Origin of the sequence: Cryobacterium sp. M91 (assembly GCF_002929615.1) — a bacterium.
GTDB lineage: Bacteria > Actinomycetota > Actinomycetes > Actinomycetales > Microbacteriaceae > Cryobacterium > Cryobacterium levicorallinum.
The window spans coordinates 284,566-342,236 of sequence record NZ_PJJT01000091.1; the positions used below are offsets into that span (position 1 = coordinate 284,566).

Annotated in this window: 52 protein-coding genes, 1 tRNA gene and 1 pseudogene (2 of these 54 only partly in view); 25 read left to right on the forward strand and 29 right to left on the reverse strand. The window is 66.3% G+C overall.

All coding sequences use genetic code 11. The features are described from left to right. Nucleotides 1-43 carry the beginning of a DNA polymerase III subunit delta' gene (locus CXY80_RS18655; RefSeq protein ID WP_092449764.1) on the reverse strand. The gene continues 1,133 nt to the left of window position 1, outside the view, so the window shows 43 of its 1,176 coding nt (coding positions 1-43); it begins with the start codon at nt 41-43; its stop codon lies beyond the left edge, outside the window. Nucleotides 44-241: 198 nt separating this feature from the next. Here CXY80_RS18655 and CXY80_RS18660 point away from each other — a divergent pair, with 198 nt between their 5' ends. The 3 genes from CXY80_RS18660 (at nt 242) to CXY80_RS18670 (ending at nt 2,470) form a co-directional block, all read left to right on the forward strand. Further along, nucleotides 242-661 (forward strand): hypothetical protein, encoded by a 420-nt coding sequence (locus tag CXY80_RS18660; RefSeq protein ID WP_104133354.1) that lies wholly within the window; start codon nt 242-244, stop codon nt 659-661. Next, complete coding sequence (locus tag CXY80_RS18665) at nt 648-1,862, forward strand: phosphotransferase family protein (protein WP_158251708.1); 1,215 nt, start codon at nt 648-650, stop codon at nt 1,860-1,862. Before CXY80_RS18660 ends, CXY80_RS18665 begins: the two co-directional genes overlap by 14 nt. A 131-nt stretch (nt 1,863-1,993) precedes the next feature. After that, on the forward strand, nt 1,994-2,470 hold the full coding sequence (locus CXY80_RS18670; protein ID WP_092449758.1) for a hypothetical protein: 477 nt from the start codon (nt 1,994-1,996) through the stop codon (nt 2,468-2,470). Nucleotides 2,471-2,552: 82 nt separating this feature from the next. Here the strand turns inward: CXY80_RS18670 and CXY80_RS18675 are convergent, their stop codons facing one another. The 4 genes from CXY80_RS18675 to topA form a co-directional block, all read right to left on the reverse strand. Beyond that, complete coding sequence (locus CXY80_RS18675) at nt 2,553-3,209, reverse strand: response regulator transcription factor (RefSeq protein ID WP_104133357.1); 657 nt, start codon at nt 3,207-3,209, stop codon at nt 2,553-2,555. Then, entirely contained in the window at nt 3,206-4,681 is a 1,476-nt protein-coding gene (locus tag CXY80_RS18680; RefSeq protein ID WP_104133358.1) for a cell wall metabolism sensor histidine kinase WalK, read from the reverse strand. Before CXY80_RS18680 ends, CXY80_RS18675 begins: the two co-directional genes overlap by 4 nt. 104 nt (nt 4,682-4,785) lie before the next feature. Next, nucleotides 4,786-5,403 (reverse strand): dTMP kinase, encoded by a 618-nt coding sequence (gene tmk / locus CXY80_RS18685; RefSeq protein WP_104133359.1) that lies wholly within the window; start codon nt 5,401-5,403, stop codon nt 4,786-4,788. Then, the gene (gene topA, locus CXY80_RS18690; RefSeq protein ID WP_092449750.1) at nt 5,400-8,405 is read right to left on the reverse strand and encodes a type I DNA topoisomerase; all 3,006 of its coding nucleotides are present in this window, start codon (nt 8,403-8,405) and stop codon (nt 5,400-5,402) included. Before topA ends, tmk begins: the two co-directional genes overlap by 4 nt. A 207-nt stretch (nt 8,406-8,612) precedes the next feature. Here topA and CXY80_RS18695 point away from each other — a divergent pair, with 207 nt between their 5' ends. Continuing rightward, the gene (locus tag CXY80_RS18695; RefSeq protein ID WP_092449748.1) at nt 8,613-8,846 is read left to right on the forward strand and encodes a hypothetical protein; all 234 of its coding nucleotides are present in this window, start codon (nt 8,613-8,615) and stop codon (nt 8,844-8,846) included. Here the strand turns inward: CXY80_RS18695 and CXY80_RS18700 are convergent. The 5 genes from CXY80_RS18700 to CXY80_RS18720 form a co-directional block, all read right to left on the reverse strand. Beyond that, entirely contained in the window at nt 8,843-9,256 is a 414-nt protein-coding gene (locus CXY80_RS18700; protein WP_092449746.1) for an Rv3654c family TadE-like protein, read from the reverse strand. The two genes, CXY80_RS18695 and CXY80_RS18700, sit on opposite strands and share 4 nt — an antisense overlap. Further along, nucleotides 9,253-9,588: a TadE family type IV pilus minor pilin gene (locus CXY80_RS18705; protein ID WP_092449744.1), complete on the reverse strand. Its 336-nt coding sequence runs from the start codon at nt 9,586-9,588 to the stop codon at nt 9,253-9,255. The genes CXY80_RS18700 and CXY80_RS18705 overlap by 4 nt, the downstream gene beginning before the upstream one ends. Before the next feature lie 82 nt (nt 9,589-9,670). Beyond that, nucleotides 9,671-9,853, reverse strand: a complete 183-nt coding sequence (locus CXY80_RS18710) for a DUF4244 domain-containing protein (protein WP_092449807.1) — start codon at nt 9,851-9,853, stop codon at nt 9,671-9,673. 216 nt (nt 9,854-10,069) lie between these two features. Next, entirely contained in the window at nt 10,070-11,068 is a 999-nt protein-coding gene (locus CXY80_RS18715; protein ID WP_233195460.1) for a type II secretion system F family protein, read from the reverse strand. A 69-nt stretch (nt 11,069-11,137) separates the two neighbouring features. Then, a complete protein-coding gene (locus CXY80_RS18720) occupies nt 11,138-12,469 on the reverse strand; it encodes a TadA family conjugal transfer-associated ATPase (RefSeq protein ID WP_369828728.1) in 1,332 nt (443 codons plus the stop codon). Between the two features lie 400 nt (nt 12,470-12,869). Between CXY80_RS18720 and acs the strand changes: the two genes are divergently transcribed. After that, nucleotides 12,870-14,843, forward strand: coding sequence for an acetate--CoA ligase (gene acs, locus CXY80_RS18725; protein WP_092449740.1), 1,974 nt, complete (start codon nt 12,870-12,872; stop codon nt 14,841-14,843). Between the two features lie 214 nt (nt 14,844-15,057). Here acs and CXY80_RS18730 read toward each other — a convergent pair whose 3' ends face one another. Continuing rightward, the gene (locus tag CXY80_RS18730) at nt 15,058-15,528 is read right to left on the reverse strand and encodes a RidA family protein (RefSeq protein WP_092449738.1); all 471 of its coding nucleotides are present in this window, start codon (nt 15,526-15,528) and stop codon (nt 15,058-15,060) included. Between the two features lie 2 nt (nt 15,529-15,530). Continuing rightward, a complete protein-coding gene (locus tag CXY80_RS19240; RefSeq protein ID WP_134441105.1) occupies nt 15,531-15,698 on the reverse strand; it encodes a DUF4177 domain-containing protein in 168 nt (55 codons plus the stop codon). Between the two features lie 50 nt (nt 15,699-15,748). Between CXY80_RS19240 and CXY80_RS18735 the strand changes: the two genes are divergently transcribed. The 4 genes from CXY80_RS18735 to CXY80_RS18750 all read left to right on the forward strand — a co-directional run bounded on the left by CXY80_RS18735 (nt 15,749) and on the right by CXY80_RS18750 (nt 21,042). Beyond that, entirely contained in the window at nt 15,749-18,346 is a 2,598-nt protein-coding gene (locus CXY80_RS18735) for a transglycosylase domain-containing protein (protein WP_104133361.1), read from the forward strand. After that, nucleotides 18,343-19,335, forward strand: a complete 993-nt coding sequence (locus CXY80_RS18740) for a metallophosphoesterase (protein WP_092449735.1) — start codon at nt 18,343-18,345, stop codon at nt 19,333-19,335. The genes CXY80_RS18735 and CXY80_RS18740 overlap by 4 nt, the downstream gene beginning before the upstream one ends. Nucleotides 19,336-19,412: 77 nt before the next feature. Then, nucleotides 19,413-19,486: transfer RNA gene (locus tag CXY80_RS18745), tRNA-Pro, on the forward strand. Between the two features lie 71 nt (nt 19,487-19,557). Continuing rightward, nucleotides 19,558-21,042: an MFS transporter gene (locus CXY80_RS18750; RefSeq protein WP_233195461.1), complete on the forward strand. Its 1,485-nt coding sequence runs from the start codon at nt 19,558-19,560 to the stop codon at nt 21,040-21,042. Here CXY80_RS18750 and CXY80_RS18755 read toward each other — a convergent pair. Continuing rightward, nucleotides 21,039-21,422, reverse strand: a complete 384-nt coding sequence (locus CXY80_RS18755) for a hypothetical protein (protein WP_092449733.1) — start codon at nt 21,420-21,422, stop codon at nt 21,039-21,041. The genes CXY80_RS18750 and CXY80_RS18755 overlap by 4 nt on opposite strands. A 268-nt stretch (nt 21,423-21,690) precedes the next feature. Here CXY80_RS18755 and CXY80_RS18760 point away from each other — a divergent pair, with 268 nt between their 5' ends. The 5 genes and pseudogenes from CXY80_RS18760 (at nt 21,691) to CXY80_RS18775 (ending at nt 24,808) form a co-directional block, all read left to right on the forward strand. Then, nucleotides 21,691-22,179, forward strand: coding sequence for a VanZ family protein (locus tag CXY80_RS18760; protein WP_104133362.1), 489 nt, complete (start codon nt 21,691-21,693; stop codon nt 22,177-22,179). A 51-nt stretch (nt 22,180-22,230) separates the two neighbouring features. Further along, nucleotides 22,231-22,305 (forward strand): annotated as a pseudogene (locus tag CXY80_RS20880) (twin-arginine translocation signal domain-containing protein); the annotation flags it as partial. Nucleotides 22,306-22,362: 57 nt separating this feature from the next. Further along, nucleotides 22,363-23,109, forward strand: a complete 747-nt coding sequence (locus CXY80_RS18765; RefSeq protein WP_092449729.1) for a hypothetical protein — start codon at nt 22,363-22,365, stop codon at nt 23,107-23,109. A gap of 14 nt (nt 23,110-23,123) precedes the next feature. Continuing rightward, nucleotides 23,124-24,233, forward strand: a complete 1,110-nt coding sequence (locus CXY80_RS18770) for an acyltransferase family protein (protein ID WP_104133363.1) — start codon at nt 23,124-23,126, stop codon at nt 24,231-24,233. Next, nucleotides 24,230-24,808 (forward strand): YdcF family protein, encoded by a 579-nt coding sequence (locus CXY80_RS18775; protein ID WP_104133364.1) that lies wholly within the window; start codon nt 24,230-24,232, stop codon nt 24,806-24,808. Before CXY80_RS18770 ends, CXY80_RS18775 begins: the two co-directional genes overlap by 4 nt. A gap of 31 nt (nt 24,809-24,839) precedes the next feature. Here CXY80_RS18775 and CXY80_RS20540 read toward each other — a convergent pair whose 3' ends face one another. After that, the gene (locus CXY80_RS20540) at nt 24,840-25,358 is read right to left on the reverse strand and encodes a DapH/DapD/GlmU-related protein (protein WP_277871249.1); all 519 of its coding nucleotides are present in this window, start codon (nt 25,356-25,358) and stop codon (nt 24,840-24,842) included. Nucleotides 25,359-25,593: 235 nt separating this feature from the next. On the opposite strand from CXY80_RS20540, the gene CXY80_RS19615 reads away from it, so the two are divergent. The 8 genes from CXY80_RS19615 (at nt 25,594) to CXY80_RS18815 (ending at nt 38,780) form a co-directional block, all read left to right on the forward strand. Further along, complete coding sequence (locus tag CXY80_RS19615) at nt 25,594-27,024, forward strand: O-antigen ligase (protein ID WP_146812647.1); 1,431 nt, start codon at nt 25,594-25,596, stop codon at nt 27,022-27,024. Between the two features lie 130 nt (nt 27,025-27,154). Continuing rightward, on the forward strand, nt 27,155-28,153 hold the full coding sequence (locus tag CXY80_RS18790; RefSeq protein ID WP_199182297.1) for a glycosyl transferase: 999 nt from the start codon (nt 27,155-27,157) through the stop codon (nt 28,151-28,153). Between the two features lie 8 nt (nt 28,154-28,161). Then, entirely contained in the window at nt 28,162-31,095 is a 2,934-nt protein-coding gene (locus CXY80_RS19620; protein ID WP_158251709.1) for an oligosaccharide flippase family protein, read from the forward strand. After that, entirely contained in the window at nt 31,092-32,360 is a 1,269-nt protein-coding gene (locus CXY80_RS18800; RefSeq protein ID WP_104133366.1) for a glycosyltransferase, read from the forward strand. Before CXY80_RS19620 ends, CXY80_RS18800 begins: the two co-directional genes overlap by 4 nt. Beyond that, nucleotides 32,357-33,406: a polysaccharide pyruvyl transferase family protein gene (locus CXY80_RS19245; protein ID WP_134479225.1), complete on the forward strand. Its 1,050-nt coding sequence runs from the start codon at nt 32,357-32,359 to the stop codon at nt 33,404-33,406. Before CXY80_RS18800 ends, CXY80_RS19245 begins: the two co-directional genes overlap by 4 nt. Continuing rightward, nucleotides 33,403-34,407, forward strand: coding sequence for a glycosyltransferase (locus CXY80_RS18805; RefSeq protein ID WP_158251710.1), 1,005 nt, complete (start codon nt 33,403-33,405; stop codon nt 34,405-34,407). The genes CXY80_RS19245 and CXY80_RS18805 overlap by 4 nt, the downstream gene beginning before the upstream one ends. A gap of 396 nt (nt 34,408-34,803) precedes the next feature. Then, complete coding sequence (locus tag CXY80_RS18810; protein WP_146070770.1) at nt 34,804-36,345, forward strand: right-handed parallel beta-helix repeat-containing protein; 1,542 nt, start codon at nt 34,804-34,806, stop codon at nt 36,343-36,345. Nucleotides 36,346-36,851: 506 nt separating this feature from the next. Beyond that, on the forward strand, nt 36,852-38,780 hold the full coding sequence (locus tag CXY80_RS18815) for a right-handed parallel beta-helix repeat-containing protein (RefSeq protein WP_104133369.1): 1,929 nt from the start codon (nt 36,852-36,854) through the stop codon (nt 38,778-38,780). Here the strand turns inward: CXY80_RS18815 and CXY80_RS18820 are convergent. The 7 genes from CXY80_RS18820 to CXY80_RS18850 all read right to left on the reverse strand — a co-directional run bounded on the left by CXY80_RS18820 (nt 38,734) and on the right by CXY80_RS18850 (nt 46,766). Beyond that, the gene (locus CXY80_RS18820; protein ID WP_092449708.1) at nt 38,734-39,930 is read right to left on the reverse strand and encodes a glycosyltransferase family 4 protein; all 1,197 of its coding nucleotides are present in this window, start codon (nt 39,928-39,930) and stop codon (nt 38,734-38,736) included. The two genes, CXY80_RS18815 and CXY80_RS18820, sit on opposite strands and share 47 nt — an antisense overlap. Continuing rightward, nucleotides 39,927-41,045 carry a polysaccharide pyruvyl transferase family protein gene (locus tag CXY80_RS18825; protein ID WP_134479219.1) on the reverse strand — a complete coding sequence of 373 codons (1,119 nt, stop codon included), beginning with the start codon at nt 41,043-41,045 and terminating at the stop codon, nt 39,927-39,929. Before CXY80_RS18825 ends, CXY80_RS18820 begins: the two co-directional genes overlap by 4 nt. Further along, a complete protein-coding gene (locus CXY80_RS18830) occupies nt 41,042-42,028 on the reverse strand; it encodes a glycosyltransferase (protein WP_198416432.1) in 987 nt (328 codons plus the stop codon). The genes CXY80_RS18825 and CXY80_RS18830 overlap by 4 nt, the downstream gene beginning before the upstream one ends. A 128-nt stretch (nt 42,029-42,156) precedes the next feature. Then, a complete protein-coding gene (locus CXY80_RS18835) occupies nt 42,157-43,647 on the reverse strand; it encodes a polysaccharide biosynthesis tyrosine autokinase (protein ID WP_092449704.1) in 1,491 nt (496 codons plus the stop codon). Nucleotides 43,648-43,752: 105 nt separating this feature from the next. Continuing rightward, nucleotides 43,753-44,664: an alpha/beta hydrolase gene (locus tag CXY80_RS18840; protein ID WP_104133370.1), complete on the reverse strand. Its 912-nt coding sequence runs from the start codon at nt 44,662-44,664 to the stop codon at nt 43,753-43,755. Then, entirely contained in the window at nt 44,661-45,719 is a 1,059-nt protein-coding gene (locus CXY80_RS18845) for an acyltransferase family protein (protein WP_158251711.1), read from the reverse strand. The genes CXY80_RS18840 and CXY80_RS18845 overlap by 4 nt, the downstream gene beginning before the upstream one ends. 279 nt (nt 45,720-45,998) lie before the next feature. After that, entirely contained in the window at nt 45,999-46,766 is a 768-nt protein-coding gene (locus tag CXY80_RS18850; RefSeq protein ID WP_092449698.1) for an HAD-IIB family hydrolase, read from the reverse strand. 78 nt (nt 46,767-46,844) lie between these two features. Here CXY80_RS18850 and CXY80_RS18855 point away from each other — a divergent pair, with 78 nt between their 5' ends. Then, nucleotides 46,845-47,468, forward strand: coding sequence for a flavin reductase family protein (locus CXY80_RS18855; RefSeq protein ID WP_104133372.1), 624 nt, complete (start codon nt 46,845-46,847; stop codon nt 47,466-47,468). 161 nt (nt 47,469-47,629) lie between these two features. Here CXY80_RS18855 and CXY80_RS18860 read toward each other — a convergent pair whose 3' ends face one another. Continuing rightward, nucleotides 47,630-49,849, reverse strand: coding sequence for an acyltransferase family protein (locus CXY80_RS18860; RefSeq protein WP_104133373.1), 2,220 nt, complete (start codon nt 49,847-49,849; stop codon nt 47,630-47,632). 289 nt (nt 49,850-50,138) lie between these two features. On the opposite strand from CXY80_RS18860, the gene CXY80_RS18865 reads away from it, so the two are divergent. Both CXY80_RS18865 and CXY80_RS18870 read left to right on the forward strand, forming a co-directional pair. Then, a complete protein-coding gene (locus CXY80_RS18865; protein ID WP_104133374.1) occupies nt 50,139-50,369 on the forward strand; it encodes a hypothetical protein in 231 nt (76 codons plus the stop codon). Nucleotides 50,370-50,371: 2 nt separating this feature from the next. Continuing rightward, complete coding sequence (locus CXY80_RS18870; protein ID WP_104133375.1) at nt 50,372-51,121, forward strand: DeoR/GlpR family DNA-binding transcription regulator; 750 nt, start codon at nt 50,372-50,374, stop codon at nt 51,119-51,121. Nucleotides 51,122-51,161: 40 nt separating this feature from the next. On the opposite strand, the gene CXY80_RS18875 is transcribed toward CXY80_RS18870, so the two are convergent. From CXY80_RS18875 to CXY80_RS18905, 7 genes are all read right to left on the reverse strand, one after another. Continuing rightward, nucleotides 51,162-52,211: a YeiH family protein gene (locus CXY80_RS18875; RefSeq protein ID WP_092449690.1), complete on the reverse strand. Its 1,050-nt coding sequence runs from the start codon at nt 52,209-52,211 to the stop codon at nt 51,162-51,164. A gap of 282 nt (nt 52,212-52,493) precedes the next feature. Beyond that, nucleotides 52,494-53,804, reverse strand: coding sequence for a UDP-glucose/GDP-mannose dehydrogenase family protein (locus CXY80_RS18880; RefSeq protein ID WP_104133376.1), 1,311 nt, complete (start codon nt 53,802-53,804; stop codon nt 52,494-52,496). 125 nt (nt 53,805-53,929) lie between these two features. Then, nucleotides 53,930-54,226 carry a hypothetical protein gene (locus tag CXY80_RS18885; protein WP_146070771.1) on the reverse strand — a complete coding sequence of 99 codons (297 nt, stop codon included), beginning with the start codon at nt 54,224-54,226 and terminating at the stop codon, nt 53,930-53,932. Between the two features lie 30 nt (nt 54,227-54,256). Then, nucleotides 54,257-55,144 (reverse strand): aminodeoxychorismate lyase, encoded by an 888-nt coding sequence (locus CXY80_RS18890; protein WP_104133378.1) that lies wholly within the window; start codon nt 55,142-55,144, stop codon nt 54,257-54,259. Between the two features lie 132 nt (nt 55,145-55,276). Further along, nucleotides 55,277-56,185 (reverse strand): anti-sigma factor, encoded by a 909-nt coding sequence (locus tag CXY80_RS18895; RefSeq protein WP_104133379.1) that lies wholly within the window; start codon nt 56,183-56,185, stop codon nt 55,277-55,279. Then, nucleotides 56,182-56,766, reverse strand: coding sequence for a sigma-70 family RNA polymerase sigma factor (locus CXY80_RS18900; RefSeq protein ID WP_233195463.1), 585 nt, complete (start codon nt 56,764-56,766; stop codon nt 56,182-56,184). Before CXY80_RS18900 ends, CXY80_RS18895 begins: the two co-directional genes overlap by 4 nt. A 392-nt stretch (nt 56,767-57,158) precedes the next feature. Further along, nucleotides 57,159-57,671 carry the 3' portion of a DNA-directed RNA polymerase subunit beta gene (locus CXY80_RS18905; protein WP_092449680.1) on the reverse strand. The gene runs 117 nt beyond the window's last position, so 513 of the gene's 630 nt are visible here — the last part of the coding sequence; its start codon lies beyond the right edge, outside the window; its stop codon occupies nt 57,159-57,161.

Below are 57,671 nucleotides of genomic sequence, written 5' to 3' on the forward strand. Positions count from 1 at the left end.
CGATTGCGTCGGCCTGTCCCGTTAGGTTGTCCCACACTGCCATGAGTCAAGGGTAACCCGCCCCACCGACACCGCCCGCGCCCGCGTGCGCGCGCTCGGGCCCGGGCCCGGGCCCGGAAGGTGGGCGACTGGTAGATCCTGGGCCCGGTTGCGGAAGCCACGAGGTCACGACCGACTCAAGATGAGAACCCTCTCATGCTGCTCTGCGTGAGAACCTTCGTCGAGGCCCCAGACTAGAACAATGCAGACTTTCTGGAAGGTGGCGCTCGGTGCCGCGATTGTGGCCGCCCTCGGCGCCGGATCGGCGGGTGCCGTCGCGATGACGTCCGCTCTCACTATCACCGACCAGCCCGGGCTGGTTCAGCGAATCGATCCCGTGGGAACCGACTCTGACTCGAGCACGACCGATGCGGATACCACGCCCAAAATCGCATCGACGCCCACGCCCACTTCGACCGCCACCGCTGATGTTCCGGTCGCCCCGCCCGTCGCTGTTCCCCCGGCCGGATCACAGACCATCGACGACGACGTTGACGAAATTGACGTCGTAGACGTCGTAGACAACGTGGACGACGTAGACAACGCAGACAACGTTGACAACGTTGACGACGACGTTGACGACGACGACGACGACGTTGACGTTGACGTTGACGACGACTGAACCCGGCGGGTCGCGTCCGCTGGAACAGGCGCCGGAGATTCTCGAGGCCGTCGCAGAGTCGCTCGGAATGACCCTGGTACGGCTGCACCGGTTCAGCATCGAAACGACCGCTCGCGGCTTCACTGCCGGGTACACGATCGAGCTGGATCCCGGCACCCAGACGACCGAGTCCCACACCGTCTACCTCGAATCGAATCCGACCAAACGTGACCGGCCCGGCGTGCTCGCCTTCCGTGACGAGCAAACCGGCGAAACCGTGGCCGCTTGGCTGTACCCGAACGATCCCGAGCTGCCGGCCCTGGCCGCGGCGGTCTACCCGGACGCCGCACAGGTTCTGCTCGCCCGGCTCGGCCTGCACGCGAGCAGCCTCGTCGTCACCATCGCGGCCTATCGGCCAGGAAAACGCGCCGTTGTGCGTATGGTCGCTCCCGAGTTCACGGTGTATTTCAAAGTCGTTCGCCCGGCCGCCGCAGGGCCGCTTCATGCTCGCCACGTGTTCTGGGGAGCCGCCGGCGTTCCGGTACCGCGCAGCCGCGGCTGGAGCGCCGACGGATTCATCGCCCTGGAGTCCGTTCACGGTGTCGAAGCGAGCCAGGTGGTCGCGCAATTCTCGCCCGAACCTTTCCTCGACGAGCTCGATCGGATCACAACAGAAATCGGCCTGATCGAGAGTTCCGGCCCAGCACGAGTGTCGCTGTCAGCACGCCTGCCCTGGTACGTGCAGCGGACCGGTTCTCTGCTGCCGGCCGAATCGCCCAGGATCACCGCCCTCGGCGCTGCCATAGAACGGATGCGCGCGGCCGCGATTCCCGCCGCCCCCGTCACCGTGCACGGCGACCTGCACCTGGGGCAGATCTTTCTGGACCCCGACACTCTCGACTCCCCACGCATCTCCGGCGTGCTCGACATCGACACGGCCGGGCTCGGCGACCCGGCCGACGATGCCGCTGCGCTCTACGCGCACCTGGTCGTGAGCGCCCTGCACCACGACGACCACTCCAATCCCGAATCCGCCGAAGGCTGCCGCGTCCTGGCTGCCCGCGCCCGCAGCCGGTGGCCTCGCCGCGGCGAGCAGTTTCTCAACCGGGCGCGGTACATCGCGGCAACCCACCTGCTTGGGCACGTGTTGACCCCGGGTGCACACAGCGCGACATTGCTCGGCGCGGCCACCGAACTCGTCGTCGACCCCGCCTCAGCCTGAGACCAGCGGATGCCTTCGACCAAGATGAGAGTCCTCTCACGCCGGACTCCGAGGCTTCTCATACTGGGGCAGGAATCTTGAAGTAACAGCAGACGAGCACAGGCTCGACCCGCCAACGACAAGGAGACACCATGAACCCCAAGATGACAGCCAAGAAGCGTTGGATTGCTATGGGCGCCGGATCCGCACTCGGTATCGGACTGCTCGCCGGCGGTGCCGTGACCGCAGCGAACGCCTTCGAGATTGAGGACAGTTCGGGAAGCTCGATCGGTGTGCAGCCGGTGAGCTCCATCTCGACGAGCACGGCGATTCCATTCAGCACGGCGAGTGTCTCGACATTCGACGACTCGGTGTCCCTCTCGAGCGATGACTCCTCCAACACCTCGTCCAACTCATCCGACAACTCAAGCAACGACACAAGCAACGACTCGTCGAGCGGCTCGAGCACCGTGAGTGTCGTGTCGGCGGTCTCAGCCGTTTCGGTGGTTTCAGTCGTCTCGGTCGTGACCCCGGTGTCCGCACCGTCCGTCGCGAGCCCGGTGTCTGCCGCCTCGGTTGCCTCGCCGGCCAGCCCGGCATCGGTGCAGAGCCCCGCGTCCGTCGACTAAGCAGAGCGTCGCGGCTCAGATCGAACAACGAGCAGCAGAAAGCCCGGGCCCGCGCCCGGGCTTTCTGCTTCCCCGAGCGGGATTACTTGAGCCGATATCCCATGCCGCGCACCGTCTCAATGCGTTCCGGCCCGAACTTCGCCCGAAGATATCGCACGTACACGTCAACGACGTTGGAACCTGGATCGAAGTCGTAACCCCATACCCGGCTCAACAGCTGCTCACGGCTGAGTACCTGGTCGGGGTGCCGCAGAAAGTCTTCAGCGAGGGCAAACTCCCGGGCCGACAGTTCCACGGTGCGCTCCCCCACCGTTGCACGGCGGGTGCGCAGGTCGAGGGCGAGCTCCCCATAGGCCAGCCTCGTCGGCGAGCTCTGTTCGGCATCTCGCAGTCTTAAGCGGATGCGCGCCAGCAGCTCATCAAATTTGAACGGTTTCGCGAGATAGTCATCGGCACCACCATCGAGGCCGGCGACCATGTCGCTGGTCGTCGACCGAGCGGTCAACATGATGATCGGCAGCGGCAGCCGTTCGGCCCTGATCCGTTTCATCACCTCGAAGCCATCTATGCTCGGCAGTCCAACGTCAAGCAGTAGCAGGTCGAAGGTGCCGGACTGGGCATAGCTCACGGCGTCGAGCCCGTCATCGACCACGGTCGAGGAATAGCCGGCGGCCCTCAGGCCCTTGCTCACGAACAGAGCGATTCGAGCCTCGTCCTCCGCGATGAGGATGCTGGTCATGTCGCGGCCACCACATCAACGGCGCGGCGCGGCACCAGGATGCCGAACCGGGATCCGTCGGGCGACGTCACCAGGTCGACATAGCCGCCGTGCGCCCGCGCGATAGCGTCGACGATCGGCAGCCCGAGGCCGGAACCTTCGACACCACGCCCGGAATCGACACGGCCGAACCGTTCAAAAATGCGGGCCTTGGCCTCCGTCGGAATGCCGGGGCCGCTGTCGCGGATCCAGAATTCCACCGCTTCCGCGTGTTCGGTGCTGCCTATCTCGATGGTCGTGCCGGAAGCTGAGTGTTTGGCGGCATTGTTCGCCAGCTGCAGGAACGCCTGAGTGAGCCGGGCCGGATCGACCGGCACGACAACGTGCGCGCGCTCGGCCAGAATCCAGACGTGGTCGGGCAGCGCACTAACCTTGAGGAAGAACTGCTCGGTGAGGTCGCCGGCATCCGTTGGCACCCGCTGCAGATTGCCGCGCTGGGCGTTGGCGAGCGACTCGATGTCGTCGATGAGTCCGGTCATCCGGTCGAGTTCGTCAAGGGCAATTTCCCGAGCGGATGCGACATCGTCGGGATTGCGCGGATCCAGCAGCTCAAGATGGCCGCGCACGATGGTGATCGGAGTCTTGAGCTCGTGGCGCACATCCTCGAGCAGCTGTCGCTGCGCGGTCAGCGACTCGTCAAGACGCTCGAGCATGTCATTGACCGTTCCGGTGAGCTCAGAGATGTCGTCATGGCCGATCACCGGGATGCGCTCGTGCAGGTCGGTTGCGGTGATCCGCGACGCGGCGGCCTGCAGCTGGCGCACCGGTCGCAGCAGGCGGCCGGCGACGAACCATCCGACCAGCCCGACCGCCACGAGCGCCGCAGCCGCGACGGCCGCATAGATGCGAAAAGCGCTCGTCAACTCTCCGAGCTCGGCGTCCAAATCAAAAGCGGTGACGAAAATTCCCGCTTCCCCGCTAGCCTCCACCGTCACCGGCGCGGCGATATACCGCAGGTTGCCGAGTTCGGAGACGGCAGTGCCGCGCACGACATTGACACCGGCCACTTCATCGAGAATGCGCAGGATGAACCCGGCATCATCCTCCAGGTGGAAGGACAACTCGGTGCCGGGGATCAGTGCCGGGACGCCATCGATGATTCCGAGGGTGCTCTCGTTGGGGCTCGGAACGAGTCGGGCCATGACCGCTTGCAATGCCTCCCGGGTAGACGGGTAGCTCGCGCCGGACGCCTCCGGCAATGCCTCGACCTCGTTGAGGTTGGTAGTCGGCACGCCGGTGACGATGAAGCGCACGCTCTCGACGCTCGTCGCGAGGCGAGCGTCGATGTCGCGCAGGGCGCGGTCGCGTTGCACGAGATAGGCCGTGCCGCCCGCGACGGCCAGGCCGAGGCCGGCTACGACGAGAATGGCGGCGAGGATGCGCACCCGCACCGACCAGCCGGATCGCACAGCGGACGAGGCAGTCGAGGTCATAGCTTCAGTATCCCTTAGAGAGTTGCCACCCCGCCCACGTTTGGGGCCCGGGCGCCGACCGTGGGCCCAGTTATAAACCGGGCCCGGGTTCCGGGCCCGGAACGCTAGAGGAGGGTGGAAACTCGAGCTCGGATGATGGCGGCGACCTCGGCGGCGGGGGCCGCAGCATCCACTACCAGAAACCGGGCGGGCTCGGCAGCGGCCAGCTCGAGAAAAGCGGCGCGCACGCGGGCGTGAAAGTCGTTCTTCTCGGCCTCGAGCCGGTCGAAGACCTTGTCGTCGGCTTCGAGGCGGGCCCGGGCGGCGCGCGAGTCGAGGTCGAGCAGCACGGTCAGATCGGGCAGAAGCCCCTCGGCGGCCCAAAGCGACAGGTCCCGCACCTCGGTGGCGCCGAGCACCCGGCCCGCTCCCTGGTAGGCGACCGAGGAGTCGAGGTAGCGGTCCTGCACGATGACATCGCCGCGGGCGAGCGCCGGCCGCAGCTTCGTACCGACGTGCTGGGCCCGGTCTGCGGCGTAGAGCAGGGCTTCGGCGCGCGGATCCACCTCGCCGCGGTGGTGCAGTACGATCTCGCGAATCGCGACCCCGACATCCGTTCCGCCGGGCTCGCGGGTGCGCACGACGGTGCGCCCCCGCTCCTCAAGCCAGTTGGTGAGCAGGAGCGCCTGCGTGGTCTTGCCTGATCCATCGCCGCCTTCCAGGGTGATGAAGAGGCCGGTCACGGCGCAATCGTGGTGGTCGAGACCGCGTCAGCGGCAGAGCTGGCCGACTTCTTCACTGGCGCTTTCCTGGCGGCGGGCTTTTTGACCGCGGCCTTCTTGACCGGAGCCACTGGTGTGCCGGCCAACGCTGCTTTGGCCGCCGCGTTCGCGGCACGGGTCGCAGCAGCCTTCTTGGCGGTGGCAGCCTTCGCTGCTGCCGTCGGCGCCTTCTTCACGGCCGGCTTCTTGACGGCGGCCTTCTTGGCCGGCGCCTTCTTGCGAGGAGCCGCCGGCCCCTTGGCCCGCTTGTCAGCGAGCAGCTGCACGGCCCGCTCGAAGTCGATCTCCTCGATGTCCTCCGACTTGGGAATCGTCGCGTTGGTGACCCCGTCGGTCACATACGCGCCGAACCGCCCGTCCTTGATCTTGATCGCCTTGCCACTTTCGGGGTCGGGCGCTTCGAATTCCTTCAGGGCGCTCGAGGCACGGCGGGCGCCATACTTCGGCTGGGCGTACAGCTCGATCGCACCGGGCAGGTCGATGTCGAAGATCTGGTCTTCGCTCGTGAGCGACCGGGTGTCGATGCCCTTCTTCAGGTACGGCCCGAACTTGCCGTTCTGGGCCAGAATCTCGGTGCCGGTCTCCGGGTCGAGCCCCACCATGCGCGGCAGGGCGAGCAGGCGCAGCGCGGTTTCCAGGTCGACGGTGGCCAGATCCATCGATTTGAAAATGGATGCTGTGCGCGGCTTGTCAGCAGCGGCCACCTTCTTGACGGCCGGCTTGCGCTTCGGCTTAGTCACCGTGACCTCGCCGGTTGCGGGGTCGATCGTTTCCACGGGAACAGCCACGACGACCGGAACAACCGGCTCGTCCGGAGCTGGCGCGAGCTCGGTGACATACGGGCCGAAGCGGCCGTCCTTGGCGACGATCTCCTTGCCGTTCTCCGGGTTGAGTCCGATCACACGGTCGGTGACGACCGGGGCGTCGATGAGTTCGCGGGCCTTCGCCGCGGTCAACTCGTCGGGAGCGAGTTCCGGCGGAATGTTCACCCGGCGGGGCGGGGCATCCGCTTCAGCATCGGGGTCGATGACCTCGAGGTAGGGGCCGTACTTGCCGATGCGCAGGGTGATGTCATCGCTGATGGTGACCGAGTTGATCACCCGCGGGTCGATCTCACCGAGGTTGTCGATGACCTGGCGCAGGCCGCGATGCTTATCGCTGCCGAAGTAGAAGCTGTTGAGCCAGTCCAGACGGTTGGCTTCGCCGCCGGCGATGCGGTCGAGGTCGTCCTCCATCTCGGCGGTGAAGTCGTATTCGACCAAGTCTCCGAAGAATTCTTCGAGAAGGCGCACGACCGAGAAGGCGATCCAGTTCGGAACTAGCGACTGACCGCGCGGCGTGACGTAGCCACGCTCCGTAATGGTCGAGATGATGGACGCGAAAGTCGAGGGGCGGCCAATGCCGAGCTCTTCGAGCTTCTTGACCAGGCTGGCCTCGGTGTAGCGGGCGGCCGGGGTGGTCTCGTGGCCCTTGGCCTCGAGGTCGAGCAGCGCCAAGGTCTGGCCCTCTTCGAGTGGCGGCAGCTTGGAATCGGTCGCATCCGTCGACGCGTTGCGCTCTTCGTCCTTGGACTCTTCGTAGGCGAGCATGAAGCCGCGGAAGGTGATGACGGTTCCGCTGGCCGAGAACTCGGCGAGCGCGCCCGAGGCTGCGGGGTGCTCCGACGTGCCGGTCGGGCCGGCGGCGATGGTCACCGAGGCGGTCAAACCGGTGGCGTCCTTCATCTGCGAGGCGACGGTGCGCTTCCAGATGAGGTCATAGAGCTTGAAGTCGTTGCCACGCAGGCTCGACGCGAGCGAGGTCGGGGTGCGGAAGGTGTCGCCGGAGGGGCGAATTGCCTCGTGCGCTTCCTGCGCATTCTTGCTCTTGCCCTTGTAGGCGCGCGGGGCATCCGGAACCGTTTCAGCGCCGTAGAGCGCGGCCGCCTGGGTGCGGGCAGCGGTGAGAGCCTGCTGCCCGAGCGACGGCGAGTCGGTACGCATATAGGTGATGTACCCGTTTTCGTACAGCGACTGCGCGACGCTCATGGTCTGCCGGGCGGTGAAGCGCAGCTTTCGCGCAGCTTCCTGCTGCAGGGTCGAGGTCGTGAATGGTGCGGCGGGGCTGCGACGGTACGGCTTGGAAGTGACCTTGGTGACCTCGAGCTTGACGTCCGGGCTCTTCAGAGCGATCGTCAGTGCCTGAGCAGCGGACGCGTCGAGGGTGATGGCCTTCACGGTCGGCTTGAGCGCACCCGAATCGTCGAAATCGCCACCGGTGGCGATGCGCTCACCGTTCAGACGCACGAGCTTCGCGTCAAAGGCTTGGTCTGTTTCTGAAGCGGATGCCGCCAGTCGCGCCAGCAGATCCCAGTAGCCGGCGGAGACGAACGCGAGGCGCTCCTTCTCCCGGTCGACGACGAGGCGGGTCGCGGCGCTCTGCACGCGGCCAGCGGAGAGGCCCGGGCCGACCTTGCGCCAGAGCACCGGGGAGATCTCGTAGCCGTAGATGCGGTCGAGGATGCGCCGGGTTTCCTGCGCGTCGACGAGGGCGGTATCGAGGTCGCGAGTATTGTCCTTGGCAGCGAGGATGGCGTCCTTGGTGATCTCGTGGAACACCATGCGCTTGACCGGAACCTTGGGCTGCAGCACCTGCAGCAGGTGCCAGGCGATGGCCTCGCCTTCGCGGTCCTCATCAGTTGCGAGCAAGAGTTCGTTCGCATTCTTGAGGGCACGCTTGAGTTCGCTGACGGTCTTCTTCTTGGCGTCGGAGACCACGTAGTACGGTTCGAAACCGTTTTCCACATCGACCGAGAATCGGCCGAGCGCACCCTTCTTAAGTTCCGGCGGCAGGTTTTTCGGCTCGATCAAGTCGCGAATATGACCGACCGAAGACAAAACTTCATAGCCGTCGCCGAGATACGCGGCGATCGACTTCATCTTGGTCGGTGATTCAACAATGACCAGCTTCTTAGTGCCTGGCACCAGACTCCTCTTTATAGGTAGTGGCCAAATGATGGGCCAAGGCACACCATACACACTGGAATGGAGTGCCCGCCTAATCGACGGGTGCCGGTCGGCGCGTCCCGCTGGCATACACGCCACTCCCAGCGACCATCCAGTTCGCTCTGGGCGTGCCGCGTGTCGGCTCGATACCCTTGCCGTTTGTAAACCAGAGTGCAGAATAGACCCATGGGTACAATGACGGCCACATACACCGCGATGTTGACGGATGGCCCCCTCCAGGGCAAGACAATCACGACGACCTTTCTCGATTCGGGCGATCCGCAACCGCGCATTGAGATTCCGGCCGACGCTGGCAAACGATATCTCTATGCGCGTGGTGCCGGCCGGGAGTTCGAGGGCTCCGACTCCGGTCGTCCTACGGCGGTCGAGTACCGGTACCTCGAGGTTCTGCTCTCTTAGGTGGTGTCGCCTTCGGGGGGCTGAGTTTCAGGCGGTGCAGCCTCCGGCAGTGCAGACTCCGGCGGCGGCCCGGCCCGTGCGCTCGCCGAGAGCTCGATGCCCAGAACCGTGCGACTCACCGAAACGGATGCGAGCAGCCCGGTCACCGCGCAGCGGGTTACGGCCACCTCGTTGAGTGCCGCGACGGCATCCGCCGCTGGGCAGGGGTAGCCCGCGATTGCCCCGGATGCGGTGTCGGCCGCAGCGAGCGCGGCCGCGTCAGCGGCATTCGCGACGGACCGGCCGACCGCGAGCAGCGCGAGGGTGGACACAACGAGGGTCGTCAGCAGCACGGTGGCACCGAGCACCGCGATCGCGAGGATCGAGCCTGCCCCCCGCTCGGCCCCGTCCCGCCGCCCGCCCGCGCTCACTGGCCACCGGCGAGGGCGCAGGAACGCGCTTCGAGGGTGAGCTCCGCGAACAGACCAGAGCCGGTCGCGGTGACTCGGGCGCAGACGAATTCGCCGCGTCGTTCCGCCGCCAGGCCGGCTCCCGACACTGCACCGGCGACGAGCGCCGCTGCGCGGGCCACACTGTCGCCGCGGGACAGGACCCGCGCCGCGGTGGCGGCGGCATCCGTCAGCCGCACCTGCACCCCGACGACCTGCACTGCGCCCAGGCAGCAGGCCAGCACGAGCACAACGGCCGGCAGCGCGGTGGCGAACTCGGCCGTGATACTGCCCCGATTCGCCTGACCGCTCATCCTTGACCGGCTGGCCCAATTTTCCCGACTCGCCCGGCTGGGCCTGCTCGGCCAGGCCTGCCTCCGATGCGCGCGCCCTCGACTACCCGATGCTGAGTGCACGGCGCACCAGGTCGGTGAGCATCCCACGCACCTCGTCGCTGCGCAGAATGACGATGAGCAATCCGGCGAAGCCAACCGCGGCCATCGTGGCGACCACGTATTCGGCGGTGGCAGCTCCGGCCTCGTCGGTCAGCCGTCGCAGGGCACTTCGTGCAGGCAGCACAGTGTTAGCCGCTGATTCCTCCGGCACGGTTTCGGCCAGCACCACGTCGGCAGACACCACCGCGACAGGCACCGCTTTTTCCACTAACCCGATCTTTGTATACACAGGCTCGTCTCCTTCTGGCGTCTGTCGACGCGGGTTGGGCGGCACGAGCACATTCACTCTGCTCCGATCTGGAAGTGGCGGCCGCACGCATCCCCTGATCTGTGCACAGCCTCAGAACGTGGCGAGGGTGGAGGAGAGCACGCTGATCAGCAGTGGCACGACGCCGACGAGCATGAAGGCGGGCAGAACGCACAGGCCGAGCGGCAGCATGAGCGTCACCGAGAGGGTCCCGGCTCGACGCTGTCCCGCACTTCGGGCATCCCGTCGCACTTGTTCGGCTTCGCTGCGCAACAATTCCGCTGCCGGAACCCCCGCCCGGGTCGACAGGTCAAGCACCCGCTCGATTGGATCATCCCCCGACTCCGTTCCAGACCCGATCGCATAGCGCTCAGCCGCAGCGTGCACGAACGCCCGGGAACGATCGATCGACCCGCCCCCAGACATGGCAATGGCCATGAGTTCGAGTCGCAAACCGGGAGTCAGCTCGGTCGGCGCCGCTCGGTGTACCAGCGCGCGGCTCCAACCCGCAGCGGCGGCCATGAGCACACCGCCGCCGGCCAAGCAGAGCAGCCCGGGCACGGTCGCGAACAGCGTGTGCACCGAGTCGAAGCCCATCAGGCTGCCAAAGAGGATGCCGATCACCGGCAGCACCATGACCAATCGTGCCGTCGCGCGCGGGGCGGCCAGCGCGACCTCGAGGTCGCGCTGCACCTGCGCCAGGTCACGCAGTGATGCGGCGAGTTCCCGCAGGCAACCGGCCAGTGGTGCCCCGGCCTGGGTGGCGACCTGCCAGGCCGCAGCGAGTCCCCGCCAGGCGGATTCGGTCTCGCCGCATGCCTGCCCGGCGATCGCATCGGCCACGCTGTCGCCACGGGCCGCAGCCCGAGCGGCAGCCCGCAGAATGCCCGTGGTCGCGATTTCCGCGCCGCCCGCCGCGGGCGATCCGGCGCGTCGCACGGTACGACTCGTTGCCGCCGGCAGGCCATCCGAAGTTGGTAACAAGTAGCCCCATGCCGAGACCGGAGAAACGCCAGCCGAGAGCAGCACGGCCAGCCGTTGAGTGACCGCCGCGACCTCCTCGATCGGCGGTACCGATTCACCGTGCCGCAAGAGCGGATCCTCCCCTCGCGACCGTGTGCAGAGGCACATCGCACCACGCGATCGCTACCCTTGGCCGCATCACAGGGCCTCGATCGCCAGGCGGTCTCGACCATTGAGCGTGAACCGGCCGACCGCCTCCAGCCGCCGCACCCCCTCGGTACGTTCCAGGTGCAGCACAAGCCCGATCGCGCTCACCGTTTGGCGGGCTACGGCCGCCGCACTCATTCCGGCGAGCGCCCCAAGGGCTTCCAGACGGGCCGGTACGTCGTCGAGGGAATTCGCGTGCAGGGTGCCAGCTCCCCCATCGTGCCCGGTGTTCAGCGCCGCGAGCAGCTCGCGAATCTCGGATCCGCGGCACTCGCCCAGAACGAGCCGATCCGGCCGCATGCGCAGAGCTTCACGCAGCAGGGCCTCGAGGCCGATGCGTCCGGCGCCCTCCAGGTTGGCTTGCCTGGCCTCGAGCGCGACCACGTGCGGATGCAGGATGCGCAGCTCGGCCACGTCTTCGATCGCGACGATGCGCTCGTCGGCCGGTGCCTCGCCGAGCAGCGCGGCCAGCAGGGTGGTCTTTCCGCTGCCGGCCGCGCCGGTGATGAGCAGGTTCTGCCGACCGCGCACCGCCGCACGCAGTCGGTTCAGCCGGGCAGCGGATGCCTCTCCCACGCCGAACAAACCGGCGTCCGCGAGCGCACCGAGGCTGCGATGCGCGGCGTGCGGAAGCCGAATCGACAGGAGCGTTCCCGTGCTGGATACCGGAGGCAGTACCGCGTGCACCCGAATGCCGTCGGCCAGCCGAACGTCAACGCAGGGACTGGCCTCGTCGATGTGTCGCCCGCCGAGGGCGATCAGCCGCACGGCCAGAGCACGTACCTCCGCCTCACCGAGCTGCCAGGCCGGTGCGAAGGCGAGGCCGTGGCCGGCATCAATCCACAGCCCGGATTCCCCGTTGACGAACAGGTCGGTGGTCTCAGGGTCTTCGGCGTAGCCGGCCAGCGGGCCGAGCGCCCGAAGGTCGGAACGGTTGGTCTCGGGGCGAGTCGGGCTGTAAGCCGGTTCGGCGCCGATCCTGCCGGGGATCCCGCCAGCGGCGACCGCCGGCTGAACGGCGCTGTCCTGCGGCACGGTACCTACGGCATCCGTGGGCACCGTGCGATGCCGGGGAGTCGGCGCTCGCTGCGGCGCAGCGAGCGGTCGAGTGCCCGACGCGGTGCTCGGATTCGCAGGCGACGCCGCAACCGCGCCGGCGCAAGACGAACCGGCGACACCCGGAACGGCGTAAGACGGAACGGCGACGAAGGGCTGGACCATGCTCCGACCGTAGAGCGGGTCCGGGCGCGCCGCCGGGCCGCCGCCGGGATCGGTAAGAAACGGCTGCTGGTCGCGCTTGGGGAGGATCGGCACCAGCCCCACGCAGCGCGCCTGGCAAGCCCGACCTGCCCTGAAATGAGCTGCCACGCAAGCAACCCGCGCCAGACGACCTGCGCATTTAAACAGAAGGGGCGGCACCTATTGGGGGGAACAGGTGCCGCCTAGCAACACGCAGATTGGGGGGAACCATACGTCTTGCTGGTCAGAACTTTCGTCCAGACGTGGTTCAGTTTACGCGGCCCGAGACAAATTGCAAGTCCAATGTCCTCCAAAGGGAGGACACTCGCTTGGGGGCGTACAGAATTGCCATTTCGAATCTATTTTCTGGGTTCCTGTTGCTCAAAAAGTCCCTCTGTATACAGAGATCGGCCCGGAACCGGTAGGGTTCAGTTGAGCTGGCAATGTCCTGCATGCACGTACCGCAAAGGAGCGAATTACAAATATGACGGTCAACATCGATACCCTCCTCCACGAATCGCGCCGATTCCCACCCACTCCGGAATTTGCAGCGGAGACCGCAGCTACATCGGAACTGTACACCGAAGCACAGAAGGACCCGGCCGCATTTTGGGCCGATCAGGCACGCAATCTGCTGCACTGGCACAAGCCGTTCACCAAGTCCCTCGACTGGTCCAACCCGCCGTTTGCCAAGTGGTTTGAAGACGGTGAACTCAACGTCGCGTACAACTGCCTGGACCGTCACGTTCTCGCCGGTAACGGCGACCGCGTCGCCCTCTACTTCGAGGGCGAGCCCGGCGATTCCCGTAGCTACACCTACGCCGAGCTCACCATCGAGGTCAAAAAAGCCGCCAACGTGCTGCTCGGCCTCGGCGTCAAGGCCGGCGAACGCGTGGCCATCTACCTCCCGATGATTCCGGAGGCGGTGATTTCGATGCTTGCCGTGGCCCGCATCGGCGCCGTGCACTCGGTCATCTTCGGTGGTTTCAGTGCCGAAAGCCTGCGCTCGCGCATCGACGATGCCAACGCCGTGCTCGTCATCACGGCCGACGGCGGCTACCGCAAGGGCAAGATCAGCGCCCTGAAGCCGGCCGTCGACGCTGCCCTCCAGACCAACGACTCCTCGGTGAAGAACGTTCTCGTGGTCAAGCGCACCGGCCAGGACGTGCAGTGGAACGACCGCGACATCTGGTGGTCCGATGCCATGGAGACCGCCTCTCCCGAGCATGAGGCTGAGGCCTTCCCGGCCGAGAACCCGCTGTTCATTCTGTATACATCGGGTACGACCGGCGCCCCCAAGGGCATCCTGCACACCAGCGGCGGCTACCTCACGCAGAACGCGTTCACCCACCAGAATGTGTTCGATCTCAAGCCCGAAACGGATGTTTACTGGTGCACCGCCGACGTCGGCTGGATCACCGGACACAGCTACGTCGTCTACGGCCCCCTCGCCAACGGCGCCACCCAGGTGCTGTACGAAGGCACCCCCGATTCTCCGCACACCGGTCGCTGGTGGGAAATTATCGAGAAGTACAAGGTCTCGATTCTGTATACAGCGCCCACGGCCATCCGTACCTTCATGAAGCTCGGCCGCCAGATTCCGCAGAAGTTCGACCTGTCGAGCCTGCGTGTGCTCGGCTCGGTCGGTGAGCCAATCAACCCCGAAGCCTGGATGTGGTACCGCGAGGTCATCGGCAGCAACATCACGCCCATCGTTGACACCTGGTGGCAGACCGAGACCGGATCGATCATGGTCTCGGCCCTCGCTGGTCTCACCGAGACGAAGCCGGGCGCGGCCCAGGTTCCGGTTCCGGGCATCACCATCGACGTGCTCGACGATGACGGCCTGCACGTTGGCCACGGCAACGGCGGACTCCTCGTGGTCACCCAGCCCTGGCCCGCCATGCTCCGCGGCATCTGGGGCGACCCGGAGCGTTTCAAGGAGACCTACTGGGACAAGTTCGAGGGAACCACCGGCGCGAAGGACGGCCCGCTGTACTTTGCCGGCGATGGTGCCCGCCTCGACCACGACGGTGACATCTGGCTGCTCGGGCGCGTCGACGACGTGATGAACGTCTCGGGGCACCGCCTGTCGACCGCCGAGATCGAGTCCTCGCTCGTGGCGCACTCGCTCACCGCTGAAGCGGCCGTGGTCGGCGCCGCCGACGAAACGACCGGTCAGGCCGTCGTCGCGTTCGTGGTGATCAAGTTCAGTCAGGCCGAAATCGCCTCGCACGAAGACATCGTGGGCATTCTGCGCAAGCACGTCGCCCAGCAAATCGGTGCGATCGCCCGCCCGCGCGACATCTACATCGTCGACGAGTTGCCGAAAACCCGCTCCGGCAAAATCATGCGCCGTCTGCTGCGCGACGCGGCCGAGGGGCGCGACGTCGGTGATGTCACGACCCTCGCCGACACGATGGTGATGAACACCATAACCTCGCAGATGAAGAAGTAGCCGCGCCAAACTCGCGTTTAACCACTGAGGCCGCCCCACCAGGGAGCGGCCTCAGTTCTTTGCGGTGGCTAATTCAGGAAAACCGGGTCAGCCGTGTGCCAGTACCCCGCGATTGCGGGCCGCGCTGGACGCCGCCGTCGCATTTTTCCTGAATTCGCCACCGCGGGACGGGCATCCGTTTCGAAAGCGGATGCCCGGCGCGCCGGACACGGACTTATGCGAAGGCGACGACGAACTCGATCTCGACCGGAGCATCGAGCGGCAGCACCGCAACACCCACGGCGGAGCGGGCGTGACGCCCGATGTCGCCGAAGATCTCGACCAGAACGTTCGAGGCACCGTTGACCACGGCCGGTTGGCCGGTGAATGCGGGATCGGAGGCGACGAAGCCGGTGACCTTGACCACCTGGGTGATGCGGTCAAGTGAACCGATCACGCTCTTGATGGCGGCGAGGCCGTTGAGTGCGCAGGTGCGGGCATACTCCTGAGCATCAGCCGCTGGGATCAGGCCGTGGCCGTCGCCGACCTTGCCGGCAGCGGGCAGCGCGCCAGAAACCATCGGCAGCTGGCCGGCGGTGTAGACGAAACCGTTGCTGATCACGGCGGGTACGTAGGCGGCGACCGGCGGCACGACGCTGGGCAGTTCAAGGCCCAGTTCGGCCAGGCGTGCTTCGATCTTCGACACGACTATGCCCCTTCCTTGGCGGCGAGGGGGCGTTTCAGGTAGGCAACGAGGCCACCTTCTGGACCGGGTACGACCTGCACGAGTTCCCACCCGTCAGAGCCCCAGTTGTTCAGAATGGCGGCCGTGTTGTGGATCATCAACGGCGTTGTGAGGTACTCCCAGGCGGGCATGTGACTCCTATTGAGGCGGGCTTTCAGATTTGTCGTTTACGCTCAAGTCTATGTCTGCCAAAAATCGAACCGTGAGCGGGGCTCTGGGGGGTCTCCTGGGTCTCGTCGGGATGAGTGCCGTCGCCGGCATTCTCGTGACCGCCGCCGTCGCCCCAGCCGTTGCCCTGTCCGGCATGGCCGCCACGAACACGATCAACGTGTTCGACAGCCTGCCCGAGTACCTCTCCATAGATCGGCTCTCCCAGAAGAGCAACATCTACGCGTCGACCGACGCCGCGGACCCGGTGGGCACCCGCGTACTCCTCGCCTCGTTCTACGAGCAGAACCGAGTCGATGTGGCCTCCGACGCGATCAGCCAGTTCGCCAAGGATGCCGCCATCGCCGGTGAAGACCCGCGCTTCATGGAGCACGGCGGCGTCGACATTCAGTCCAGCTTCAACGGTGCCGTGCAGACCCTGGCCGGCGGTGACACTCGCGGTGGTTCCTCGATCACGCAGCAGTACGTGAAGAACGTGCTCATTCAAAAGTGCGAGGTGATGACCGACGCCGACGAGGCCGACGCCTGCTATTCCGATGCCACCAAGCCGACCGCTGACCGCAAGCTGCGCGAAATGCGTTTGGCCATCGGCATCGAGAAGAAGTACGAAAAAGAAGACATTCTTCGCGGCTATCTCAACATTGCCGGGTATGGCGGATCGGTCTACGGCATCGAAGCCGCTGCCAACTACTATTTCAACACCACCGCGGCCCTGCTCACCCTTCCGCAGGCGGCCAGTCTGGTGGCGATCGTGAACAACCCGGTCAAGTTTCAGCTCGACCGCCCCGACAGCGAAACCAACGGGGCGGCAAACGGCTACGCCGACAATAAGTTTCGTCGCGACTACATTCTCAACGAGATGCTCAAATACGACAAGATCGCCCAGGCCGACTACGACGCCGCTGTGGCAGCACCGGTCGAGCCTGTCATCACCGTTCCGAGCACCGGATGCCAGACGGCCGGAGGCAGCGCCTACTTCTGTGATTACGTCACCAAGATTCTGAAGTCCGATCCCACCTTCGGAGCGGATGCTGAAACGCGCCTCGAGAACTTCAAGCGCGGCGGATTCGACGTGTACACCACACTCGACCTCGAACTGCAGTTTGCCGCTGAGACGTCCCTGAATAAGTACGTCCCCAAGTCATATCCCGGTTGGGATCTTGGTGGGGTCGTGTCCAGTGTTGGGGTTGGTACCGGTGAGGTGCTCGCCATGGCGCAAAACAAGGACTACAGCCAGGCTGAGCAGCCTGCCGGCAGCAACTTCACCAGCATCAACTACAACACGGACTACGCCACGGGCGGTTCCGGAGGCTTTCAGCCCGGTTCAACCTACAAGGTCTTCACGCTGGCCGAGTGGCTGAAGGAGGGGCACGCCCTCACCGAACGGGTTGACTCACGAGTCAAGTCGGACTGGGGCACGTTCCAGGACAGCTGCCTCGGCCCGCAGAGTTACGGCACGAAGTTCAGCCCGCGCAATGACGGTGGCGAGGGTGGCCCGAATGAATCGGCGCTGCACTCGACCACCCGGTCGATCAACACCGGCTTCATCGGTATGGCCAAGGAGCTGGACCTGTGCGGCATCAAGAACACGGCTGAGGCTTTCGACGTGCACGCAGCCGACGGCGGCCTTCTCGGTCAGAACGCGTCTTCGGTGATCGGCACGAACTACGTCGCCCCGCTCACGATGGCTGTCGCGTTCGCTGGCATTGCCAACAACGGCATGACCTGCACCCCGATCGTCATCTCCAAGATGGTCAGCTCCGACGGTACCGAGCTGCCGATCCCCCAGACGAAGTGCACGCAGTCCGTTGAACCCGCGGTCGCTGCTGGAATGCAATACGCCATGGCGACCACGACAATCGGCGGAGGAACAGCGGCCGCCTCTGGATCGCGCACGTCACCCCGGGTTCCGATCATCGGTAAGACCGGAACCACCGACTCCGCCAAGGACACCTGGATGAGCGGTGCCAGCAGTAAGGTTGCCACCGTCGTCGGGGTGGTCAACGTGAGCGGCGATTACAAGAATCAGCGCTTTACCACGCTCAACGGCCTCAGTGCGCAATATATCCGCCACTACGTATGGCCCGAAGTCATGAGTGTCGCCAACGCCAGGTACGGCGGAGATGCCTTTCCGGAGGCCTCGTCCAGCGTGATCAACGCGGTGTCTGTTCCGGTACCCGACGTGCGCGGCAAGTCGATGTCCGACGCCAAATCCGCCATCGAAGCCTCCGGCTTCCTGTTCGTCGACGGCGGCGTGACCAGCTCCGAGATGCCGGCCGGCACCGTGGCCAACACCGACCCGGCCGGCGGGTCCTCCTCGAGTCGAGGTTCCAGCATCACGGCTTACTCGAGTGATGGCACCGGCGTCACCATTCCGTCCGTCATCGGCAAGAGTGAAGCGGATGCTCGCAGCACGCTCACCGCCGCTCCCTACGGTTTCACGGTGGCCAAGCTCGAACAGGCCACGACGGACAAGGCCCAGGACGGCAAGGTTGTCGCCGTGCAGCCCGGCGAAGGAACGGCCAGTCGCCCCGGCGACGCCGTGACGATTGTCATCGGAAAATACACGGCCCCTAATGCGGACGCCAGCACCGACAAGAAGAACGAATGACCGCGGCTCGTGGCCTCGGCGGTGGTGGCCGTCTCGTCGGCACTTCCCTCGTCGCTGCTGGCGCGGTCGGCCTCGCCGCCTTCGCCTGGGGGGCATTGGTCGAGCGCACCCGGTTCACGCTGCGTGAGGTGAGCGTTCCGGTGCTCGCACCGGGGTCAGCGCCCATTCGGGTGCTGCATCTCTCCGACCTGCACATGGCCCCGTGGCAGAAAAACAAGCAGGAGTGGGTGCGCAGCCTCGCCACACTAAAGCCTGATCTTGTCGTCGACACCGGCGACAACCTCGGGCATGAAAACGGTGTCACCGGCATCGAATATGCCCTGGCACCGTTCCGAGGCATCCCCGGCGTGTTCGTCAACGGTTCCAACGACTATGTCGGGCCACAGCTGAAAAACCCGTTCACCTATTTCGGCGGCCCCTCCAGCCGCCGCACCGTGCGGCGCGAGGAACTCGACACCGATGCCCTACGCCGAGTGTTTGCCGATCTCGGCTGGACCGACATCAACAATGCCGCCGAATCGCTCGACCTGAACGGCACGCACGTAGAGTTCTTCGGCGTCGACGACCCGCACATCGGGCGCGACCGGCTCGACCTGATCACCCGTGCGATCGATGACCTGCGGGCCAACGATCCCCTCGGTGACGACGTCTGGCCCGATCCGGAGGAAGCCGCGGCTCCGCGCTCCACGCTGACCATCGGCGTCGCCCACGCGCCGTACCAGCGGGTGTTGAACTCGTTCGTGAATCACGGCGCCCAGCTGATTCTGGCCGGGCACACCCACGGCGGGCAGGTCTGCGTGCCCGGTTTCGGCGCGCTGGTAACCAACTGTGACATTCCCCGCCGCCAGGTGAAGGGCCTGAGCACCTGGAACCACGGACTGCGCACCGCCTTTCTGAATGTCTCGGCCGGCCTCGGCACCTCGATCTACGCTCCAGTTCGATTCGCTTGCCCGCCCGAGGCAACCCTGCTGACCCTTTGCGCTGGATAAGGCCTACCGCCCACCTGCTCGCTCAATTCGTCAGGACGGCCTCGGAGCGCCTATACTGATCTAGGCCCAAGGGCCATCGGGGTATGGCGCAGCTTGGTAGCGCGCGTCGTTCGGGACGACGAGGTCGCAGGTTCAAATCCTGTTACCCCGACAGTAGTAAAGCACAACGACGCAACAGAACCCCCACTCCAGGCGAGTGGGGGTTCTGTTGTAGGGTCTTCTGTGACGTCTACGCCCGCTCCCCCCACAGCTCCGATCGTTTCCCGCCGGGCCTGGCAATCCCTGATCGTGCTGCTGGCGGGCATGTTCATGGCGCTGCTCGACACGACCATAGTGAACGTGGCGCTGCCGAGCATTCGCACGAGCCTCGATGCGTCGGAAGCGACGCTGTCGTGGATAATCTCCGGCTACGCCCTCGCCTTCGGCCTCGCGCTCATCCCGGCCGGTCGCGTCGGCGACCGTTACGGCCACAAATGGGTGTTCTTCAGCGGACTCGCGCTGTTCACGGTCGCGAGCCTCGCCTGCGGCCTCGCCCAGAATGACCTGCAGCTGATCATCGCCCGCGTGATTCAGGGACTGGCCGGCGGTATGTTCGTGCCGGCCGTGACCGCCGTCATCCAGCTGATGTTCCCGGCCAGCGCGCGCGGCAAGGCCTACGCCATCATGGGATCGGTCATTGGCGTCTCCACCGCGCTCGGCCCGATCGTCGGCGGTATCATCATCGAGGCCTTCGGCGTAGAGAACGGTTGGCGCCTGGTCTTCTGGGTGAATCTGCCGATCGGTATTCTCGCGCTCGGAGCCACCGTGTTTTTGCTGCCCGGCGGTGCAGCGCTGCCCAAGGCCGCGCCGACGTTGCGGGCCGGTATCGATTGGCTCGGCCTTGTGCTCGTCTCGGCGGGCCTCGTTGCCCTGCTGGTGCCGTTGATCGAGGGCGAAGATCAGGGTTGGCCGCTCTGGACCTTTGGCACCCTCGCGGTCGGGGTGCTGCTCGTCGTCGCGTTCGGCGTCTGGGAAGTCGTCGTCGCCAAGCGAAACGGCAGCCCGCTCGTGCCGCCGCACCTGTTCTCCCACCCGGCATTCACCGGCGGTGTCATTCTCGCGCTCGTTTATTTCGCAGCTTTCACGAGCATCTTCTTCACCATCTCGATTCTGTGGCAGGCCGGCCTCGGGCACAGCGCGCTCGAGTCAGGGCTCGTCTCCATTCCGTTCGCGATCGGAACCATTCTGGGGGCGTCGCAGAGTGACCGCCTGGCCAAGCGTCTCGGGCGTACCGTGCTCGTGGTGGGCGTCGCCTTCGTCACGATCGGCCTGATCTGGATCTGGCTGGTCATGCTCGTGGTGACACCGGGCGAGCTGACCAACTGGCACCTGCTGCCGCCCCTGTTCATCGCGGGCCTCGGCAGCGGATTCTTCATCGCCCCGAATGTGTCCTTCATCGTCGCAACCGTCGACCGTTCCGAAGCCGGCGGCGCGAGCGGTGTGGTCGGCGTCATGCAGCGCGTCGGAAGCGCGGTCGGTATCGCCGTCATCGGCAGCGTGTTCTTCGGCACCCTCACCGTGACCGGCCCGGGAGCGGATGCCGTGGCCAGCGCCTTCACGCACAGCGCCACCATGGCGATGGCGGTCAGTGCCGGGTTCGCCATTCTCGCGCTCGTGCTCGTCTTCGCGCTGCCGAAACGCCTGGCCGCTGGTGCTCCGGCCAGCTAGCCGATGCGGGTGAGTGCGGTGAACGTCATGGTGGCACTCGAACCGTTCCGACAGGTCTGATAAAGCAGGTCGAACCCGCGCGGCACGTTGTCGGCGGTGTCGGTAGCGACATTCAGCACGGCGGTGACCGGCCCGACGCGAAAGGCGCCGCTGGCCGCCCCGGTCAGGGTGATCGTGCTGCCCTCCCTCGGAAACTGTGACCCTCCACACGACCAGTGCTCGGCAATCACCGGCACGCCGTAGTGCGCGCTGATGTCGACGGCACCCTGGCAGGCGTCGATCTCGTTCTGCCAGCCGGCGTCGGCATCCGTGCGGTTGGCGACGACACTGCCAGGGCTCGCGGCGAGCCGCCGGCGAGAAGGTCGGGTATTGTCGCGCACCCGGTGAGGCTCACGGCGAGCGTGATGAGCACCAGTCGGTGCAGCGGAACACGCCTGGCTTTAACCACAACAGTCCTCTTCGGGAGGGTCGGCTTGCGGAACGGGGCAGCAGCGCAACGGGAGGTGCGCGGTGGGGTGCCATTCAACATCCACTTCGCCGACTTCCACAGGCCCCAGCCGGACTAGACCGGGCGTTCACGGCCTGAAATGTAGGGCATAGTGACTAGTCGGCGTGCCGGCTCAAACGGGCCGGCAACTTGGAGGTGTCATGACCGCAAACCGACGACGTCGGCACACCATGTTGCGCCGCGCCGCGGGATGGCTGGCACTCGCCTACCTCGCTGCACTGGCCTTGATCGCGTTCTGGCCGACCCCGGTGGACCGCGGCTTGCACGGGTCGATTTCATCGGTCGTGCTGTGGCTTCGCGCGCACGGGGTACCGGCCTGGCTCAACTACCAGAGCATTGAATTCAGCGCCAATATCGCTTTGTTCGTTCCGGTCGGCCTGCTCGTCGTGCTGCTCGCCGGTACCAGGCGCTACTGGATCGGAACACTTATCGGCACGCTGATCGGCACGCTGATCAGCTGCACTATCGAGCTCGGCCAGCTCGTCTTTCTGCCGGAACGATTTGCCACCGTCAACGACCTGATCGCCAACAGTCTCGGCGCCCTGCTTGGAACCCTGATCGCTGCCGTCGTGCTGCGGGTGGCTCTCGGCCCGGCCCATCCGCCGGCCGCGGTGGCACAAACAACTTGATCCCGAAATTTGAGGTGGACCTCAGAGAGTCTCTCTGCTAGCTTCGGCAGAATGGATCGTCGAGAGTTTCTCACATTATCGTCCGCTGGCGCTGCAACGCTGGGTTTCAGTGCGCTGGGCGCACCCGGAGCCTTAGCCGCGACCGCCCCGATACTGCCAGGGGAGGTATCCCGCCTCTCCAATGTGCTCACCCAAAAGGGAAAAAAGCTCTACGACAATATTGAAGTGGACATCGGCGGCGACCGCGCCCGCCTGTTCATTCCCCAGACCGTGTCGCGCAATTCGACGGCCTCGATCGGAGCCGTCTGGTTCTACCACGCAGCCTCGAGTTCGCACAACGCGCTGAACGGCGGCTTCAAGTACCCCGGCGAACTCGTGGTCGACCAGAACGCCATCGCCATCTGCATCAATGCCGGCGGTACCCAGTACACCAACTCCGTCGCCACCAACGCGCAGAAGAATGCGTGGACCTACCTGAACGCGCTGTACACCGTGCGCCGCAACTTCTTACGCGCGACCTCGTTTGGCGGATCCCTGGCCTGCTACACCTACGGCAAGAAGCTCATTCCGTACATTCGCGGCCTGTACATGGTCAACGGACTCTACGACAACGAATGGCTGTACGCCTACGACACCAAGAACCAGGCCCACGTCGGCGATGCGTACAACAACGACCTCACCCTGATCAAGGGCACCAACCCGGCCCGGATCAGCGCCACCCCGTGGACAAACAGCCGGGTCAAGGTGCTGGTCTCCGACGACGCTCACCCCGACAATGTCGTCATTCCGAGCAGGAACGGCCTCGCCCTAATCAATAAAATCGCGCCCGTCGCCACTGCCGCCGAGGTGATGTACCACACGCTCGCGCACGACACCCCCGGGTTCGCCCACACCGACATGATCAAAACATTCGCGCAGTGGTCGATCTAGCAGGGAGGTAGTTCGTGGCGGAACGCACGCGGGTCGACTGGGTTGACGGGGCCAAGGGCATCGCGATTCTGCTTGTGGCCCTCGCGCACGCGGTGCAGTGGACGGTACTCTCCGGCCTCGCGCCGGAGTTTTGGAACAAGATCAACCTGGTCTTCATCGTGTTTCGCATGCCGTTGTTTTTTCTCGCCTCCGGCCTGTTTGCCGCCTCGATCATCAAACGCAGCTGGCCAACGCTGTGGCGAACCCGGCTGAGCCTGCTGGTCTGGGCCCTTCTCCTGTGGACCCTCATTCGTTTCGGCTATTTCTCGCTCCTGACCAACCCGGCCGGCTTCGACGAGACCAACCCGTTCGATCTGCTGCTCGCGCCGGTGCGCCCGAGCAACGGCCTGTGGTTTCTCTACGCCCTCGCCCTGTTTTTCATGGCCGCCAAACTCATGCGCAACCGCATCGACTGGCGGGTGCAGCTCGGCGGCGCCGTCGTGCTGTCGGTGCTGTTCTTCGCCCGCGCGGACACCGGCAACATCGCCTGGAACGGCATCGGCCGCTACTTCGTGTTCTTTCTGCTCGGCTGTCACCTGCGCGAGTGGATCCTCGCCTTCGTCAACCGCCCCAGCCGCCTCGGCGCGCTCAGTCTCGGCCTCGGCTTCGCCGCTGCCTTTCTGGTGTTGGCCGGGCTCATTCTCACCGTGGATTCACGCCTGCCGTTCATCACCGGAACGCTCGTCGTGGTGAGCCTGTTCGCCCTCGGCGCTGGCCTGCTCGTCGCCCGATTCCTGGTCGGCTTTCGCGCCATGGCCTGGCTCGCCTATGTCGGCCGCAATACTCTGCCGATCTACGTCGTGCATGTACTCCTGGTGTCGCTGATCACGAGCCTGCTGCTGCTCTACCGCGTCCAGGCCTGGCTCGATCGCCTCGGCCCGGCACTCCCCCCGCTGGTCGCTGGCCTCGCGGTCGCCGCGTCGCTGTTGCTCTGGCGACTGGTGCGCGACCTGCCGGTGCTGCGCTACGCGTTTGCGGTACCGATCTGGTTTGCCGGACGGGCACCGGCGGCGGGTGAAGCAGCGGCATCCCCTTCAGCAGAAACAGCAGACCCGGCAGAGCGGATGCTGCCGCGCAGCGAGTGAGATCGCCGCACCACCGCGCCGGGCGCCAGCGCGCCCTCGTACTCCTCACCGGGCTCGTCCTGCTGACCGTTGGCCTGGTAGCCGTCACCACGCGAACGGTCATGTTTCCGCGTGAAGACGCTCCGAGCAGCGCCGACGCCATCGTCGTGCTCGGCGGGCTCGGGAGTGCGGCCGTCGTGCAGAAGGCCCTCGATCTGGCCAGGGCCGGGTACAGCGATCATGTGCTCATTTCGGATGCCTTCGGCGGGGACACCCGCCCGGCCAACCTGTGCGGGCGCGACCCGGCCGTGCCGGGCACGGCGATCGAGGTGGAGTGTTTCGACCCGCACCCCACGAGCACGCGCGGGGAGGCCGAAGCCATCGCCGCCTTCACGAGCGCTCAGGGCTGGAACCGCGTGATCGTGGTCACCTCGAGCTATCACGTGAGTCGGGCCCGCCTGCAGATCTCCCGCTGTTACCCAGGGGTACTCGCGGTGATCGGCGCCGCGCAGCCGATGGATCCGCCCAAATGGGTGTACCAGTTCGGGTACCAGAGCGCGGGATTCATCAAGGCCTGGCTGACGCCGGCCTGTTGAACGCGCCGACTCAACGCGCCGGCTGAAGCCGTCAACGCCGGGCCATCAGCCCCTCGGCGATCGAATCGACCCGCTCCCGGTAGCTCTGGCCCACCATGTCGGACTCGGCCGGCCACCCGCGCAGCGCCGCGTGAAACTCGGGCCAGGCCTTGATCGGGCGGGCCGGAACGCCGGCCACGATGGTGCCGTCCGGCACCGATGCCGTCACGACCGACCCAGCACCCACCACGCAACGGTCGCCGATGCTCACTCCGGGCAGCACTGTCACGCCGGCGCCGATAAAGACATCCGAGCCCACCCGAATCGGCGCGAAGCGATAGCGGCGGCCACGCTCATCGCGGTAGAGCCAGCCCGATCCGTCGTGGGTGATGAAGGTTACCCCGGAGCTGATCGTCACGCGGTCACCGACCGAGATGAGCCACGGCTCGGTGGTGGCGATATCAGAGAGGATGCGACATCCACTGCCGATCTGCACACCCAGCGCCCGAATCGCGTAGACCCTCCCGCGGGCACGCCGCAGAATCTTGTAGGTCAGTCGGGATAATTTCACCGTAAGACTCCATTTCGTCGGCTGTGCGGTGCTGGAGCAGCTGGAATTTTGCGGCCTGTGCAGCCCAACCCGCCTAAAGTATCGGTTTTCCGGCCGTCTTACTGGCGCTGAGGAAAATTCACGTGTTATCGTTGCGCCTAATCGCATCAACAGCGCTGCGGCTCTATCCCGTCCATTCCCTGCGCGATCAACAGTTTCTGCGCCACCACTCTGCGCTACCACCCGAAGGCGGCCGATGTTCGATTTCACCATGTTGCGAGTGCGCCGCACGCCGATCATTATCAGCGCGCTCGCCGCCCTGTTCGTCATTGTGGCGAGCCTGGTGCTGCCGCGCTTCGTGGCCAGTCTCGGCTTTATCGTGATTTTGCTGGCCCTGCTCGCCTTCGTCGCCATGGTGACCCTGTTCCTGCTGCCCGTGCACGTTCTGCCGGCCGTGGCACTGGTCACCTTTGCGCTCATTCCGGCCCGCGTGCTGCCCCAGGACGGCCCGATCGGTGCCTTACCGCTGACCACCATGATCATCGTCGTCTGGGCGCTGCGCCGGCTGATCACCACCACGGCGAACGTTCCGCTCACGACGGCACCGGCCCCGTTCAAGTCGGCTACCCGCTTCTTCGCGGTGCTCTTTCTGGTCTGGTCACTGTTCACGCTGCTGCGCAGCCCCGACCTGCAGGCGAGCCTCGGCTGGACTATCAGTTTCAGCGCCGGCGCGTTGCTTCCGCTTTTCATCGGCACCGCGAGCCGGGAGTCCTTCTGGATTCGGCGGGCCTGGCTTCTGCTCGGCGCCTGGCTCGGAGCGTACGCCCTGATCGAGGGGGCGCTGCGCGCCAATCCGATCTGGGGCACGCTGTACACGGTGCTCGGCCTGAGCGACAGCCAGCACTGGTCGGTGTATCGCGCGACCGCATCGTTTGGGCATCCGCTGTTCGCCGGCCTATTTTTTGCCGTCGCGTGCGCCCTGGGGATCGGCGTCTGGCTGCGCGAGGACTCGAAACCGGCCCTCGTCACCGCGATCCTGAGCGGCCTCGGCCTCGTCGCCACCGTCTCGCGCGGTGCCATCCTGTCGGCGGCGATCGCCATCGGTTTCGCCTACTTCGTGTCGCTGGTGCTGCGCGGCGAAAAACACTGGGGCAAATTCGCGCTGCTCGCGGTGCTCGTGGCTGCGGGCATCGTCGCACTCTTCCAGTTCGATGCCTTTACCGCCCGCAACAACTCGGTCGAGGCCGAACTGTCGTCGCAGGCCCGCGACCTCGGCGTCTGGGTGTCCCTGCAGGCCGCGAATCTGACCGGTTGGATCGGGTCGGGGCCTGGCACTTCCGGCATCACCGGGCGCCTGTTCAACGAGGTCACGATCGAGAATTCGCTGCTGCAGCTACTGATCAGCATCGGCCTGCCCGGAGTGCTCCTGTTTCTGCTCGTGATCGGCTCGGCCGTGGCGCACGCGCTGTCCCAACGTGCCGTCGGCGCCGCGGCCGCTCTCGTCGCCTACACCGTCTGTATCGCCGGATTCAACGCGATCGACGCACTGCGCCCGATGCACCTGTTGCTTGGTTGTCTGTTGATTCTCACGCTGAATCCGGGCAAAACGGATGCCGCCGCCGGGCTTGTCACGGCGCCGGCACGACGATCACTCGCTCGCCCCAAACGGGGGTATGCGCGCATCTAACGTGCCGCCGGCTGGCACGCTACTCTAAACCGACAGATTATCAGTTACCGCCGGCATTCCCTGCCGGCCCGTAAGGGGTATGGGCGTGACGACGATAGGTTCGACAGGCACGGGCTCGACAAGAATCACCGTGTTGCAATCGCTGAGTGCACCCGATGGCACCACGCGCTACGTCAACCAGGTCGTCGAGGGCGCTCCGGACGCCGTGACCATGCGGTTCTTCACCTGGCGCACCGCGCTACTGGGCCGGTACGACGTCTTGCACGTGCACTGGCCGGAGCTGCTCATTCGCGCTCCCCGGCCGCTCAAGGCGAAGCTTCGTCGCGCCGCTCTCTACGCACTGCTGCTGCGCGCGCGGCTGCAGCGCATTCCGATCGTGCGCACCATGCACAACCTCACCCCGCACGAGGCCGGACAGAACGCGGAAACCCGCGCCCTCGAGGCACTCGATTCCCGTACGGCGCTCGTTATTCGACTGAATCCAACCACCCCGGTCGAACCGGAGTCCAAGGCCGTCACCATTCTGCACGGCCACTATCGGGACCGCTTCGCCGGCATGCCGATGTCGGACTCCTTGCCCGGGCGCATCCTCTATTTTGGACTGATTCGACCCTATAAGGGGGTCGAAACCCTGCTGCAGGTGTTTCGCGCGGTGCCGGGCGCGGATCTGACGCTGCGCATCGTCGGCCGCCCGTCCAGCGGCCTCGGTGCGGTCATAACCGCCGAACAGGCCGAGGACGAACGCATCAGCTCGGTACTGCGTTTCGTCTCCGACGAGGAACTCGTGGTGGAGGTCGGCGAAGCTGAACTGGTTGTGTTGCCCTACCGCGAAATGCACAATTCGGGCGTTCTGCTCGTCACCCTCTCCCTGGATCGGCCGGTGCTCGTGCCATCGACACCGTCCAATCTGGCTCTGGCCGAGGAGGTCGGCCCCGGCTGGATCTATCTGTACGAGGGCGAGCTCACGCCGTTGATCCTGCGCCACACCCTGGAGCGGATGCGCGCCGCCGGCTCCCGGCCGCGCCCCCACCTTGACGGGCGCGACTGGAAAACCCTGGGTCTGCAGAGTTATGGCACCTACCTGCGGGCCTTGCAGTTGACCGGTCGGCCCCGCCGGAGCATCCGTTGACCGCGACGATGCCACCATCGACCCCCTCAGCCCCGCTTCCCCGTTCCACCGCCGGACTCGGGCACACAGCGGGCCGGGGCGCATCGACGACCCTGGTCGGCCAGCTCATTCGCATCGGCGTGCAGCTCGGCGGCATCGTCGTGCTGGGCCGGCTGCTCGACCCGAGCGATTACGGGCTCGTCGCCTCGGTCGCCGCCATCATCGGTGTCGGCGAGGTGCTGCGCAACTTCGGGCTGTCGTCGGCGGCGATTCAGGTGCGCGAGCTCAGCCGGCAGCAGAAGGACAATCTGTTCTGGATCAACAGCCTGATCGGGCTCGCCCTCATGCTGCTGGCTGTGCTGTTCAGCCCCTTGATCGCGACACTGTACGGCGACGACCGGCTCGTGCTGCTCACCCAGGTACTCGCCGGCACGTTTCTGCTGAACGGCCTCGCCACCCAGTTTCGGGCCGATCTCAACCGCAACTTTCATTTCAAGGCACTGGCCGGCTCAGAGATCGGCGCGCAGGTCGGCGGGCTGGCCATTGGCATCGTCATGGCGCTCAATGGTTTCGGCTATTGGGCCCTCGCCGGGCAGCAGATCAGCCAGGGCATTCTCACCATCATCATTCTCGTTCCCATCACCAACTGGTTTCCGGGCTGGTTTCACCGCAAGACGCCGATGCGACACCTGATCGCGTTCGGCTCCAACCTGGCCGGCACCCAGCTGCTCGGCTACGCCAGTCGCAACACCGACACCATCGTGATCGGCGCAACCCTCGGCGCGGGCCCGCTCGGCCTGTACAACCGCGCTTTTCAGCTGCTGCTGCTGCCGCTCAACCAGATCAACGGCCCGTCCACCCGGGTGGCGCTGCCGGTACTGGCGCGGCTGCAGGACGACCCGGCCAAATACGACCGGTTCATTCTGCTCGGGCAAACCATCATGCTGCACGCCGTCACCATCGTGCTCGCGTTATCCTGCGCTCAGGCGCTGCCGATCATCAGCATCGCGCTCGGCAGCAATTGGCTCGGCTCCGCGCCAATCTTTCAGATTCTGGCCATCGCCGGGTTCTTCGAGGCTGCGGCCTACGCGACCTACTGGGTGTTTCTGTCGAAGGGCGTCACCAAGCAGAACCTGTACTTCGCCCTCTGCACCCGGCCGCTACTGGTCGCGTTCGTACTGCTCGGCTCCTTCTGGGGCGTCTACGGCGTCGCCGCCGGATATTCACTCGGCGTCGCCCTGATCTGGCCGATCGGCCTGTGGTGGATCAGCCGGGTAACGGATGCCCCGGCGCGCGCCATGTTTTTCGCCGGCGTTCGCGCCATCCTCGGCTACGGCTTCGCCACCGGGGCATCCTGGGCTGCCGTGCAGTGGATTCCGATCGAACTGCCCCTCGCCCGGGTGGCGCTCGGCGGTGTTGCGCTGCTCGTCGCGATTGGCATCGTCATGCTGGTCTGGCCCCGGTTTCGGCGCGATGTTCGCTCGATCGCGCAGGCCCGCAGCTTTCTGCGGTCGGCGAAGGTCTCACCCGCTGTTGCCGGTGGGTCCGCGACGGCGACCGATCAGCTCACTCCGGCGCCCCCCGCCGCCGCGCGCAGCACCCGCCGCGGTGGGCGCACCCGGCTGCGCATCGTGCGCAAACTGGACCGGACTTTGCACGGCCTGGCCGCGGCATCCGCTCTGCCGTATCTGCGTGATCGGGCCGCACTGCACCGGGCGATCGGGCAACTGGGGCCGGCCCCGGCGGGCACCGAGCGCTGGCACGTACTCGTCGCGCCGCCCGGCGAGGGAAACATTGGCGATCAGGCCATGATCGAGGCGTACCTCGAGAACGTCACAGGGCCGGTGCGGGTACTCGTGCGGGGCCCCAATGATGTGCGCATTCCGGCGGAACATTCCGCCCGGGCACGGCTCGAGCCGATCGCGCACCTGATCTATGGCAACGACCGCGCCCACCGACAGTCCATGGTGCAGCTCGCGGCCGTGCTGCGCGGGGCCCTGTCACTGACCGTGGTCGGCGCCGACATCATGGACGGCGCCTACAGCGTGCGTGCCTCGTCACGGCGAGCGGATGTCGCGAGCCTGGCCCGCAGCGTCGGGGTTGAAGCGCGCATTCTCGGCTTCAGCTGGAACGGCCACGCCAATCTGGGGGTACGCCGTTCACTCGGCCGCGCCGGTCGGTTGGGAACCCGGCTGCAGCTGCGCGACCCGGTCTCATCCGCGCGAGCTCGCGCCGACCGATTCAAGAACGTGATCGACGTCGCCGACGCCGTGTTCGCGGTGCGCACGAGCTCGCCCACCGCCGCCACGGAATACCTCGGCACCGCGCCGACGCCCTACGCCGTGGTGAACGCGAGCGCGCTGGTCGGGCGCAGCTTCGACCAGATCTCGGAGTACGCCGTGATCATCACCACCCTGCTCGAGGCCGGGCTGCTAGTGGTGCTGCTGCCGCATGTCGTGCGGCACAGCGGCGACGATGCCGCCGCCTGCCGCGCGGTGTTCGACCGGTTCGCCCAGGGGGCCGGCGCTGAAGATCGGGTTGTTCTGGTGAACCGGCTGCTCACGCCGGCCGAGGTGCGCGGACTCTGTGCTGGGGCGTCAATCGTGCTGACCGGTCGCATGCACCTCGCCGTACAGGCGCTGTATCACCGGGTTCCCGCCGTCGCGCTGTCCACCCAGGGCAAGGTCGCGGGCATGATGAGCCTGTTCGGCACGCAGGACCTGTGCGTAGAACCGGGCGTCGGCCTGGCCGAGCGTATGGTTCCCATCGTGCGCGCGGTCCTCGCCCAGCGAGGCGAGTACCGCGCCCGCCTGGCCGCCCAGCTGCCCGAGGTACAGCGCCTCGCCGCCCTCAATTTTGCCGGGCTTGCGAGCGGCGCCCGAGCCGATCCACCCCGATCTAACCAGCCCCGATCCCGCCCCACATTCTCGCGACCACGCGACGACAGAGAAGGCCGAGCATGACCCAGCCCACATCGCCCGACACCACCCATCCCCCGATGAACCCGAAGCCGACGCACCCACTGCTGCGCCGCATCCTCTTTGTCATTCCGTCGCTGCACGGCGGGGGCGCGGAATTCGTCGCGCGCACCTGGATGGGCTGGCTCGCCGACCAGGGCTACGAGGTACGTGTTGTGCTCACCGCCAGCGATGTGGAGCCGGGATACCTTCCCGAGGGGGTCAAGGGGCGATCTCTCGCCGGACAGCACGGGCATGTCGCCAAGACCGCGGCCCTGCGGCGCAGCCTGATCGACTGGCAGCCCGATGTCGCCGTGGCCCTGCAGGTGTATCCCAACCTCGTGCTGCTGACCGCGGCCCGGCTGCTGCCGGCGCGCGTGCGACCCCGGGTGCTCGTGAGCGAACGGAATCTGGTCTCGCTCGGCCTGCCCGGATCGAATCTCGCCCACCGGATCAAGATCGGCATCGCCAAGCGGATATATCGGTGGGCTGACCATGTCATCGCCATCTCGCATCCGGTCGCCGCTGAGCTGGTTTCGGCGTTCGGCGTGCGCGGAGACCGCATCACCGTCGTCGCCAACCCGGCCACTGCGAAGCTGCGCGGAACACCGCGCGGGCCGGGCCGGACGAGTGTGCACGCCCGCGTTGCCGGCGACGGAGCCGGAGCCGTAACCGTGACCGAGAGCGGAGCCGACCGGACCGGCACCGCTACGATCGTGGCGCCCGGGGCTCGGCGCCCCGGGACGGCCAACGGAATTCAGATCGTGCTGGCCTGCCGGCTGGTCGAACAGAAGCGACCGCTGCTGGCCATTGCGGCGGCGGCCGAACTGGCCAGGCGGGGCGTCGCTGTCGAGGTCGTGTCGTTCGGCGGTGGTCCGCTGCTTGGCGATGTGCAGGCCGCAGCCCGACAGGCCGACGTGATCTTTCACCACCGCGGCTGGGTCGAGACCTGGTTCGACGAGTTCGGCGACAACGCCGTGGCCCTGCTCACCTCGAGCCGGGAGGGCTTCGGCAATGTACTGGTCGAGGCCGCCGCGGCCGGGTATCCCTCGGTGGCCGTATCGGGGGCGCTCGGCGTAGCGGATGCAATTGTGCCCGGTATCACGGGCGAGCTCGCGTTGTCTGCGCGGCCCGCGGACCTCGCAGACGCCATTCTGCGCGCAGCCGAGCTCCCGCTCGACCACATCGGGCCGTGGCTGGCCCGCTTCTCCGAGCAATCGAGCGGCGCCGACCTGGAGCGAGTGCTCATTTCGACGCTGGAGCGCGCATGAGAATCTTTGCCTCGGCCATGGGCCAGATCGACAATGTCGGCGACACCGTGCTGCGCCGGGCCTTCCTCGACGCCCTGCGGGAGGCCGGCGAGCTGCAGGTGTTCGTCGGATCCCGAGCTGACTCCTACCTGAGCGGACTCGGTCTGCACGACGCCGATCGGCTGTTTCGCACGAGCACCGACTGGCGACGCGAGATTTCACGGTCGACGCTGCGGGAAGCATCCGTTTATGCCTTCAATGCCGGGGAAATGGAGCTGCAACGCGCCTACGCGCTGCGCTATCTGCGCCTTGCGCCGCACCTCGCGCTCAATCGGCTGCGCGGCGGGCACGCCGTGCACACCGGGTTCGGCGTGCGGCAGAACACGAAGTGGCGCATTCCGGTGGCCGCGACCCTGCGCCTCTGCGACCTCGTGGCCTGGCGCGACGACTATAGCCTGGCAGCGATGGGGCTCGGCCGCATCGCTCCCGACTGGGCTTTTGCCACCGGGGCAGCGGATGTCGACCTGCTCGCGTCGACGCCCGACCGGCCACTGCTCGCCGTGTCGGTGCGCTACAACGGGCGGCGCCCGGACTCCGCGTGGATTCAGGCCATGCGCGGCCTCGCCGGCGCCTTCGGGCTGCAGATCGTCGCGGTCTCCCAGATCGAACGCGACGGACCACTGGCCGAGGAACTCGCCGTCAAGCTCGGCGGAACCGCGCTGGTTTGGGATGGACCGGACCATGCCGAGCAGGAAGTGAAGCTGCGGGCGGTCTACCAGCGGTCGCTGCTCGTGGTGACCGACCGGCTGCACGCGGCGGTGATCGGACTGACCGAGGGCGCCCTGCCGCTCGTGATCGCCGAGGGCGGACACTCCAAGGCGGCGCGCACGCTCGATGCGGTCGGCATCAAGGGCGCCACGATCGGCTGGACCCTGCCAGACGCCGCGGCGCTCGAGCGTCGCGCCCGCGATGTGATCAGCCGTCGGGAACCGATTCTGCGGCACGTGGTCGAGGCCCGGGCTTCGCTTTCGGAGTTGACCCGCGCAATTCGGAAGCTGACCGAGTGAGCGAGGGCGACGCGACCGAGTGGCCGGTCGTGAGCGTCATCGTTCCGGCCTACAACGCCGCCGAGTTTCTGGAAGGTGCCATCGACCGGCTGCTCCACCAGACTCTGTCCAACATCGAGATCATCGTGGTCGACGACGGCTCAACGGATGCGACGGCCGCGATCGGTGCGCGGGTGGCCGGCGCGCACGCATCCGTTCATTTCTTTCAGCAGGAACGCAATGGTGGAGTCGCGCTCGCCCGGAGCCGGGCGGTCGCCGAAAGCCGGGGTGAGTTTCTCTGGTTCGTCGATTGTGACGATGATTGGGCCGAGTCCGCGCTGGACAAGCTCGTGACTGCGGCCCGGTCGACCGGCGCCGACGTGGTGGTCTGCGGCGCGGAGTACGTCTATCCCGGCCAGCGGCGCGGCCTGGCCGCGCCCGCCCTGCCGCAGCCGATCACCGGTGCGGCGGCATTTGGGCTGCTGCTCGACGGCGACATCACCGGGCATCTCTGGAACAAGCTGTTCCGACGTGCTCTCGCCAGCGAGATCGAGTTCACGCCGGCCCGGGTGCACTCCGATCTGGCCATGGTCGCGCAGCTGATCGCCGCGTCCGATCGGGTCGCCGCGATCAGCGACACGCTCTACTCCTATGTCGTGCGCGACGGGTCGATCATCCGCTCCGGGTCGCGCCGGGCTGAATCGCTGCTGTTGGTCGAGCAGGCCGTCACCACTGCCGCAATCACCCTCGACACCCGCATCATCGGCTCCAACTCGTACGGCTACTTTCGACTGCGCTACGTGCTGCTGTCCGGGCTGAAAGACGCCCTGAGCGGTCCATACGACGCCGAGGAGCGCGACGAGATCGTCGCCGAACTGCGCTCGCGGCTGACCTGGCGGCTCGTGCTGCTCGCCGCGGGCCGCCGCGATTGGAAGCGCCTCGCGCTGGCCGCCACCGCCAAGGTGAGCGTTGGGCTGCACCGTCGTGTGCTGCGCCTCGCGGCCGAGCAGGGCGCCGCCTGAGTTGCCTCCGCCCGCCGGGATATTTCGTCACGCGAGACAGCGGCATTCGTGGCACTTTCACAGGAAAGTGAAACGGATTCGACTTTGATGATCGATAGGCTCGGACCCATAGTTCAATCCGAGTAGTCCCTACGCTGTCGGTCATCGAACGCCGAATACGCACCCTGCACCCACCGGGCCAGCATCCGCCACCAGGCACCTGTCAGAACGACACGCTGCTTCAGATAACGCGGAATCACGACACTCCTGCCCGGATCGCCAAGGTCGACGAACCGACCCTCGCCCGCGCAGCCGGTGCGACCGCTGCATCAGCTCGTTCGAACCGTACCTAGCGCTTCGAACGCGTACAGCACCCGCTGTCCATTCGTGAACCCGATTCTCCGGAGGACGTCCACCGTGCCCCTTTTTCGCCAGCCCACTGACAGTAAACCGCACGCTCACCGGCCCACGACGTCCGCCCGCCACGCCGTGATCGCTGTCGCCACCTTCTTCGCTGTCACGATTGCGGCGCTCGCTCCCCTCACCATTCCTGTTCCAGGCGGTGAAGTGGCGGCCGCCGCGACCGTACGCACCGTGATCGACAGCAAGTCGTCAAAGATCAACTATTCCGGAACCTGGCGCACCACCCGCAATGCCGCCGACCGCGGCGGATCGGTGCGGTTTCAGTTCAGCCCGGGCAGCGCCTCGATGACCTTTGAGGGATCCAGTGTCGCCTACGTGACACGCACCACCACGAGCTCCGGAAAGAGCACGGTTTCCATCGACGGCAAGGTCGTCGCAACCGTCAACGGTTACTCCGCGACCACCCAACACAAGCAGACCGCGTTCAGCACGGCGGGCCTCGGCAGCGGCAGCCACACCATCACAATCACCCGCACCGGTAAGAAGGACCCCCGCTCCACCGGTACCAACAGCATTATTGACGCGTTCGTCGTCAATCCCCAAGCCGCTTCCGCTCCAGCACCGGCGCCGATCGCCGCCCCAGCTCTCCCGTTCATGCAGACGCCGTCCGGCGTGCACCGCTACGCCGACTGCCCGGCCGCGACCGAGGCGGTGAGCAACGCCGACGAGCTCATATCCGCCGTCGACCGTGCCCGACCCGGGACCGTCATCCACCTGGCGCCCGGCACCTACCGGGACCAGATCAACATGCACGCGAACGGCACGAAAGCCGACCCGATCTGGGTCTGCGGCCCGCGTGACGCCGTCATCGATGTCGGCAGCGTTCAGGACAACCACGGCATCCAGATCAAGAATTCCTCGAACCTCGTGATCGCCGGCATGACCGTCACCAACAGCCTCAAGGGCATCAGCGTGGTTCACAGCACCAACGTCACGATTGCCGACACGCGCGTCGAGAACATCGGCTACGAGGGCATCCACTTGCGTGATTTCACGACCGACAGCACCGTCGTCGGCAACACGATTTCACGCACCGGCCAGCGCGATGCGCAGTTCGGCGAGGGCATTTACATCGGTACCTCGGAGAACAACTGGTGCGCGCAGACCGACTGCAGGCCGGATCGTACCGATCGCATCCGGGTGCTGGGCAACACGATCAGCAGCACCAGCGCCCAGCCGATCGAGGTGAAAGAAGGCACGTCAAACGGCGTCATTCGCGACAACGTCATCGACGGCGCCAACGGCATGCGGGACGCTCAGGAATGGGTCAAGGTCAAGGTCAAGGGCAACGACTGGACCATCGTCGGAAACACGGGCAGCAACAGCCCCCTGCACGGCTTCACGGTCAACGGCAGTGTCGCGGGCTGGGGCCTGCGCAATACCTTCACCGACAACTCCGGTGCGGTCAATGCCGAGGGATACGCCTTCTTCATCCACGAGAAGGGCCGCAAGGGCTCGAGCGACACCGAGGTCTCATGCTCGAACTCGGTCACCCGCGCGGCCGAGGGCTTCTCTAACCTCCCCTGCACCGGGTAGCGGCTGCGGCGCGCGGCCGAACGCTGCACGCGCTGAGCTGAGTTGCTCGCGCCAGCAGCAAACCCGCGCGGCCGAGCAGTGCGACAGAAGTCCGGGAGACAGAAACTCAAGGGTTCAAAAACCACTCTAGGCACTTTCACAGGAATGACGGGTGCCGCACGTCGGACAGCCCGCTGCCTCTTTCCCGTCGAGTCGTTGACTTAGCCCACAATGGGCATTAGCACTGGTCAGGGCCAAATCAAGAGGCTCGCTCAGTTTCGCAGCGGCCGACCGCCGAGACGGGCGCTGAAGCGCACGCGCACGCCCGCGCGAGGAGAGGCGTTCGCATCCGCTTATTTCGTGCCCACAAACCCATTTGCACACGGGTAACGTGCAGCAGTTCAGACGCTAATTGTCGAAGTGAGCACGGCGATCACCGCCGAGCATCACGAAGATCATATGCGTCGAAACCCCCGGGTTCACGGACGTAACCACCAAGTCCATGAACATCCGGAAGGTCCACTACGTTGTTCCCCCCCTTCACCCGACGTGCCACCATCGCCGCCGTCGCCATCGCCGCGCTGGTTCCGCTCAGCGCCATGATCCCCGCCGCAGCGGCCGTCGCCGCGACAGCGCCCGTCGGCACCACGGTGATCGACAGCGCCTCCACACAGGTCAAGTACGCCGGCACCTGGCGCACCACGGGCTCACCCTCCGACAGCGGAGGATCGGTGCAGTTCGCCTCCACAACGGCAACGAGCGCCTCACTGACCTTCACGGGCTCGACCGTGGCCTTCATCACCCGAATGACCAGCAGCTCCGGCAAGAGCGATATCTCGATCGACGGCAAGGTCGTCGCCACGGTCAACGGCTACTCCGCCACGACGAAGTACCAGCAGAGCCTGTTCAGCACCACGAACCTCTCCAGCGGGACCCACACCATCAAGGTCAGCCGCACCGGCCAGAAGGATTCCCGATCCACCGGAACCAGCAGCATCGTCGACGCGTTCCTCACCAAGTCCCCCGCAACCGCAACCGCAACCGCGCCAGCGCCAGCGCCAGCGCCCACCCCGACCGCCACCGCGGTCCCGGTGACCACGACGGCCACGATGGATGCCCCGGTCGGCTCGACCACCGTCGACAGCGAATCGGCGCAGGTCAAGTACGCCGGCACCTGGCGCACCTCCGGCTCCAGCAGCGACTCCGGCGGATCGGTCAGGTTCTCGACCACCTCGGGTAACGCTTCCTTCACCTTCCAGGGCACCAGCGTCGCGTTCATCACCCGTCTGACCAGCGCCTCCGGCACGAGCGACATCGCCATCGACGGCCAGGTCGTCGCTACGGTCAACGGCTACTCCGCGAGCACGGCCTATAAGCAGGTTGCTTACAGCACGACGAACCTCTCCGCCGGTACCCACACCATCACGGTATCCCGCACCGGCCAGAAGGATGCCCGCTCCACCGGCACCAGCAGCATCGTCGACGCATTCGTCGTGTCGGCCGTACCGAGCACCGCGCCCACCCCGGCACCGATCAGCACCCACCGCTACGCCGACTGCCCGGCCGCAACCGTCACGGTGACGACCGCCAAAGAGCTCATGACCGCTGCAGCCCAGGCACAGCCCGGCACCGTCATCAAGATGGCCCCCGGCACCTACAACGCCCAGATCAACATGACCGTGAACGGAACAGCCACCAACCCGATCTGGGTCTGTGGACCGCGCACCGCCGTGGTCAACGTCGGCAGCATCCAGAACAACCACGGTATCCAGATCTCCAACTCCTCGAACGTCGTAGTCGCCGGAATGACCGTCACCAACAGCCTCAAGGGCATCAGCGTGATCCGCAGCAAGAACGTCACCATCGCCGACACCCTGGTTGACAACATCGGCTATGAAGGCATCCACCTGCGGGCTTTCACCACCGACAGCAAAGTCGTCGGCAACACCATTCGCAATACCGGCAAGCGCGACCCGTTCTACGGTGAGGGCATCTACATCGGAACCTCAGACGCCAACTGGTGCGCCCAGACCGACTGCCTGCCCGACCGCACCGACCGCACCCTCCTGATGGGCAACACCATCAGCCTGACCGGCGCCCAGCCGATCGAGGTCAAGGAAGGCACCTCGTACGGCATCATCCGCGACAACGTCATTGACGGCACCAACGCCATGCCGCGCGCCGAGGAATGGGTCAAGGTCAAGGGTAACGACTGGCAGATCTACCAAAACAAGGGTACCAACAGCACCATGCACGGCTTCGCGGTCAACGGAAGCGTTGCAGGCTGGGGCCTGCGCAACGTGTTCTTCGATAACACCGTTCCGGTCAACGCCGCGGGCTTCGGCTTCTTCATCCACGAACAGGGCAGCAAGGGTGCCAGCGGCACCAAGGTCTACTGCTCCAACACCGTCACGGCTGCTGGGTCCGGTTTCTCGAACCTGGCCTGTACCTCTTAGCCACCCGGTCGCTTCGTCGTTCGAGTGCAGTGGTCCAGCTGCGCTCGATACGCGGAAAGACCGCGGCAGCCGAATAGGTAGTCTCAAAGGCGGATCTGGCCAGATCCGCCTTTTTGGCGCGCCAGGGGGCATCCGTCATCGCCCGGTGCAGGGCCGCCTCGAGGGCGTCGACGTCGCCGGGCTCCATGAGCATGCCGACCCCACCGGCCAGGACGGCCGGCACCCCACCGACGCTGGTCGCCACGACACAATTGGTGCGCGCCATCGCCTCGAGAATGAACATAGGCATCGCCTCGTCGCGGGAGGGCAACACCGCGATCGCGGAGCGCTCGAGCATCTCCATTAGGGCAGCATGGCTGAGCGGGCCGACAAATTCCGCCCCAGTCAGCGGCTGCGCAGGCTGGTCGCCGATCGGCCCGGCAATGACCAATTTCCAGAGCGGATGCTGCGGCGCGAGCCGTTCCCACGCCGCCACGAGTACGTCGACGCCCTTGCGCTTGCTGACCGCACCGCCGAACACGACGAGGTTCTCGATCTGCCGCACGGCACCAGCGGCGACGGCGTTCGGCACGAGTACGACCCGCTCCCCCGGCACGAACTCCGCCGCAGCAGCGTGCGATTCAACCGACAGGGTCAGCACCACGTCGGCGGAGCGCAGCACGCTCCCCACCAGACCGGGGCGCTTGCGGGCGAAGTCGGCAAACGAACTACCGTGCAGCTGTGCCACGGTCGCGAAACCACGCGCGTGGGCCAGGGCGAGCAGCGCGCCTTCCCGCGCGAAGGATCCGCCCTGGGACAGGTGCGCAACGACGACGGTGCGCTCCGGGTTGGCCAGCCGCAGCAGCTTCCAGAAAGCGGATGCTGCAACCCCGGCCGCGCGCAGCCCGCCGCTGCCGTCCCGCGAGGACACCATACGCAGCTCGAAGTCGACAAAGGAATGCGCCAAATAGCCATTGACCACCTGACTCATGCCGCCGGCGACCTCACCACTGCGTCCAACGTGCACGGCAATGAAACGTTCGGCCGTGCGCCGGGATACGTGCCGCTGGGCGGCGACCGGGGTGGTATTGAGCGGGTCAGCGTTTTGCGGGTTGATCGTGAGCGCCGCTATGTTGATCGGCTCGGTATTGGCCGCCTCGCCGATGCTCACCGCACACTTTCGATGCTCAGCACCTGGTCGAGCAGGCGACGCACGGTCTGTAATTCGGCCTGCGCTTCGGCCAGGCCGGCCAAAATGGGCTCGCGCCGGCCGAGCAGGTTCTGCAGCCGATCCCGGATTTGGGCGCTACTGAGTCCTGCGCTGTCAATGCTCACGTCGTGCAGGCCGGCCGCGGCAAAATGCCGGGCGATCTTGTCCGCCCGACCACCTTTGGGCTGTCCGCTGACCAGGAGCGCGGCCGGAACTGCTCCCTCGGTGAGCGCGCCGACGAGCACGTGCAGCCGGTCGCTCACGGCGAGCGCCGCCAGTCGGTAGAGGTCGCGCAGGCGCTGCTCCTGCTCGTCGTGGCCGGTGCCGTTCCAGCGCAGGGCATGCCCGTCCAGGTCGGCGGCGAGTTGGCCGCATTTGTCGTCGTCGCGCAGAACCTGGGTCACGCACCAGATCGTGAGGCCATTGTCGGCCGCCACGGCTCGCACCCCGGCGAGCCACTCATCGCTCGGATAGTCCAGATCGGAGCGCATGGATACGACCAGCACGTCGCGAACCTCGTCGGCCAGATCACGCTTTTCTGCCCGACCGTCGCTCGCAAAGGCGAGGTCGGGCATGATGCGGCCTTGCCCGAGATATCCGGCGGTGGCGGCATCGCGCCAGAGCGACAGATTGGACAGTGCAATGGACGGGCCCATCAGGGCGCGCGGCAGCGGTGCAAAATTGCGGCTGCCCACGCCCACCCGGGCCACCCGGCCATGTCGAGCGCGCACGAGCGCGAGCACCGGCAGCATAGCGAGGTGCTCCTTCATGCCGATCAGGGTCAGCTGAATTTCTCCCGGCTTGAACACGTACGATGCCCGGCCGCGGGCGGCGCTGCGTAGTGCCGCCGCGTACCAGGCACGAAACGACCGGTACTGCACATCGTCCGGCGCCAGGCCGAGTCCTTCCGCGTAGCCATCGGGGGCTTCGCCGACATAGATGTGCAGCGGGCCGTTGGGCCGCAACCAGTCGAGCAGCTGCCGGCGAAGCAGAATGTCACCAATGTTGTCGTACTGTCCGCGGGCCGGCACGAAAATTTCGCGCAGCATCCGCTCGCTTGGTGCGGTGGCGCTCATCGGTCGGTGGTCAGCGAAACGCTGACGCCGGTGTCGATCACGCGGCCGGCAGCGAAGCGGATAACCTCAGCCGTCAGGTCGGGCGCATCAACGGCCCGAGCGACTCCGAGGCATTCGGCGAGCTCGGCGATCTGCATCTGGTGGTCGTCGACGTGTTCGCCGCGGTGCTTGCGGCGGGTCACGATCACCGGAAAGACCCCCAGCTCAAGCAGGCCCATGAAGGTGCCAACGCCGGCGTGGGTGATCACGACGTCGGCCGTGAGGGCAGCATCGACGAACATCGCGGTCGGCATCATCTGGTGTACCTGACCGGGCAGGTCGGTCCGGTCGGTGGTGAAACCGAGCTGCCAGACGGTGCGTTCGTCGGCGAGGCCGCTCGCCAGCACGGCATCGACGAGGGAGTCGAACCGGTACCCCTCGATGGTGCCGAGGGTGACGAACAGGCTGGGGCGGTCCGGCGCGTGTTTGACCAGCGCATGGTACGTGGAGAGCACACTCGGGTATGTTCTCCACCGCCCCGTCGCCCAGGCCAGGTGCTGGGTGCGCACGCTGACCAGCCGGCTGGCGGCGAGCACCCGCCCGCTGAGTGAGGGGCCTTCCACTCGCGAGACGCTCTCGATGTACAGGCTGGGCACGCCGCTGATCGCAGCCTGGGGCAGCGCGGCCACGGCCAGGCCGGCCCCCGTGCTCACAGCACCGTCGAAGGATTCGTGCTTGAGCACCCGCCGGACGATTCCGGCCGCGCGCATCATGCCGAGGTAGTCGCGCGGGCGTACATAGGGCACGTGGATGCGGCGCTGACCGGCCAGCAGGGATCGGCTTTGCATGGAGTCAAAGGTGACCCAGAGCGAGCTCGGCGAGGCGCCAAGTCCGGGGGCGAGGCGAACGAGCTGAGCGAGATGGCCGCCGGTTGAGGCGACGAGCAGAAGCTTCCGTTGCGTGGGCGGCAGCGGATCGAGCGGGTAGGACGAGTGCACGGACACTGAGGCTCCCTTCGGGTAAAGCCTGGGTGGGACGGTTTCGAACGTGCGTCATCGAACGTGCGCTATTCGGGCGGTGGAGTTGTCGATCGGCGAAGCTGAACTGGTACGGCTGAGCAGGTGTCGCTGAATTACCAGGTGACGCGGGTGTGGGTCGGGTTGTCTGTCGAGGAAGTGTCGCTATCGACCGGCGTTGGGCCGCGATCGATCGCGGCCGCGGCGGTGGATCGACTCGGCCGCAGGGACGGGCGCAGGGGCGGACGAGGCGAGACCGCGAATCCGCCGTCACGCACGAGCGCGTCGGGGCCGCGGGTGGGGACCATGGCAAGCACGACGCCGAGCGGCGTCGTGCCGACGGCTTCGAGGGCGTCGAACGCGGCGAGCAACTCGGCCTCACTCACCCGGTTGGCGCCAACCACCAAAACCGTGCCACCGGTCCAGCGGCTGAGCACAGCAGCGTCGGTGACCGCGAGTACCGGCGGGGCGTCGATGAGCACGTAGTCGTAGCTGCTGCTGAGCACATCGAGCACGGTGCCCATGGCCGTCGAACCGAGCAGTTCGCTCGGGTTGGTGGGGATCTTGCCGGAGGAGAGCACGGTGAGCGGATGCAGCGTGCCCCACGATTGCAAGGAATCCTTGAGCGGCACATCCCCGACCAGCACGTCGGTCAGGCCGCGGTCTGGGTCAAGGCCGAGGTAGTCGGCCAGCCGGGGCGTGCGCAGATCGGCGTCGATCACGGCGACGGTCGCGCCGCTCTCGGCGAGTACGATGGCAAGGTTGACCAGGGTGGTGGTCTTGCCCTCACCCGTGACGGACGACGTCACGACCAGGCTGCGCCGGCTGGTATCGGCGTCGGCGAACTCGAGGTTCGTGCGCAGCACCCGGAATGCCTCGGCGCGTGCGGTGGCCGGACCGTCGGGGGTGATGATCGGGTTGGCGTGCGCTTCAAGGGGGATGCCGCCGAGCACTGGAACCACCGTGAGGCGCTCGATGTCGTCACGGTTGTAGATGCGACGATCGAGCAGTCCGATCAGGAACGCGGTCACCAGGCCGACCAACAGTCCAATGAGCAGGCCGACAGCGAGGTTGAGATAGAGCTGGGGCAGCGCCGGGTTGTCCGGCACCACCGCGGGGTCGAGGACACCAACCGTGACCGGGCTGGCTCCGCCGTCCGCTGGGGTTTCCAGCTGGTTGATGACCACGTCGGTGAAGCTTTCCGACACGGCCTCGGCGAGCTGCTGCGCGGCATCCGCTGTCGAAGCGAGGGCGGTGATTTCGATGACGGCCGAACCGGGCTGGGTGGTGGCGGTGACCCGCTCGGCCAGGTTGGCGGCGGTCTCGTTGAGGCCCAGGCTCGTGATCACCGGGTCGAGCACGCGGGGGCTGGTCGCCACGTCGAGGTAGTAGGGCAGCTTCTGCACGACAAAGTTGTTGCCCTGCACCAGGTCACCGGGGGTGGATCCGATCTGAATCTGCGCGGCTACGAAGACCCGGGTCGAGGCCTGGTATTGCACGGGGGTGAGCAACGCGGCTGCGGCCCCACCGACGACGCCCAACAAGGTGAAAGCCACGATGAGAATCCATCGCTTTCGTAGAATTCGAGCCAGACGCTTCAGTTCCATGCGCGCTTCTCTCCGAGTGATTAATGCGTCGTACTTCGGGTGTACGACGACAGAAACCTATGTTGGCATAAAAATCCTCACTTTTGGACCGTCAGTATTGAAGATTTAATCCGTCCGTGTTGAGGAGTTCACGAGATTGTCGATCAGAAACTGACGAATATTCGCTCGGGTTGCCTCGTCGAGCAGCTCCAAAGCGTGTCGTTCACCGGGTTTCACGTCGAGGGTGACGGGAACGCCGACGGCCGTGAGTGCGTCCGCCATCGCCTCGGCTTGCTGCACCGGAACAAATTCATTTTTCGAGATGGCGACGTAAAACGGTGGATCGGTCTTGTCGACGGCGTACAGCGGCGAGGCTGTACGCGAGTTGGGACAATCGGTGAAGTCGTCGCAACCGAGGTATTGCAGGATCGACCCGACGGCCAGCCTCGAGGGACGACCACGCCTGAGGCCCGTCTCGGTGAGGTCAACCGCCGGCGACAGCGCTACGACCGCGGCAACCCGGTCGCCCCCGGTGAGGCTGCCGGAGCCGTTGGTGCCGATCGACGAGGCGATGATCGCCCCGGCCGAGCTGCCGAGCAGTCCGATGCGCTCGGGGTCGATGTTGAATTCCCTGACCTGCTGCGGATCGCGCAGCCACTCGAGCGCGTCGGTGACATCGTTCACCTGCGCCGGAAAGGCGAATTTCGGGGCGAGCCGGTAATCCACCGCGAACGCCGCCACGCCGCTGCCGGCCAGCTCCTCACACAGGGCGGTCATGCCGCCGAAATCTTTGCTGCCGCTGTCGAATCCGCCGCCGTGGATGAGAATAACGGCCGGGGTACGCTGAGTCTTCTCCTCGGGCAGACAGGCGTTCAGCATCAGGTCCTGCCCCTTGGACGTGCCGTACTGCAGGTCGTGCTCCACCACGACCGGGCCGGGCGGCGCAGACCGGTCGGGCGTGGTCGGCGTGGCGGAGCATCCGCTCAAGAGCAGACCAACGGCCAGCAGGCCAACGGATGCCGCGCGGGCGGGCTTCACAGCGGGTCTCCGTTCAACCGTGCGCGATGCGAGACCGATTTGGCCTGCCGCTTGCGGAACGGGCTGACCCAGAGGAAGGAGAACCGGCGCAGGAGCTTGGCGAGGTAGATCGAGCCGACGAGCGCGATTGCGGCGAGCAGAAACGGCAGGGCGTTGGCCGCGCGTTCCAGCCAGGCTGCCTCGGCGATCGGGGCGAGCAGGGCAAGGGCTGTGGCCACGAGAAACAGGTGCAGCAAGTAGATCTGAAAGCTGTACTGGCCGAGCGTGTTCATGAAGTTCAGCCATTTCACGCGCACCAGCAGGGTGGCCAGGGCGATACCCATAGCCACGGCGACGGCGCTTTCGAGCAGGATCAGGCCGGGCAGACGGGTGAGGTGGAACGGCACGAGAAGCACGGCCAGGCCCAAGTAGGCGACTACCAACACGATGGCGTGCCAGACCCGCACCCGCGCGGCCAGCCGATACACGGTGTGCGGAAAATAGACCGCGACGATGAAGAAGATGAAGTTGGCGGCGACTCGGTCCCAGCCGACATTGTCGAGGTCGAGCAGGTTCGGTGTCGTGGACGCTGCGGCGACCAGTGCGGCGAGGGTGATCTGCACGCTGATCGGCAATTTGCGTAGCAGCCAGGCGAGCAGGGTGAAAACGGCGAGGGCCCAGATGAACCAGTAGCTGCTGGTCGGCCAGACCGGCAGGAGAATGATATTGAGCAGGTCAGTGGGGGAACGTTCGGTTCCCCGCAGGTGCGGCACGACGAGGTAGAACAGCACGCGAATAACCGACCAGAGCAGGTACAGGTAGACCAAGGTGAGCAGCCGACGCCGCCACAGGTCGTGCAGGTTCCAGGTGAGCATGCGCCGGGCAGTGAGACCCGCGATGAAAAAGAACACCGGCATGGGAAAGTAGCTGAGCACCAGGCGCAGCCGCGGGGTACTGCCGGCCAGTCCGAGATCATTGAGAAACAGCGATGAATGGTAGAGCACGACGAGGATGATCGCCGCTCCCTTGGCGAAGTTGATCCACTCACGGTTCTCGGGGGCCTGTATCTCTTTCACAGACGAAATGTACACGAGAAAAACTCAGGATGGAATCTTGGGCCGGTTGCAGGGGTGGTCAGGGGCTGCCAAAACGAGCCGCTGCAGCAAAAGAGGCCGTGAACTGGGGGTCAAGCTACTGCACTGCAGACCTCGTGACCGCGGTCGATGAGTTGCCCCCGTGGCTAAATCAGGAGATCTGCCGGGACCGAGGTGGCGCCCCGCGTATTTCTGCATCTGCCTGCAGCAGGCTTCCGGAATTAGCGGCGGCGCGCCGGCGTACTGGGGGCTGCCGGGCAGTCAGACGGCGACGTAGCGCGGAATCAGATCTTCGAGCAGGGCGACGGTGTCGGGCCAGCCTTCGACGGCGATGCACTCGACGCCGAGAACCTTGACCGGGTAGTCATTGCCATTCTCGTCGAGGCGATCGCCGACGAACAGCATGTCGTCGAGGTCGACCCCGGTAAGGGTGGCCAGCCGCTTCATGCCATAGGCCTTGTCGATGCCCTGCCGGGTGATATCAACGGATGTCGACCCCCCCGAACGCACTTCAAGGTCGGGCAGCAGTGCCTGCACGGCCTCCCGCAGAGTGTTCTTCTTCTCCCCGGTCGGGTCCCAGGCGATCTTGGCGGCGACCGGGGCGGCCTGGCCGAGTGCGGAGAAGGTGATCTGCGAGCCGCGGTCTTCGAGGATGGGGCCCCAGGTGTCGTTCTCCCAGTAGCCGAGGCTGCGCGCGGTCTGCTCGACGGCATCGAGAGCCCGGGTCTTTTGCTCGTCGCTCAAGTTTTCGGCGTAGACCTGCGTCCAGCCCTGGGCTTCGCTGCGGTAGTACTGGGTACCGCAGGTGGGCAGGAGGTGCAGCCGGGCAAGCAGATCGGGGGGAATCGAGGGCAGGTTGTCGATGATCTGCGCCTGGAACTGGCCGAACTGACCTCCGGAGATGACGCAAACCTCGGTGACGCCGAGCAGCTGCACCAGCAGGTCGATCATGGTCGGGTCGAGCGCGGACTTGGACGGCGCGAGCGTATCGTCAAGGTCGAAGGCCACCAGGCGGGGAAGGATAGGCATCAGACCACTCTATCGATCGTGGCAGGCCGGCCGGGGTGAGCGGCGCCGGGGATGGGGGCGAGTTGTTAGCCTGAGCGAGTGCGTACTGACTTCGATCCCCGAGACCTTGCCCGCCGCGACTTCTACCGCCTGCTGAACTCCCTCGTGGTTCCGCGGCCGATTGCCTGGGTGACCAGCCGCTCGGCGGCCGGGGTCGACAACCTGGCGCCGCATTCATTCTTCACCGTGGCATCCGTTTCGCCGCCGATCGTGCAATTCACCTCGGTGGGTGTCAAGGACACCGTGCGCAATATCCTTGAGACCGGGGACTTCGTGGTGAATTTCACGCCGGAATCGCTGTTCGAGGAAGTGAATGCCACCGGGACCGACTTCGGGCCGGAGGAGAGCGAGTTTGACCGCGCCGGGCTCACCCGCGAACCGAGCCTGACCGTTTCATCGATGCGGGTGGCCGAGTCCCCCGCGGCGATCGAGTGCCGCCTGCACTCCACGCTCGAACTGGGCGATTGCACGCTAGTGTTCGGCGAGGTGACGCACGTCGCGGTGTCGTCTGCGGTGTTGGACGGCGGGCATCCACTCATTGAGAAGTTGCGACCGTTGTCGCGGCTCGGCCTCGACGAGTGGGGAAGCACCGGCGTGGTCAAGGAGATCAAGCGCATTCGCGCGAGCGATTGGCCGCGCGAGTTTCGGCCGCGCGAACACTGAGGCGAGTCTGCAGCGAGCGGATGCCCGCGCCCCATTTGGGTGCGCGCTACGGCGATTACCGTAGCGGCTGCCGAAATCGGGGGCGGTCGCGCGCCACGAGACCACGGCGAGCGGATGCGGCGGCCAGGCCGGCAGCATCCACTCGCGAGTGCCTTGGGCGGCTACGCGGCCGGCGGGAACAGAGCCTCGGCGAGCAGCGGGCCGAGCTGGGTGCTCGCCTCACGCACGAAGTGCTGGCCGTCGAAGAACACCGGGGTGTTGTCGATGAAGGCCGGGCAGCGCTCGTCGACGCAGAGCCACGGCACGACGTTCACATACTGGGCGAAATCGCCCAGCTGCTCAACCGCGGCCTGCTCGGCCGTCACCACCTTCTGGTACAGGTTCGACGGGCTGTAGATGCAGTCCGTCGGCACGCTCGTGAGGGTCTTGCACTCGGCGAACGGGGTGCTGGCCGGCGGCGGTGAGAGCACAGCGACGTGGTCGGTGGACTCCTGCAGCGCGGTAATCGTGGCGGCCGTGGCGGTCTGCCACTCCGTGAGGGCATCGGCACCCTCGTTGCCGCTGGCGAGGCGCACGATGGATCCGGTCAGGCTCGACATGAGCACGAGGTCGGGCGACAGGCGAGCGACCTCGTCGTAGACCCAGGCGTGGTGGTGGGCGTCGCACTTGGCGGCGGACGCATCGATGGAGCTCTTGGCCGCGACCGAAATGTTGACGGCCGGGCAGGAGAACATGGTGAGCGAACGCACGTTGTAGCCAAGCGGTTCGAGCGCGGCGCGGATGGCCGGCATGTAGCTGATCGCCATGGAATCGCCGAGCAGAACCGCGGTCTTGGCCGCGGCCGGGTCGCCATAGACACAGCCGGCGGCGTTCTTCTCGCTCACCGAGAGACAGTTGTCGTCGACCCATTCCGGTGCGCCCGAGTTGTCGCTGAGGGCGTCGAACGCCGGCGTCGCCTCGGGCCAGGCCGTGTTCGCCAGGGCCGCGGTAATGGCGGCCTGCCGGGTGGCCAGCAGGGTGGCGGGTTCGGCGGGAGCTTCCACACCCAGGTTGGCCTCGGCACCGATCGGCGCGGCATCGGCAGACGGGTCCGACGACGTGCGGGACTTCAGCGCAACAAAGGAGACCGAGACGATGACCAGGGTGACGACGACAAGGGCGCCGATCCAGGCCTTGGCCGGGGTGAGGCCGGAGCGGTGCTGGGTGGCGGGGTGGCGCATCCGTTCTCGCTGACGGGTTTGCGAACTTTCGAGCCAGAGCGAGTGCCGAATGGGATCTTCGACGAAGTGGAAGGAGAACATCGAGAGGGCGACCATGAGGACGAGGGCAAGCGGCAGGTAGAGCGGCGAGTTGGTCGCGAAGACGATGGCGAGCAGGATGACCACCGGAAAGTGCCAGAGATAGAGGGAGTACGAGATCTTGCCGATGTAGCGGCTCACCGGATTGGTGAGGGGAAAGAGCAGGCGCTGTTCGGAGGATCCGATGCCGGCGGCGATGACGAGGGCGCTTCCGGCTACCGGCAGCAGGCCCCACGGCGCGGGAAACGGCGAGTCTCGGCTGATCAACACGAGGCTGGCCACGATCAGGACGAGGCCGAGCCAAGCCAGCACCGGACGGAGGGCCGCCGGCAGGTTGGCGATGCCGGGGGCGGAGGCGGCGAGGAGGGCGCCGATGCCGAGTTCCCAGGCGCGAGCGCCGGTGGAGAAGTAGGCGATGGCGCTGCTTGTGGAGGTTTCGAAGACGCTCCAGGCCAGAAAGCCGAGGGTGATAACACCGGTGCTGACGGCGACGGTCGTGATCAGGGCGCGGGCGCTCAGTGTGCGGCGGCCGGCCAGGGCGAAGATGACGATGAGCAGAAACGGCCAGACGAAGTAGAACTGTTCCTCAACGGCGAGCGACCAGTAGTGCTGCAGCGGAGAGATGGCGTTGGTCGCCTGCAGGTAATCGGTTCCGACGAGGGCAAAGTGCCAGTTGGCCACGAACAGTGCCGAATAGACACCGTCCCAGAGGGTGCTGAGGGCGCGGGCACTCGGCAGGAGCAGATAGCCGATCGCCGCGGTGACGACGAGCACGAGCAGTGATACCGGCAGGATGCGGCGGATGCGTCGGCGGTAGAAGTCGACGAGCGAGATACGGCCGGTGTGGGCGTGTTCCTTGAGGAGCAGGCTCGTGATGAGAAAGCCCGAGATGACAAAGAAGATGTCGACGCCGATGAATCCGCCGGACGGCCAGCCGAGCAGGTGATCGAAAATGACGACGATCACGGCGATCGCGCGTAGGCCCTCGATGTCGCCGCGAAAGGTGCGCGTGGCGGACTTGCCGCCCGTGCCGGTGGCTCCGGGCGCGGGTTGTCGCCGTTCCAGGGTGGACTGAACGGACATGTAGCCTCCGACTCGGATTGCGGAACTGGCACCTGTTTTCACCCGGCGACTTTTACCCGTCGACCGGACACGTGCTGCGATTATGACGTAATCTCAACTACCGAGGCAAACCCGACCGAATTATTTACCTGCCGGATACGACCTCACCCGTGCGCGTGAGACCGACGTATATACAGGAACGCCACATCGAGCCGCCCCACCCTGCCGACGAGCCTCCCACCTCCTCCGCGCAACTACAGTGATTGAGAAGCCTAGTTTTCGATCAGTATCAATCAGTTTCGACCCCTTTATGACCCCTCTGCTTGGGCCCGGCGCCCCCGTGCTCGCGTTCGACATCGGCGGCATCGACATCAAGGGCGCCCTGGTCGACGCCGACGGCCGCCTGCTCGGGGCGGCGCTGCGGGCGCGCGGGGTGCTGGCGGCGTCTGCGCCGGTCGCAGCATTCGCGCTTGCGGCGACCGCGCACTGTGCTGGCGCCCGCATGTCTCTTGAGGATCCGGCCCCCCACGAAAGCGAGTGACCATGAACCGTGCCGAACGGCTCGCCGATTCGGGGCAAGTCGAGGTCGATGACATCATCACCAAGCTCGGAGTGTCGGCCGCGAACGCGCGCCAGGACCTCGACACCCTCGCCGAACAGCAGCTGCTCACCCGCACGCGCGGCGGTGCGATCGGGCAATCCGTCGCCTACGACCTGCCGGCACGCTACAAGCAGGAGCGTCACGCGCCCGAAAAACTGCAGATCGCCCGGGCGGCGAGCGCACTCGTGACCCGCGGCGACGTTGTCGGCCTCTGCGGCGGCACGACCAGCACGGCGATTGCCGGTGTGCTCAGTGCCCGCGCGGATATTGCGCAGGCCAGCCCGCACGCCGACCTCACGGTCGTGACGAACGCGATCAATATTGCCGCGCAACTCACGATGCGACCGCAGATCAAGACCGTGGTGACCGGCGGAGTCGTGCACGCGCGCTCCTACGAGCTGGTCGGCGCCTACGCTGAGTCGGTGCTCACCCAGGTGCGGCTTGATCTGGCGTTCATCGGGGTAAACGGCATCGACCCGGTCGTCGGTGCCACGGTGAACGACGAGCGGGTTCGCCCGGAAGGACGCCGCGAGGGCCGCATAGACCGGCAAGGGCGTGGACCCGGTCGCGAGCCCCCGCACAGGATCGGCCTTCGACTCGATCAGCCGGCGAATTTCTGTGGCTACCAGCTCCCCCGCGGCCTGCTTGCTCCGAGCCACGACGATCTCAGCCACGCGCACGCTCCTAAGTGATTGCTTCTGACTCAGGAGTAGCAAATTCAATCATGATTGGTCAGGAAAGCTGCACGGCACCCAAGGCCAGTACAGCGATCAGGGTCCAGGAGAGCAGCCCGACGGCGAGTGCGCGGCCGCCCGTGCGCAGAAGCGTGCCGAGATTGACGGCCGCGCCGAGGGCAAACAGCGCCATGGCCAGCAGTGCGGTTTGCAGCAGGTCGGCGGTCTCGAGCGCCTCGACGGGTAGCGGAACCAGCGTACGCACCAGCATCGCGACGATGAACCCCGCGACGAACAGCGGAACGATCGGTGGCCGCGTCGACCGGATGCTCCGGGTGGCTGGGCCGGGCACCCAAGTGTCACCGGCAGCGGGGTCGACCGAAGTGGCGGCATCCGCTTCGATCACGCCGAGACGGCGGCGCCGGGCGATGGACGCGACGGCCACGATCGGGGCGAGCATGAGCACGCGGGTGAGTTTGACGACGAGGGCGACAGCGAGGGCGGCCGAGCCGGCGATTTGTGCGGTCGCGACGACCTGGCCGACGTCGTGCACGCCGGCGCCGATCCAGTGTCCGAATTGCAGCGCACTGAGCCCAAGCGGATGCCACAACAGCGGCAATACGGCGATTGCAAGAGTTCCGCACAGGGTGACCAGCGCGATCGGGGTGGCGGTCTCCTCGTCTTTCGCCCTGACGACGCCGCTCATGGCCCCGATTGCGGAGGCGCCGCAGATGCTGAATCCGGTGGCGATGAGCAGGGGCTGATGACCGGGCAGGCCGAACCAGCGGCCAAGTCCGAGCGTGCCAGCGAAGGTGATGAGCACAATCGCGACGGTGGTGGCGATGGTCACCCAGCCGAGCGCCATGATGTCGACGAGGCTGAGCTTAAGGCCGAGGAGCACGATTCCGAGCTGCATGAACGGCTTGGTAGCGACTGCGAGGCCGGGTGCGAGGACTCCAGCCAGCAGGGGACGTGCGGCCGGGATCTGGCCGACGATGATTCCGAGCACAACGGCCACGGTGAGCAGCGGGAAGGCGGGCACGGCGGCGTGCACGCCCCAGGCCGAGACGGCGGCGAGGGCCGCCACGAGTACTCCCCGAAGCCACATTCAGTCGAGTTTACGCTCGCGCCCACGGGGTGTCCTGCACGGGGGCCCGGCCCGGGCCCAGGCCCGGGCCCAGGTTCTAACCTGGGCCCACGTTCACGGGGTGGGCCCGGCCTGCGGGACGGCGTTCGAACGGCCCGCCCCAGGTTACGGAGCTGGGCCCATGATCAATCATGGGCCCAGTTTCTGGGCCCGGGCCGGGTCAGAAGTAGGGGCCCAGGCTATGACCATGGGCCCAGTTTCTAAGCTGGGCCCATGGACGGGGCCCGGGCCCCGTCCGAAGTACTACGGCCGACCGAGCCCGTGATAGGTCCACCCGGCGGCACGCCAGACGGCGGGGTCGAGCGCGTTGCGGCCGTCGATCACGGTTTTCGTTTTCACGAGCGAACCCGCCCAGACAGGGTCGAGGTGTCGAAACTCGGGCCACTCGGTGACGAGCACGACAGCATCCGCTCCCCGCAGTGTGTCTTCGAGGGACTCCTCGTAAGTAAGCTGCGGATGCCGCGCCCGCGAGTTCTCGATGGCCTCCGGGTCGGTCGCCACCACCTCGGCACCCAGACCGCGCAGCTGCACGGCCACGTCGAGTGCCGGCGAGTCGCGCACGTCGTCGGAGTGCGGCTTGAAGCTCAGTCCGAGCACCGCGACCTTGGCGTTGTAGACCGTGTTGCCGAGGGCCTCGGTGGTCAGGTCGACGACGCGCTGGCGGCGACGCAGGTTGATTTTGTCGATCTCCTTGAGAAAAGCCACGGACTCGCCGCGACCCAGCTCTTCGGCGCGGGCGGTGAAGGCACGAATGTCCTTGGGCAGGCAGCCGCCGCCAAATCCAACGCCGGCACCGAGAAAACGGCGACCGATGCGGCCGTCGTAGCCGATGGCATCCGCCAGCTGGGTGACATCGGCACCGGTGACCTCGGCGATCTCGGCCATGGCATTGATGAAGCTGATCTTGGTCGCGAGAAACGCGTTCGCGGCGACCTTGACGAGCTCAGCCGTGGCGTAGTCGGTGATGACCAGGGGGGTGTCGGCGGCGAGCGCCGTGGCGTAGATCTCGTTGAGCAGCTCGACCGCGTGCTCGCCGGGCGCGCCCGGGGCGACGCCGTAGACCAGGCGGTCGGGGCCAATGGTGTCCTGCACGGCGAATCCCTCGCGCAGAAACTCCGGGTTCCAGGCCAGCGACGCGCCACTACCGGCGGCGATGAGCTCGGCCAGGCGGGCCGCGGTTCCCACCGGAACGGTGCTCTTGCCCACGACGAGATCGCCGTCGGCTAGATGCGGAATGAGCGACTCGATCGACGCATCGACATAACGCAGGTCGGCGCTGTAGCTGCCGGGCTTCTGCGGTGTGCCGACGGCGATGAAGTGCACCTGCGAGCCGGCGGCATCCGCTATATCGGTACTGAATCGCAGACGACCACTGTTCATGGCCGAGGTGAGAACCTCGGGAAGTCCAGGTTCAAAGAACGGGGGTTTGCCGATGGCAAGTTGCGCGATCTTGGCGGCGTCGACATCGATTCCGACGACATCGTGCCCCAATTCGGCCATAGCTGACGCGTGTACGGCGCCCAGGTAGCCACATCCAATGACAGAAATTCTCATTTGATCCCTCTCGGTCCACCCAGAGCATAGCGGCAGTGGCAGATTGCCCCAATTCGCGGTCTCTTTCAGAGCGGATGTCCACGCGGCCCGGCCCGCGCGTCGGTCTACGGGTTCCCGAGACCGGCTTACGCCGTCCCGCCGGCGAGCAGAATGGGCGCACCGAAGGCGCCGGCCAGGCGGAACAGTTCGTGCGCGAGCCCGTCGGCCTCGGCGGTCGAACTGGGAATCTGGGAGCCGAACAGTACCCAGAGACTGGTCAGCCAGAGAGAGCCGACAGTGCGGGGCGTGCGCAGGGCGCGCAATCCAGACAGCAGGCTGGACAGTATCGTGCCCCCCTCCGCCCAGGGGCAACGCATTTCTTCGTCCATAATGTAGTCCCGCCCGGTTGGTTTGCCCAGCGGCACCGGCGAGGTCGCCGCCATTCTGCTGACAAGCGGATGCCCCGGCTGGCCCTACGCGGTCCGCGCCAGCAGGTACGAGTTCAGGGCGTCGGTCACCGGCTGGTCGGCCGGGAACGGCTCACCGTCCAGGGCGACCACTGATACGGCGAGGCGCACGCTGGAGACAAGCCAGGCGGCATCCGCTTGACGAAGTTCATCGAGCGTGACGTCGCGGTATTCGACGGAAGCACCCTGCCCGCTCAGATACTCGAACATGCTCTGCTGCGTGGTTCCGTGCAGAATCGCGCCGCTCGGGGCGGGCGTGACGTATGCACCGTTGCTGCGCAGCACGACGCTCGAGGTCGGGCCTTCCATGACGAAGCCGTCGGTGGTGAGAAAGATGGTGTCGTCGGCGCCGCGGCGGTGGGCCTCGCGAATAGCGGCCATGTTCACCGCGTAGCTGAGGGTTTTGGCGCCCATCAGCAGCCAGGGGGCCTTCTCGGCGACCCCACGCGGGTAGCCGCGGTCGAGGGTCACGACGCGCACGCCGGTCGCGCGCACGGCACTGAAGTCCGCCGCGGCGACCGCGTGCAGCCAGGCGGTCGGTGCCGGGCCGTGCTCGACACCGCGGCTGAGCACGAACTTGAGCGCGATCTCACCGCGCTGCGGAACGCGGGCGACAGCGTAGGCGATCGCGGCGCGCCACTGCTCGGTATTCGGAACCGGGAGATCGCAGATGAGGGCTGAGTTGCGCAGCCGACTGATGTGCGGCTCAACCTCCTGCGGGTGACCGTCGACGACAGCGAGGGTCTCGAAGATTCCGTCGCCGCGCTGCGTGCTCAGTTCGCCGACCCGCAGGGCCGGGGCGCTGGATTCCATCTCGTGGAACGTGTCGTCGAAATTCTTCTGCAGTGAATCGGCGGGGACGGGGTCGATCAGCAGCGTGAAGGGCAGTCTCATGCCCCGAGCCTACTTCGCGCTCATCAGGGCGCGTGCGGCGCGTCTCCGGCCGCTGCCCGATGAGGGGCCGTGTGGAAGCCAGAATTAGGACATTCTGCGACCCTTCACCGACGAGCGGCCGCGGCGAGACCGCTAACTCTGGAACGCGACGATCGGGGTGCTCGTGGGCTGGTCGGACCCACCGTTGGGTTCGACGGTGATCCCGACCTGATCGCCGGCGTGCATGGTGCCGTCGAGCACGCGCCAGGCGGTGCCGTTGCCGGTCGAGTCGAAGGTTCCGGCCGAGGCCGGGCCGTCACCGTTGATGTACCAGAGTTGATAGTCCTGATCGCTGGGCAGCGCGGGCAGGTCGTCAACGAGCACGGCGGAGATTCCGAGGGTGTTCGACCAGACCAGCGTCGCTTCCTGCCCCTCGGCCGTGGTCGTCGCGGCACGCTGGGAGTCATCGGCCGCGTTGATCTGGGCGAGCCCGGCGGCCTGCTGCGACTCAAATTGGTAGTTGTTGAGGGTCTGGCCGAACAAGGATCCGCCGACGAACAGGGCTCCCGCCGCAGCAGCGGCCAGCAGATACCGCGCCGGCCGCTTGAACCAGCGCGCCTCGGCACGCTCGGTCGCCGACGAAAGGTGTGGGCGGGGCGCATCACCGGGTGCGCTGCCGGAGGACGGCGGCGTAGCGGGCGAGTCCGGAGTCGTCCCGGACGGTGCCGTCCCGGACGCGACCGGGGGAACGACGGGAGTCGTCTCGGAAGCGGAGGCGGCAGCATCCGTTGTGGCGGGGCCAGCGGCGCGCGACAGTGGCGCGAGTTGCGGGGTCGACGCGAGCATCGACATGAGGTTGGCCTTGAGCGCGCTCGAGGGCTGGACCGGTGCCACGGCGAGGCCGAGGGCCACCGCGGTGTCGTTCAACTCGGCCGACTCGATGCGGGCCCGCTCGGATTCGGCCAGGTGCGCTTCGAACGCGGCCGTGTCGTCGGCGTCGAGGGCGTGCAGGGCGTAGGCGCCGGCGAGGTCGGCCGGGTGCTGCTCGTTGCGGCCGGTCATGATGCCACGCCCAATTCGTCGCGGAGGCGGATCAGTCCGTCGCGGAGCCGTGTTTTCACGGTACCCAACGGGATGTGGAGCATGTCGGCGACCTCGCTGTGACTGAACCCGCCGTAATACGCGAGGCTCACTGCCTGACGCTGCAACTGAGTCAATCGAGTCATCGCCTTCTCCACCCTTTCATGTTCGATTCGTACTTCAACGGTTTCGGCCACGTGATCGTAGGCAACGGCCAGGTCACGGATTCCGATTTTGGTATCGCGGTCACGGCCGGTCTGCGACGACCGAATTCGGTCGACCGCTCGCCGGTGTGCCATGGTGAGGATCCAGGTACTCGCCCCGCCACGCGTGGGTTCGTACCGCGTGGCCGACTGCCAGATCTCCAGAAAAATCTCCTGGGTCACTTCCTCCGACTGCGCGTGGTCGATGAGCAGACGCTTGACCAGGCCAAGCACCCGCGGGGCGATCTGGTCATACAGCTCTCCGAAGGCCGATTGGTCGCCGAGCGCTACTCGAGCGAGCAGCTCCTCCTTGGTGGCAGGGGCTGCCGATGCAAGATCTCCGGCGGAATCAGCTGTCATGAGATCTAGCATGTCAGGTCTCGTCCCGTTCCATGACTAGGGTTCGGTGCGAAGTCGCTAATAGATTGGTCAAGACGCGAAATAAGCTTCGAAACGGATGCCGGCGGCCGGTCTCATCGCGCCCACCGCGGGAATGCAGAAGGCCGGGCCGCAGAGCACCTCTCGGCGCGAGGCCGCTCGAAGCGGCGAATAATGGAACCCGGGATTACTGCGGCCCGACCAGACTCCAGTGTATTCGAGCCGGGCGGCCGGCGTCGAATGTTCGCCGTCGGCGCACAGGGGATTTTCGGGTTGCGGGGTGCGGGCCTCCGGGCCCACCCTACGGAAGCGGGCCCACGATAGATCATGGGCCCACATTCCGGCCCCGGGCCCGGCAAAAACAAGGGCGGGGACTACTCCAGGGAGTCGCGGCGCCAGAGGCGCGCGCAGGCCGCGAACTCGGCGGCGGTCGTGGAGAACCGCAGTGCTCGGGTCGTCAATTCCGAGGAGCGGTGCGGCTCGGTCAGCTCGAGGTCGTCGGCGATGCTCGTGGCGCCGAGTGCGGTGACCCGGCAATACGCCGCGCCGCGATCGAGCGCCACAGCGAAATCTCCCGTGAACAGGCCGCGCAGAATCTCATCGGCGAGCACGATGATCTCGGCCGGACCCGTCGGCACCGCGGCACCCGCGACGAGCGGATCGATCGTGGCGGCAGCATCCGTTCCCCGCTGGTACAGGTACGCACAGCCCTCAGGGTCCTGCCGAATCAGCATGCGGACGAGGTAGATGCGCCAGAGTGCGCCGGGCAGACTACGGGGAGTGGCCCGCGACCACAGCTCGGCGACTGCGTCGATGCCGTTTTCGTCGGTGTAGGCGACGAGGCGCTCGACCGTCGCCGGGTCGGGGTTGCTGCGCACCCGGTTGAG

What these genes read in the sequence shown, in the direction of transcription:
- CXY80_RS18660 (WP_104133354.1), top strand. Translation starts at nt 242, where the DNA reads ATGCAGACTTTCTGGAAGGTGGCGCTCGGTGCCGCGATTGTGGCCGCC.
- CXY80_RS18670 (WP_092449758.1), top strand. Translation starts at nt 1,994, where the DNA reads ATGAACCCCAAGATGACAGCCAAGAAGCGTTGGATTGCTATGGGCGCC.
- CXY80_RS18675 (WP_104133357.1), bottom strand. Translation starts at nt 3,209, where the DNA reads ATGACCAGCATCCTCATCGCGGAGGACGAGGCTCGAATCGCTCTGTTC.
- CXY80_RS18680 (WP_104133358.1), bottom strand. Translation starts at nt 4,681, where the DNA reads ATGACCTCGACTGCCTCGTCCGCTGTGCGATCCGGCTGGTCGGTGCGG.
- CXY80_RS18695 (WP_092449748.1), top strand. Translation starts at nt 8,613, where the DNA reads ATGGGTACAATGACGGCCACATACACCGCGATGTTGACGGATGGCCCC.
- CXY80_RS18705 (WP_092449744.1), bottom strand. Translation starts at nt 9,588, where the DNA reads ATGAGCGGTCAGGCGAATCGGGGCAGTATCACGGCCGAGTTCGCCACC.
- acs (WP_092449740.1), top strand. Translation starts at nt 12,870, where the DNA reads ATGACGGTCAACATCGATACCCTCCTCCACGAATCGCGCCGATTCCCA.
- CXY80_RS19240 (WP_134441105.1), bottom strand. Translation starts at nt 15,698, where the DNA reads ATGCCCGCCTGGGAGTACCTCACAACGCCGTTGATGATCCACAACACG.
- CXY80_RS18735 (WP_104133361.1), top strand. Translation starts at nt 15,749, where the DNA reads ATGTCTGCCAAAAATCGAACCGTGAGCGGGGCTCTGGGGGGTCTCCTG.
- CXY80_RS18740 (WP_092449735.1), top strand. Translation starts at nt 18,343, where the DNA reads ATGACCGCGGCTCGTGGCCTCGGCGGTGGTGGCCGTCTCGTCGGCACT.
- CXY80_RS18760 (WP_104133362.1), top strand. Translation starts at nt 21,691, where the DNA reads ATGACCGCAAACCGACGACGTCGGCACACCATGTTGCGCCGCGCCGCG.
- CXY80_RS19615 (WP_146812647.1), top strand. Translation starts at nt 25,594, where the DNA reads ATGTTCGATTTCACCATGTTGCGAGTGCGCCGCACGCCGATCATTATC.
- CXY80_RS19620 (WP_158251709.1), top strand. Translation starts at nt 28,162, where the DNA reads ATGCCACCATCGACCCCCTCAGCCCCGCTTCCCCGTTCCACCGCCGGA.
- CXY80_RS18800 (WP_104133366.1), top strand. Translation starts at nt 31,092, where the DNA reads ATGACCCAGCCCACATCGCCCGACACCACCCATCCCCCGATGAACCCG.
- CXY80_RS19245 (WP_134479225.1), top strand. Translation starts at nt 32,357, where the DNA reads ATGAGAATCTTTGCCTCGGCCATGGGCCAGATCGACAATGTCGGCGAC.
- CXY80_RS18825 (WP_134479219.1), bottom strand. Translation starts at nt 41,045, where the DNA reads ATGAGCGCCACCGCACCAAGCGAGCGGATGCTGCGCGAAATTTTCGTG.
- CXY80_RS18835 (WP_092449704.1), bottom strand. Translation starts at nt 43,647, where the DNA reads ATGGAACTGAAGCGTCTGGCTCGAATTCTACGAAAGCGATGGATTCTC.
- CXY80_RS18850 (WP_092449698.1), bottom strand. Translation starts at nt 46,766, where the DNA reads ATGCCTATCCTTCCCCGCCTGGTGGCCTTCGACCTTGACGATACGCTC.
- CXY80_RS18860 (WP_104133373.1), bottom strand. Translation starts at nt 49,849, where the DNA reads ATGTCCGTTCAGTCCACCCTGGAACGGCGACAACCCGCGCCCGGAGCC.
- CXY80_RS18865 (WP_104133374.1), top strand. Translation starts at nt 50,139, where the DNA reads ATGACCCCTCTGCTTGGGCCCGGCGCCCCCGTGCTCGCGTTCGACATC.
- CXY80_RS18870 (WP_104133375.1), top strand. Translation starts at nt 50,372, where the DNA reads ATGAACCGTGCCGAACGGCTCGCCGATTCGGGGCAAGTCGAGGTCGAT.
- CXY80_RS18875 (WP_092449690.1), bottom strand. Translation starts at nt 52,211, where the DNA reads ATGTGGCTTCGGGGAGTACTCGTGGCGGCCCTCGCCGCCGTCTCGGCC.
- CXY80_RS18880 (WP_104133376.1), bottom strand. Translation starts at nt 53,804, where the DNA reads ATGAGAATTTCTGTCATTGGATGTGGCTACCTGGGCGCCGTACACGCG.
- CXY80_RS18885 (WP_146070771.1), bottom strand. Translation starts at nt 54,226, where the DNA reads ATGGCGGCGACCTCGCCGGTGCCGCTGGGCAAACCAACCGGGCGGGAC.
- CXY80_RS18890 (WP_104133378.1), bottom strand. Translation starts at nt 55,144, where the DNA reads ATGAGACTGCCCTTCACGCTGCTGATCGACCCCGTCCCCGCCGATTCA.
- CXY80_RS18895 (WP_104133379.1), bottom strand. Translation starts at nt 56,185, where the DNA reads ATGACCGGCCGCAACGAGCAGCACCCGGCCGACCTCGCCGGCGCCTAC.
- CXY80_RS18900 (WP_233195463.1), bottom strand. Translation starts at nt 56,766, where the DNA reads ATGACAGCTGATTCCGCCGGAGATCTTGCATCGGCAGCCCCTGCCACC.